Annotated in this window: 55 protein-coding genes and 1 tRNA gene (2 of these 56 running past the window's edge); 16 read left to right on the top strand and 40 right to left on the bottom strand. The window is 60.8% G+C overall.

Annotation, left to right across the window (positions count from 1 at the left end):
• The 4 genes in view from tmk to KYK83_RS10250 are tightly spaced (at most 34 nt apart) and all read right to left on the bottom strand, a layout consistent with a single transcriptional unit that may run on beyond the window.
• Nucleotides 1-91 carry the beginning of a dTMP kinase gene (gene tmk / locus KYK83_RS10265; protein WP_222828154.1) on the bottom strand. The gene continues 548 nt to the left of window position 1, outside the view, so the window shows 91 of its 639 coding nt (coding positions 1-91); its start codon is at nt 89-91; its stop codon lies beyond the left edge, outside the window.
• The gene (locus KYK83_RS10260; protein ID WP_248284382.1) at nt 88-1,248 is read right to left on the bottom strand and encodes a D-alanyl-D-alanine carboxypeptidase family protein; all 1,161 of its coding nucleotides are present in this window, start codon (nt 1,246-1,248) and stop codon (nt 88-90) included. The genes tmk and KYK83_RS10260 overlap by 4 nt, the downstream gene beginning before the upstream one ends.
• A 34-nt stretch (nt 1,249-1,282) precedes the next feature.
• Nucleotides 1,283-2,281, bottom strand: coding sequence for an SPOR domain-containing protein (locus tag KYK83_RS10255; RefSeq protein ID WP_222828153.1), 999 nt, complete (start codon nt 2,279-2,281; stop codon nt 1,283-1,285).
• On the bottom strand, nt 2,265-3,287 hold the full coding sequence (locus tag KYK83_RS10250; protein ID WP_430299158.1) for a lytic murein transglycosylase: 1,023 nt from the start codon (nt 3,285-3,287) through the stop codon (nt 2,265-2,267). The genes KYK83_RS10255 and KYK83_RS10250 overlap by 17 nt, the downstream gene beginning before the upstream one ends.
• Before the next feature lie 125 nt (nt 3,288-3,412).
• Between KYK83_RS10250 and KYK83_RS10245 the strand changes: the two genes are divergently transcribed.
• Nucleotides 3,413-3,502, top strand: a tRNA-Ser gene (locus tag KYK83_RS10245).
• Nucleotide 3,503: 1 nt separating this feature from the next.
• Here KYK83_RS10245 and KYK83_RS10240 read toward each other — a convergent pair.
• The 8 genes from KYK83_RS10240 to KYK83_RS10205 all read right to left on the bottom strand — a co-directional run bounded on the left by KYK83_RS10240 (nt 3,504) and on the right by KYK83_RS10205 (nt 11,276).
• Nucleotides 3,504-3,683, bottom strand: a complete 180-nt coding sequence (locus KYK83_RS10240) for a hypothetical protein (RefSeq protein WP_222828150.1) — start codon at nt 3,681-3,683, stop codon at nt 3,504-3,506.
• Between the two features lie 87 nt (nt 3,684-3,770).
• On the bottom strand, nt 3,771-4,493 hold the full coding sequence (locus KYK83_RS10235; protein ID WP_222828146.1) for a sulfotransferase: 723 nt from the start codon (nt 4,491-4,493) through the stop codon (nt 3,771-3,773).
• Complete coding sequence (locus tag KYK83_RS10230) at nt 4,490-5,416, bottom strand: aminotransferase class IV (protein WP_222828145.1); 927 nt, start codon at nt 5,414-5,416, stop codon at nt 4,490-4,492. Before KYK83_RS10230 ends, KYK83_RS10235 begins: the two co-directional genes overlap by 4 nt.
• Nucleotides 5,413-7,269 (bottom strand): cation:proton antiporter domain-containing protein, encoded by a 1,857-nt coding sequence (locus KYK83_RS10225; RefSeq protein WP_222828144.1) that lies wholly within the window; start codon nt 7,267-7,269, stop codon nt 5,413-5,415. The genes KYK83_RS10230 and KYK83_RS10225 overlap by 4 nt, the downstream gene beginning before the upstream one ends.
• A gap of 28 nt (nt 7,270-7,297) precedes the next feature.
• Nucleotides 7,298-8,710, bottom strand: coding sequence for a dihydrolipoyl dehydrogenase (gene lpdA / locus KYK83_RS10220; RefSeq protein WP_222828143.1), 1,413 nt, complete (start codon nt 8,708-8,710; stop codon nt 7,298-7,300).
• A gap of 294 nt (nt 8,711-9,004) precedes the next feature.
• Nucleotides 9,005-9,388 carry an acyl-CoA thioesterase gene (locus KYK83_RS10215; protein ID WP_248284381.1) on the bottom strand — a complete coding sequence of 128 codons (384 nt, stop codon included), beginning with the start codon at nt 9,386-9,388 and terminating at the stop codon, nt 9,005-9,007.
• Complete coding sequence (locus tag KYK83_RS10210) at nt 9,388-9,939, bottom strand: hypothetical protein (RefSeq protein WP_222828142.1); 552 nt, start codon at nt 9,937-9,939, stop codon at nt 9,388-9,390. The genes KYK83_RS10215 and KYK83_RS10210 overlap by 1 nt, the downstream gene beginning before the upstream one ends.
• The gene (locus KYK83_RS10205; RefSeq protein ID WP_222828141.1) at nt 9,936-11,276 is read right to left on the bottom strand and encodes a pyruvate dehydrogenase complex dihydrolipoamide acetyltransferase; all 1,341 of its coding nucleotides are present in this window, start codon (nt 11,274-11,276) and stop codon (nt 9,936-9,938) included. The genes KYK83_RS10210 and KYK83_RS10205 overlap by 4 nt, the downstream gene beginning before the upstream one ends.
• Before the next feature lie 134 nt (nt 11,277-11,410).
• Here KYK83_RS10205 and KYK83_RS10200 point away from each other — a divergent pair, with 134 nt between their 5' ends.
• On the top strand, nt 11,411-11,863 hold the full coding sequence (locus KYK83_RS10200) for a universal stress protein (RefSeq protein ID WP_103025024.1): 453 nt from the start codon (nt 11,411-11,413) through the stop codon (nt 11,861-11,863).
• Nucleotides 11,864-11,970: 107 nt separating this feature from the next.
• On the opposite strand, the gene rnr is transcribed toward KYK83_RS10200, so the two are convergent.
• The 8 genes from rnr to radA all read right to left on the bottom strand — a co-directional run bounded on the left by rnr (nt 11,971) and on the right by radA (nt 21,587).
• Nucleotides 11,971-14,265: a ribonuclease R gene (rnr, locus tag KYK83_RS10195; protein WP_222828140.1), complete on the bottom strand. Its 2,295-nt coding sequence runs from the start codon at nt 14,263-14,265 to the stop codon at nt 11,971-11,973.
• 43 nt (nt 14,266-14,308) lie between these two features.
• A complete protein-coding gene (gene proS / locus KYK83_RS10190) occupies nt 14,309-15,850 on the bottom strand; it encodes a proline--tRNA ligase (RefSeq protein ID WP_222828139.1) in 1,542 nt (513 codons plus the stop codon).
• Nucleotides 15,851-15,898: 48 nt separating this feature from the next.
• A complete protein-coding gene (gene phaR, locus KYK83_RS10185) occupies nt 15,899-16,441 on the bottom strand; it encodes a polyhydroxyalkanoate synthesis repressor PhaR (RefSeq protein WP_103025026.1) in 543 nt (180 codons plus the stop codon).
• Between the two features lie 75 nt (nt 16,442-16,516).
• Nucleotides 16,517-17,551, bottom strand: a complete 1,035-nt coding sequence (alr, locus tag KYK83_RS10180) for an alanine racemase (protein WP_222828138.1) — start codon at nt 17,549-17,551, stop codon at nt 16,517-16,519.
• A gap of 7 nt (nt 17,552-17,558) precedes the next feature.
• Nucleotides 17,559-19,205, bottom strand: a complete 1,647-nt coding sequence (locus KYK83_RS10175) for an MFS transporter (protein ID WP_222828137.1) — start codon at nt 19,203-19,205, stop codon at nt 17,559-17,561.
• A 41-nt stretch (nt 19,206-19,246) separates the two neighbouring features.
• Entirely contained in the window at nt 19,247-19,678 is a 432-nt protein-coding gene (locus KYK83_RS10170; RefSeq protein ID WP_222828136.1) for an iron-sulfur cluster assembly scaffold protein, read from the bottom strand.
• Entirely contained in the window at nt 19,678-20,199 is a 522-nt protein-coding gene (locus tag KYK83_RS10165; protein ID WP_103025030.1) for a CvpA family protein, read from the bottom strand. The genes KYK83_RS10170 and KYK83_RS10165 overlap by 1 nt, the downstream gene beginning before the upstream one ends.
• A 20-nt stretch (nt 20,200-20,219) precedes the next feature.
• Nucleotides 20,220-21,587 (bottom strand): DNA repair protein RadA, encoded by a 1,368-nt coding sequence (gene radA / locus KYK83_RS10160; protein ID WP_196846139.1) that lies wholly within the window; start codon nt 21,585-21,587, stop codon nt 20,220-20,222.
• A 70-nt stretch (nt 21,588-21,657) separates the two neighbouring features.
• Here radA and KYK83_RS10155 point away from each other — a divergent pair, with 70 nt between their 5' ends.
• Nucleotides 21,658-23,976: a patatin-like protein gene (locus KYK83_RS10155; RefSeq protein WP_222828135.1), complete on the top strand. Its 2,319-nt coding sequence runs from the start codon at nt 21,658-21,660 to the stop codon at nt 23,974-23,976.
• A 9-nt stretch (nt 23,977-23,985) separates the two neighbouring features.
• Here KYK83_RS10155 and dnaJ read toward each other — a convergent pair whose 3' ends face one another.
• Nucleotides 23,986-25,104: a molecular chaperone DnaJ gene (gene dnaJ, locus KYK83_RS10150; protein WP_103025033.1), complete on the bottom strand. Its 1,119-nt coding sequence runs from the start codon at nt 25,102-25,104 to the stop codon at nt 23,986-23,988.
• Between the two features lie 68 nt (nt 25,105-25,172).
• The gene (gene dnaK / locus KYK83_RS10145) at nt 25,173-27,107 is read right to left on the bottom strand and encodes a molecular chaperone DnaK (RefSeq protein WP_222828134.1); all 1,935 of its coding nucleotides are present in this window, start codon (nt 27,105-27,107) and stop codon (nt 25,173-25,175) included.
• Between the two features lie 177 nt (nt 27,108-27,284).
• Between dnaK and KYK83_RS10140 the strand changes: the two genes are divergently transcribed.
• The gene (locus KYK83_RS10140; protein ID WP_222828133.1) at nt 27,285-27,764 is read left to right on the top strand and encodes a copper chaperone PCu(A)C; all 480 of its coding nucleotides are present in this window, start codon (nt 27,285-27,287) and stop codon (nt 27,762-27,764) included.
• Between the two features lie 146 nt (nt 27,765-27,910).
• Nucleotides 27,911-28,300 (top strand): vgr related protein, encoded by a 390-nt coding sequence (locus tag KYK83_RS10135; protein WP_430299150.1) that lies wholly within the window; start codon nt 27,911-27,913, stop codon nt 28,298-28,300.
• A gap of 25 nt (nt 28,301-28,325) precedes the next feature.
• Here KYK83_RS10135 and KYK83_RS10130 read toward each other — a convergent pair whose 3' ends face one another.
• The 4 genes from KYK83_RS10130 to hrcA all read right to left on the bottom strand — a co-directional run bounded on the left by KYK83_RS10130 (nt 28,326) and on the right by hrcA (nt 32,149).
• The gene (locus KYK83_RS10130; protein WP_103025036.1) at nt 28,326-28,616 is read right to left on the bottom strand and encodes a YMGG-like glycine zipper-containing protein; all 291 of its coding nucleotides are present in this window, start codon (nt 28,614-28,616) and stop codon (nt 28,326-28,328) included.
• Nucleotides 28,617-28,723: 107 nt separating this feature from the next.
• Nucleotides 28,724-30,475: a DUF885 domain-containing protein gene (locus KYK83_RS10125; protein WP_222828131.1), complete on the bottom strand. Its 1,752-nt coding sequence runs from the start codon at nt 30,473-30,475 to the stop codon at nt 28,724-28,726.
• A gap of 24 nt (nt 30,476-30,499) precedes the next feature.
• Nucleotides 30,500-31,093, bottom strand: coding sequence for a nucleotide exchange factor GrpE (gene grpE / locus KYK83_RS10120; RefSeq protein WP_222828130.1), 594 nt, complete (start codon nt 31,091-31,093; stop codon nt 30,500-30,502).
• Between the two features lie 12 nt (nt 31,094-31,105).
• Nucleotides 31,106-32,149 (bottom strand): heat-inducible transcriptional repressor HrcA, encoded by a 1,044-nt coding sequence (gene hrcA / locus KYK83_RS10115; RefSeq protein ID WP_222828129.1) that lies wholly within the window; start codon nt 32,147-32,149, stop codon nt 31,106-31,108.
• Between the two features lie 84 nt (nt 32,150-32,233).
• Between hrcA and rph the strand changes: the two genes are divergently transcribed.
• Both rph and rdgB read left to right on the top strand, forming a co-directional pair.
• Nucleotides 32,234-32,950, top strand: coding sequence for a ribonuclease PH (gene rph / locus KYK83_RS10110; RefSeq protein ID WP_222828128.1), 717 nt, complete (start codon nt 32,234-32,236; stop codon nt 32,948-32,950).
• Entirely contained in the window at nt 32,947-33,573 is a 627-nt protein-coding gene (gene rdgB / locus KYK83_RS10105) for an RdgB/HAM1 family non-canonical purine NTP pyrophosphatase (RefSeq protein ID WP_222828127.1), read from the top strand. The genes rph and rdgB overlap by 4 nt, the downstream gene beginning before the upstream one ends.
• 3 nt (nt 33,574-33,576) lie before the next feature.
• Here rdgB and KYK83_RS10100 read toward each other — a convergent pair whose 3' ends face one another.
• Nucleotides 33,577-33,987: a CAP domain-containing protein gene (locus tag KYK83_RS10100; RefSeq protein ID WP_248284380.1), complete on the bottom strand. Its 411-nt coding sequence runs from the start codon at nt 33,985-33,987 to the stop codon at nt 33,577-33,579.
• 214 nt (nt 33,988-34,201) lie between these two features.
• On the opposite strand from KYK83_RS10100, the gene hemW reads away from it, so the two are divergent.
• Nucleotides 34,202-35,356 carry a radical SAM family heme chaperone HemW gene (gene hemW, locus KYK83_RS10095; RefSeq protein ID WP_222828125.1) on the top strand — a complete coding sequence of 385 codons (1,155 nt, stop codon included), beginning with the start codon at nt 34,202-34,204 and terminating at the stop codon, nt 35,354-35,356.
• Complete coding sequence (locus tag KYK83_RS10090) at nt 35,353-36,249, top strand: tyrosine recombinase XerC (protein WP_222828124.1); 897 nt, start codon at nt 35,353-35,355, stop codon at nt 36,247-36,249. The genes hemW and KYK83_RS10090 overlap by 4 nt, the downstream gene beginning before the upstream one ends.
• Here KYK83_RS10090 and KYK83_RS10085 read toward each other — a convergent pair.
• Genes KYK83_RS10085 through rsmI form a run of 4 tightly spaced genes read right to left on the bottom strand, consistent with a single transcriptional unit; the run spans nt 36,246 to nt 39,088 of the window.
• Nucleotides 36,246-36,851, bottom strand: coding sequence for a DedA family protein (locus KYK83_RS10085; RefSeq protein ID WP_221598402.1), 606 nt, complete (start codon nt 36,849-36,851; stop codon nt 36,246-36,248). The genes KYK83_RS10090 and KYK83_RS10085 overlap by 4 nt on opposite strands.
• Nucleotides 36,852-36,883: 32 nt before the next feature.
• Nucleotides 36,884-37,852: a glutathione synthase gene (gshB, locus tag KYK83_RS10080; protein WP_222828123.1), complete on the bottom strand. Its 969-nt coding sequence runs from the start codon at nt 37,850-37,852 to the stop codon at nt 36,884-36,886.
• A 34-nt stretch (nt 37,853-37,886) separates the two neighbouring features.
• A complete protein-coding gene (locus tag KYK83_RS10075) occupies nt 37,887-38,237 on the bottom strand; it encodes a YraN family protein (RefSeq protein ID WP_222828122.1) in 351 nt (116 codons plus the stop codon).
• Complete coding sequence (rsmI, locus tag KYK83_RS10070) at nt 38,234-39,088, bottom strand: 16S rRNA (cytidine(1402)-2'-O)-methyltransferase (RefSeq protein WP_222828121.1); 855 nt, start codon at nt 39,086-39,088, stop codon at nt 38,234-38,236. Before rsmI ends, KYK83_RS10075 begins: the two co-directional genes overlap by 4 nt.
• A 37-nt stretch (nt 39,089-39,125) precedes the next feature.
• Here rsmI and KYK83_RS10065 point away from each other — a divergent pair, with 37 nt between their 5' ends.
• From KYK83_RS10065 to mazG, 3 genes are all read left to right on the top strand, one after another.
• Nucleotides 39,126-40,286, top strand: a complete 1,161-nt coding sequence (locus KYK83_RS10065) for a penicillin-binding protein activator (RefSeq protein WP_222828120.1) — start codon at nt 39,126-39,128, stop codon at nt 40,284-40,286.
• Between the two features lie 64 nt (nt 40,287-40,350).
• On the top strand, nt 40,351-42,327 hold the full coding sequence (parE, locus tag KYK83_RS10060) for a DNA topoisomerase IV subunit B (protein ID WP_222828119.1): 1,977 nt from the start codon (nt 40,351-40,353) through the stop codon (nt 42,325-42,327).
• Nucleotides 42,328-42,386: 59 nt separating this feature from the next.
• Entirely contained in the window at nt 42,387-43,151 is a 765-nt protein-coding gene (mazG, locus tag KYK83_RS10055; protein WP_222828118.1) for a nucleoside triphosphate pyrophosphohydrolase, read from the top strand.
• Here mazG and hflX read toward each other — a convergent pair.
• From hflX to dusB, 7 genes are all read right to left on the bottom strand, one after another.
• Nucleotides 43,148-44,443 (bottom strand): GTPase HflX, encoded by a 1,296-nt coding sequence (gene hflX, locus KYK83_RS10050; RefSeq protein ID WP_222828117.1) that lies wholly within the window; start codon nt 44,441-44,443, stop codon nt 43,148-43,150. The two genes, mazG and hflX, sit on opposite strands and share 4 nt — an antisense overlap.
• 17 nt (nt 44,444-44,460) lie before the next feature.
• Complete coding sequence (gene hfq / locus KYK83_RS10045) at nt 44,461-45,000, bottom strand: RNA chaperone Hfq (RefSeq protein ID WP_103025051.1); 540 nt, start codon at nt 44,998-45,000, stop codon at nt 44,461-44,463.
• Between the two features lie 166 nt (nt 45,001-45,166).
• A complete protein-coding gene (ntrX, locus tag KYK83_RS10040) occupies nt 45,167-46,552 on the bottom strand; it encodes a nitrogen assimilation response regulator NtrX (protein WP_103025052.1) in 1,386 nt (461 codons plus the stop codon).
• Between the two features lie 17 nt (nt 46,553-46,569).
• The gene (locus KYK83_RS10035) at nt 46,570-48,789 is read right to left on the bottom strand and encodes a sensor histidine kinase (RefSeq protein ID WP_222828116.1); all 2,220 of its coding nucleotides are present in this window, start codon (nt 48,787-48,789) and stop codon (nt 46,570-46,572) included.
• Between the two features lie 85 nt (nt 48,790-48,874).
• On the bottom strand, nt 48,875-50,287 hold the full coding sequence (locus KYK83_RS10030; protein WP_222828115.1) for a sigma-54-dependent transcriptional regulator: 1,413 nt from the start codon (nt 50,285-50,287) through the stop codon (nt 48,875-48,877).
• A 7-nt stretch (nt 50,288-50,294) separates the two neighbouring features.
• Complete coding sequence (locus tag KYK83_RS10025) at nt 50,295-51,359, bottom strand: ATP-binding protein (RefSeq protein WP_222828114.1); 1,065 nt, start codon at nt 51,357-51,359, stop codon at nt 50,295-50,297.
• On the bottom strand, nt 51,356-52,375 hold the full coding sequence (dusB, locus tag KYK83_RS10020; RefSeq protein ID WP_222828113.1) for a tRNA dihydrouridine synthase DusB: 1,020 nt from the start codon (nt 52,373-52,375) through the stop codon (nt 51,356-51,358). Before dusB ends, KYK83_RS10025 begins: the two co-directional genes overlap by 4 nt.
• An 81-nt stretch (nt 52,376-52,456) precedes the next feature.
• On the opposite strand from dusB, the gene KYK83_RS10015 reads away from it, so the two are divergent.
• From KYK83_RS10015 to KYK83_RS10005, 3 genes are read left to right on the top strand one after another with little or no spacing between them, the layout of a single operon-like run.
• The gene (locus KYK83_RS10015; protein ID WP_222828112.1) at nt 52,457-53,599 is read left to right on the top strand and encodes a bifunctional 2-C-methyl-D-erythritol 4-phosphate cytidylyltransferase/2-C-methyl-D-erythritol 2,4-cyclodiphosphate synthase; all 1,143 of its coding nucleotides are present in this window, start codon (nt 52,457-52,459) and stop codon (nt 53,597-53,599) included.
• A 4-nt stretch (nt 53,600-53,603) separates the two neighbouring features.
• On the top strand, nt 53,604-54,149 hold the full coding sequence (locus KYK83_RS10010) for a hypothetical protein (RefSeq protein WP_222828111.1): 546 nt from the start codon (nt 53,604-53,606) through the stop codon (nt 54,147-54,149).
• A complete protein-coding gene (locus KYK83_RS10005; RefSeq protein WP_222828110.1) occupies nt 54,149-54,649 on the top strand; it encodes a CinA family protein in 501 nt (166 codons plus the stop codon). Before KYK83_RS10010 ends, KYK83_RS10005 begins: the two co-directional genes overlap by 1 nt.
• Here KYK83_RS10005 and KYK83_RS10000 read toward each other — a convergent pair.
• Complete coding sequence (locus KYK83_RS10000) at nt 54,646-55,101, bottom strand: type II toxin-antitoxin system RatA family toxin (RefSeq protein ID WP_103025059.1); 456 nt, start codon at nt 55,099-55,101, stop codon at nt 54,646-54,648. The two genes, KYK83_RS10005 and KYK83_RS10000, sit on opposite strands and share 4 nt — an antisense overlap.
• Complete coding sequence (gene lipA, locus KYK83_RS09995; protein WP_222828227.1) at nt 55,101-56,042, bottom strand: lipoyl synthase; 942 nt, start codon at nt 56,040-56,042, stop codon at nt 55,101-55,103. Before lipA ends, KYK83_RS10000 begins: the two co-directional genes overlap by 1 nt.
• Before the next feature lie 98 nt (nt 56,043-56,140).
• Here lipA and KYK83_RS09990 point away from each other — a divergent pair, with 98 nt between their 5' ends.
• Nucleotides 56,141-56,314: the 5' end (the start) of a carbonic anhydrase gene (locus tag KYK83_RS09990; protein ID WP_196846110.1), read on the top strand. Its footprint extends 465 nt past the window's final position; only the first 174 of its 639 coding nucleotides appear in the window; its start codon is at nt 56,141-56,143; its stop codon lies off the right edge, out of view.

The raw sequence follows: 56,314 nt of genomic DNA, 5'->3' as shown, positions 1-56,314 counted from the left end.
CCCGCTGCAGCCAATCCGAGAGCAATCGGGCTTGGGTCGACTTGCCCATCCCCTCGCCGCCTTCGAAGGCGATGAAGCGGCCACGGGTCACGTTGCCCAACCCTTGAAGGCATTGAACACACGCTGGAGCGCAGTCGCTTCGATGACCTCCTCTCCTGCTACCAGAGGCACGCGGTGCTGGGGCATGCCGGCGATGGAGACGACCAGTTCGGCCACCTCCTCCCCCTTGGCAACCGGCGCTTGCAATGGCCCTTCGTATCGCAAGGACAGGGAAACGTCCGGATTGCTGCCACGGGGAATGGATATCCGCACGCCGCGCGGGGCGATCAGCCTGACTTCGGATACTCCGCCGTCCTGTACCTGCGCGCTGGCCACGCGCTCCCCTTCTCCGAACAGGACGCGGCTTTCGAAATTGCGAAAACCCCATTCGATGAATTCACGCGCCGCCTTGTTCCGGCCCCTGCCGGTCGGACTCGCTGCGACGACCATCACAAGCCTCTGACCGTTCCGCTTCGCCGAGCCGAGAAAGCCGTAGCCTGCCTGATTGGTAAAGCCGGTCTTGATACCATCGGCGCCCTCAACGACACCGGATATGGGGTCGTGATTGCGCTGTTCGATGCCGTTGTATTTCAGACCCGTCGCGCCCACGAAATGCCGATATTTGGAGGGATGCCGCGTGACCATGGCTTGCGCCAGCGTGCCGAGATCGCGGGCGGTCACGAAGGTCTTTCCGCCGTCCATCCAGCCATTGGGCGTCCCGAAATGGCTATTCGACATTCCGATCGCATGAGCCCTCGAATTCATCGCGGCGACCCAGTCCTCGACCGATCCGGCCGCACCTTCTGCCAGCACGACGGCTCCGTCATTGGCTGAAACGGTGGTGATGCCATGCAAGAGATCGTCGACCGTCACGCGAGCGTCGGCGGGGAGAAACATGGTCGAACCCTTGCGGTTCCATTTGCGGAACGTGTCCGGTCGAACACCATAGACTTGCTGAGGGAACAGACGGCCCTCTTCCATCCATTCGAACGCCAGGAACGTGGTCATCACCTTGGTGATGGACGCGGGCATGAAGCGGCGGTCAATGTCGCGTTCGTACAGCACCTGTCCGCTGGACGTATCGAGCAGATAGGCGATCGGCGCATCCTGCACATCGGGAATCCGCGCAGTCACCTTGTTCTGCGCACCCAGAGGTGTTGCGATATGAATCGTCGTCAGCAGAGCCAGCGACATCAGGCGGTTACGCAAGTTTGCTCCCGTGCCGGGCGAGAGCCGCGGCCTGTCAGTCCAGTGAATGTATCAGAGCATCGCTATAACCGCGCGCGCGCAGCTTGGCGAGCGCCTGTTCGGCCTGTCCACGGCTTGTGAAGGGCCCGACGCGAACCAAGGAGAACCGACCGCTGGTAGCGATGCTGCCATCGACCTCACGCGCAAGCTTCTCGGCATTGGCGCGGATGGCAAAAGCACCGAGCTGCACGACATAGCCACCTTCCGCAGTTGGCGGGCTTGATGGTTGGGCCGGTTCAGCAGCACCTTCACCTGCTTCGGCCAATTCGACACCTGGCGTCATGGGCGCGGCGACTGCAGCCTGCTCGACGTCCTCCGGCTCAGTCCGCTCTGACGTCATGACGGCTTCGCTTGTCGGGTCAATTGCCATCACAATGCTTTCGGTTGGTTCCTTGCCGCTGACCATAGCCTGGCGCGGATCGCCAAGCGGCGCGGCGCCCTGTTCCGGCAAGCGTCGGCGCAGGACCTCGAGCAGACCAGCGGGCGTGTCCATGCGAAGGGGGGCTTCATTTCCGGCACGAAGGTCCGCCCGATGGTCTTCGGGCGGATTTACGCGTCGCATGCGGATCGGTGCTCCTGCGACAACGCCCAACTGCGCTAAAGTGGGTGCAGACAGGGCCACCAGGCCGTCGCCGGTCATCGGCCCGCGCCGTTCAAGCCTAACGAGGATTGTTCGGCCGCTATCCAGCGATGTCACCTCGACATAGCTGGGAAGCGGCAGGATGCGGTGCGCTCCGGTTATGCCCGACGCGCCAGGGGCGTCTTCGGTCACATAGCCGACCTGATCGTAATTCATCGTGTCGATCGGCGTGTAAGTAACGCCGTCGATCACATAAGGCTCGCCGATTACCACCGGGTAATCCGCTGCCGGACCGGTCCTGACAGACGAGGAGGTATCGTCCGGCTGGTCCTTGGCATAGCTCGTGCCACCGGCAGGCGCGAGCGCAACCAATGCAGTCACTACGGCAAGCGTAGTCTTAATTGGCGATTTCATCAGCGAGCAGCCCCACACTCATCGCGTAATAGTTCGAGCAATTATACTCGAGGATGACCCGATAGTTCGAAGTCAGCAGCCATGCCGGCGTACCCGGCCCATCAGGCTGGAACAGCGTCGCGAGCGTATCATCACCAATCGCGCGTTGTGGTTGGATGCCGAGGCTGCGCCATTCGCGGACCGGCTTGTAAACGCTATGGCGCTCGTGAACGCGCGAGCAAACCGGGGCAACGATGGGGCTGCGGTAGGCGTTCACGTTGAAGCCAGAGGGAACCGAGGCGCGTACACCCCAAGGTTGACCGTTGCGCCATCCGGCATCGCGGAAATAATTGGCGATAGAGGCCAGCGCATCAGCGCTATTGTTCATGATATCTGCCCGGCCATCACCATCGCCATCCGTTGCTAGCCGCAGATAGACCGACGGCAGGAATTGCGGATTGCCGAAGGCACCTGCCCAGCTGCCTTTCAGTTCGTTACGCGAGTAGCCCTTGTCAGCCACTTTCATGAGCGCAACCCATTCGCTCGCAAACAGATCGCGGCGGCGACCTTCCCAAGCGAGGGTAGCCAGCGATTGCGACAAGTCGAAGCCACCCTTCACGGCACCGTAGGCTGTTTCATGCCCCCAGATGGCGACGAGAATTTCGGCCGGAACGCCATATTGCCGTTCGATCGCCCGTAAAGGGCCAGACCAGGTCGCGCGGGCACTGCGCCCACCGCTGATCCGTGCCGAATCGACATGCGTGGCGATGTAAGGCGCGAGCGGAGGATAGCCGGAGCCACTCGACGAGCCAGGCTGGCTCTGATCGAGTTCGATCACACGACTGCTTGGTTGAAGACCCGACGTCATTCGTTGCAGCGTAGCCTCGCTGACCCCTTCCGCCCGCGCGCGCGCAATGAGCAATTGCAGGTATGCATCGAAACTCAGATTGTCCTGAGCATTCGCTGGCATACCTGGGAGCGCGAGTGCTAACGCCCCGAGGGCGGCTAAAAATCTTTGAAAAATCATGAGGAGGTTGTCGCAGAGTGAAGCTGAACCGCAAGTGTCATCTGTCGTTTACGGAGAACCCGCTATCGATGTTCCCGCAAAGACGTGACAAATCGAAAAGATACGACTAGCTAGCCTCGGCTCGCGGACAGGTGGCAGAGCGGTTGAATGCACCGGTCTTGAAAACCGGCAAGGGTGCAAGCCCTTCGTGGGTTCGAATCCCACCCTGTCCGCCAGCTACTCCGCCTGCAATGGTGCGCCCGAAAAGGCGCCGCTGCGATCATGCTCCCGATGGCCTGCCTGGCGCGTGCTTCGCAGCCTTTCCAGAGCGACATGGTCTTCGACCAATCCGCCGTCCCGGTTGGCATGATCGCTCTCTTCGAGGCCCTGCGGGTCATCCCTGATTTCATATTCCATCTCTGTCTCCTCGGGGAAGGAAACGAACGGTGCGAAATCCGGCGCAAGAGGTTGCGATGAAACGATTTTACTTTGCGACAGGATGCATCACAAGGCGTGTTGCAACAGGGCCTCGTAATCCTCACGGCATTCGGCCGCCACATCGGCAAATGCCCCCTCCAATTGTGGCAGGTCCGCGGGTGGTTTACCGAAGCCAGTCGACGCGTTGACCTTGTCGTACCAATGCCGGCCCCAAATGCCGTCTTCGGGGTGTGGACCGGTTTGCCAATGCAACATCGAAGTGTCCCAACCGATGCCCAAAGCCGCACAAAGCTTTTCCAGCATCATTGGCGGATCATTGAGGATGGCATCTGAGTCCACGACGGGCGGGACGGTCCCCTTACGCTCCCGCTCGTAATCGAAATACCGCCGCAAACGGGAGAAACCAAGCAGTTCGGCACGCCGCAGTTCATTCTTCTGCTGGTAACTTGCAACGACCCGTTCCGGCGCTCTTATCAAGAAGGCGTGCCGGTGGTCGGGCATGTCGGCAATCGACACCGGGCCTACCATGTGGTGCGGCATGTGCTTCTGGTACCAGACCGGTTCGCCACCGGGCGGGGGCCCGGATTGGGTGGCCAGCACCGAATGCCAGTCGCAATCCATATCGGCGATCGTTTCGGCTGCCAGCGGATGCGGTTCTCCGGTCGCCTTCAGGAAGGCACCGTAGAATGGCTCGTCCGAAACCGCACAGTCGGGGCGCGCACCGAAACTGCGCATCATCGCGGTCGAGATGTTGCGCGGGCCGGACCACATTGCGATGCGAATGGTCATGGACGGCTCCTTCCACTCACCTCGTCAGCAAGACGCGCCAGATAGAGCTGTTGCAGCCGCTCGACCATCGGGCCGCGTTCTTCGCCAATCACCCGTCCGTCGATCGACCCGATGGGCGCTACGCCGGCGAAGGTGCCGGTGGTGAAGGCTTCGTCCGCGCCATAGACATGGGTCAGCGAGAAGTTGCGTTCGCGCACGGTAATTCCTGCCTTCCGCGCGATCTCGATGACGACCCCGCGCGTGATCCCGTCGAGGCAGTAGTCGCCGCTGGAGGTCCACACCTCCCCATCCTTGACGATGAAGAAATGCGTGGAATTGCAGGTCGCGACAAACCCGTGCGGATCGAGCATCAGCCCCTCGTCGGCACCAGCCTGCGCCGCCTGAATGCATGCAGTTATGCAGTTGAGCTTGCTGTGCGAATTCAGCATCGGGTCCTGAACGTCGGGATAGCCCCGGCGCACGTGGACAGTGGCCAGCGCGAGCATCCGTGTTGCGGTTTCGGGTGCAGGCTCCTTCCATTCCGGGATGATCACAATGGTGGCAGGCGTCACCACCACTCGAGGGTCCTGATATGGCGTCGAACGGATGCCGCGCGTCACCATCAGGCGGATATGGACGCCATCGCCATGCATGCCGTTTGCATCGAGTACGGCGTAGAGGCGGCGTTCCAGTTCTTCGCGCGAGACGCCGATATCCATGTGGATGGCCTTCGCTCCGCGCCACAGACGGTCGAGGTGCCGATCCAGGAAGGCGAGGCGGCCATGATGCAGGCGAATGCCTTCCCATACGCCGTCGCCCAGCATGAAGCCGCTGTCGAAGACGCTGATCTTTGCGTCCGGTCGCGGGAAGTGGTCCCCGTTGATGTCGATGACGACCGATGCGTTGCGATCATCAGCTACGTAATTGTGGGTGCCTTGTGTCATTGACCTCTCTTGACGATCTCATCCATCTGTTCGCGCAGGACCGGATCCCATCTTGCACGCAATTCCCTGATCTTCGCCACCAGCGCCTCGTTTTCCATCGGCGGTATGTCCATGTCGTAGACCTCGGCGATTTCGAGCATCGAACTGCGGTCCATTTCCTCGAAGGCGCCGGCCATCGCGATGGCATTCTGGCGGTCTACGCCCAGCGCCTCATATGCGGATCGCCCGATACGAATGCTGGCATCGTAGGTTTCGCGGATAACGTCGCGGCAGCCATAAGCCCACAGTTCGTAGACATGGTTGCGATCTTTCGCCCGGGCGATGACATGCAGGTCCGGGAAGGTCTGCACGGCGTATTTCACAAGCTTGTCGATCTGTTCGCGCTCATCCAGTGCGACGACCAGCAGCTTCGCGCGGGCGATGCCTGCCGCGTGGAGCAGATCGGGGCGTGTCGCATCGCCGTAATAGGTGCGGACGCCGAACTTTTGCAGGATCTCCAGATGGCTGCTGTCGTAATCGACCACGGTTGTGGTGTAACCGGCCGTCTGGAGCATGCGATCGACGATCCCGCCAACCCGGCCGCGACCGGCGATAATGATCTCGTTCTCTTCATCGATGGCGTCCGGTTCGCGTTCCATCCCCTTGCAGTAGGAATGGGCAATGACCTTGTCGTAGAGAATGAAGAGCAGCGGCGTGACCAGCATGGTCAGGGCCACGACCAGCAGCATGAGATCGGCCAGGGCGCTGTCGATGACGAAATTGGCAAGCGCGAAGGCAATCAGCACGAAGGCGAATTCGCCGGCCTGTGGAAGGCTGAGGCAGAAGAGCCAGAGCGCCTGTTTGCGCAGGCCGTAAAACCACCCGACAGCAGCCAGCACGATGAACTTCGCAGCGATGACAACTGCCGCCCAGAACACGACTTCTTGCCATATCTGCGCAGCAAGGTCGAAATCGATGCCAGCGCCGACGGTGATGAAGAAGAGGCCCAGCAGCAGGCCCTTGATCGGATCGATATCGCTTTCCAGTTCGTGCCGATATTCGCTGGTCGCAAGAACGACACCCGCCACGAAGGCGCCGAGCGCCGGGGAGAGGCCCACAAGCGACATCAACAGGGCGATGCCGATCACAACCAGCAGGGCAGCGCCGGTGAACAGTTCACGCAAGCGGGCGGCGGCAATGAAGCGGAACAGGGGGCGAATAGCGTAGATGCCGATGACCACCACCGCGGCGACCGCGCCGATGCGGGCGATGGCGGCGAGCCACATCGGCATGGAGGCGGTGAGGTCAATTCCGTGATGCGCGCCTGTACCGACGGGGCCGCCACTCGACGCATAGAGATCGGGCATGGCCAGCAGCGGCAGGAGAGCGAGGATGGGGATGACCGCGACGTCCTGGACCAGCAGGACCGAGAAGCTTGCTTCACCGCCTTCGGTGCGCATGAGTTTCTTCTCGGTCAGCGACTGGACGATGATCGCAGTCGACGACAGGGCCAGGATCATGCCAATCGCCACCGCCGTCTGCCATGGCCGGGCATCGAGCAGGGCGATGCCGGTAATGACCGCAGTCGTCAGGATGACCTGCCCGCCGCCCAGCCCCAACAGCTTGCCGCGCATGTCCCACAGGCGGCGCGGTTCCATTTCGAGGCCGATGATGAAGAGCATCATCACAACGCCGAATTCGGCGAAGACCTGCAGGGCCACGACATCGACGTTGAGGGCGGCCAACAGAGGCGCGATCGCCATGCCAGCCAGCAGGTAACCGAGCACGGAGCCCAGCCCGAACCGCGTGGCGAGCGGTACGGACACGACCATCGCCACGAGGATCAGGAAGGCGAGTATCAGGAAACCGGTCATCTCGCCCTCCCCCTATGTGCAGCGCAGGCTAGATATGCAGTGCGCGCCCGTAGCTCGCAAGCACGCTCTCGTGCATGCTTTCGCTGATCGTCGGGTGCGGGAACACGGTCTGCATCAGTTCCGCTTCGGTGGTCTCGAGCGTCTTGCCGACGACGAAGCCCTGGATCATCTCGGTCACTTCGGCTCCGACCATGTGCGCGCCGAGCAGTTCGCCCGTCTTCGCATCGAACACGGTCTTCACGAAGCCTTCCGCCTCGCCCAGCGCGATGGCCTTGCCGTTGCCAATGAAGGGGAAGGTCCCCGCCTTCACGTCGTGGCCTGCTTCCTTCGCCTTGGCTTCGGTCAGGCCGACGCTGGCGATCTGGGGGTGGCAATAGGTGCAGCCCGGGATGTTGCCCCGATCGAGCGGGTGGGGATGGACATCCTTGTTGCCAAGCTCTTTCGCAATCGCTTCGGCAGTGGTGACGCCTTCGTGGCTCGCCTTGTGCGCCAGCCAGGGGCCGGGCGTGCAGTCGCCGATGGCCCACAGGCCCTTGGACTTCGTGCGGCCGTAGTCGTCGATCTGGATGAAGCCCTTTTCCATATCCGCCAGCTTGTCGAGGCCGATGTCTTCCGTGTTCGGCACGATGCCGATAGCGGTGATGCAGTGACTGAATTCGGTTTCGGTGACCTTGCCCTTGCTGTCCTTGATCTTGGCCTTCACGCCCTTGTCCGAAACCTTGAGGTCTTCGACGCCGGCGCCGGTCATGATGGTCATGCCCTGCTTGGTCAGGCTCTTCTCGAGGAAGGCCGACACGTCCTTGTCTTCCACCGGCACGATCCGGTCGAGCATTTCGACCACGGTCACATCGCAGCCCATGTCGTTGTAGAAGCTGGCGAACTCGATGCCGATCGCGCCGCTGCCGATGACGAGCAGCTTCTTGGGCATTTCCTTGGGCGTCATGGCATGGCGATAGGTCCACACGCGCTTGCCGTCCGCCTTGGCGAAGGGCAGGTCGCGCGCCCGGGCACCGGTGGCAACGATGATGTGCTTGGCGGTAAGCTTTTCCTCGCCCTTTTCGCCCTTCACCGTGAGGCTGGTCGGGCCGGTCAGCGTGCCCTCGCCCATGTGCACGGCGATCTTGTTCTTCTTCATCAGATGCGTGACGCCCTGATTGAGCTGCTTGGCGACGCCGCGGCTGCGCTTCACGACCGCTTCCAGATCGGCCTCGATCTCGCCCGCGATCTTGAGGCCGTAATCCTTCGCGTGCTGCGCGTAATGCAGGATCTCCGCCGAGCGCAGCAGCGCCTTGGTCGGGATACAGCCCCAGTTGAGGCAGATGCCGCCCAGCAGTTCGCGTTCCACGATGGCGGTTTTGAGCCCGAGCTGCGCGCAGCGGATAGCCGCGACATAGCCGCCGGGTCCGCTGCCGAGCACGATTACGTCGTATTTGTCAGCCATGATTCGTACCTGTCAGTTGTGTGTTCGCCCGAGACATGGACCGGGTGTTACACAGTCCAGAGGCAAAAGAAGTCGGCTTGTGCGCAAAGGTGTCAGCTTGCCGGGATTTGGTGTCGGCTTGCGCCTTCGGCGTGTCGCTTTGCGCGGCCTGCCTGTCGGCTTGCACAGTGAAAATGTCGGCTTGGCGCAGCCGGGTGTCGGCTTGCGGAGCGCCTGCGCAAGGTGCAGCGTCGATGGGCGATATCGGGGTCATGATCGCACCCATCGCATATTCGCAGTCCTGTAGGACAGCGCTCATGCCCACCGCTCCGCCACTGCACGGGGCCGGTCGTTTTCATCGAGCAGGACGAATTTGAACGTGCCCTGCCCGACCCTCGTTTCCGCATCGCCATTCCGCTCGCGCGCGATCGCTTCGGCGGAGATGGTGAGCGAAGTGTTTCCTGTGGCTTCGATTGCGCAATAGACCGACAGTTCGTCCCCCACCGACATCGCGCCGGGAAAGGCGAAGTCAGTGGCCGAGACGACCACGGCCTTGCCCTTCCCTTCACGACTGGCGAGGCTGCCGGCGCCAAGCGCCATCTGGCTCATCAGCCACCCGCCGAACACCCCGCCATAGGGGTTGAGGTCGGTCGGCATGGCCGTGACGCGAATGAACGGGGTGCGACTGTCCCCGGTCATCAGCGCTGGCTGAGGATCAGGGTGATGCCGTCGTACCAGTTCACCGTCACGGTGCCATCAGGCTGAGTGGCAAAGGATGGCTCATCCGCGCTCGAGGGACCGAAGAACTGCCCATCGGAGCAACGCAAGGCGAAGCGGCCTTCCGACGCGGTAACGCGTTCCGGCGATGAACAATTGTCGCCGAAACTATATGCCTTCAACGTCGTCCCGATGGCATTTCCCTGCCACTGCACGTCATCGTCGGACACCACCAGTTGGAGCGAACGCGCGGCTTCGAGTTCGGCGTCGCCGATCGCCTGGACGCCGCCAGGTCTGGTCAGACGCGTATCGACTACCTGCCAGGTTCCGGATGCAAGCGGCGCGGCCGCATCCGATCCGGGCGTGGTGGTCGGGGCGGTTGTTTCGGTCGGCTCCGTCGCTGTGTCCGCCGGTGCGCTGGAAGCAGGCTGATCCGGCGTCATCTCCGCCTGTTCGTCCACGTCGCCGCCATTGGAGCAGGCAGCGACCAGAGCAAGGGTGGCCAGCGGTACGATGTGCTTCAACATTTTCATACAACCAGTCCCATCGGGTTTTCGATCAGGTTCTTGAACGCTTCCATCAGTTGCGCGCCGGTAGCACCATCGATGGCGCGGTGATCGAAGCTGCCGCTGGCGGTCATCACCGTGGCGACCTGCAATGCGCCGTCGACGACATAGGGGCGCTGTTCGCCAGCACCCACGGCCATGATCATGCCCTGCGGCGGGTTGATGACCGCGTCGAACTGCTTGATGCCGAACATGCCGAGGTTGGACAGGCTGGCAGTGCCGCCCTGATATTCGTGCGGCTGCAGTTTTCCTTCACGGGCCTTCTCGGCCAGTTCCTTCATATGGGCGCTGATCGAGGCAAGACCGCGCGTATCGGCTTCCGTGATGATCGGCGTGATGAGGCCGCTGGGGGCAGCCACCGCGACCGAGACATCGGCACGGCTGTAACGGTGCAGCGTATCGCCCTGATAGCTGACGTTGCAATCGGGCACGCGCATCAACGCGCGGGCCAGTGCCTTGATCAGCAGATCGTTGACCGACAGCTTGACCCCATCCGCTTCCAGACCGGCATTGAGCTGTTTGCGCAAGTCGAGCAGCGCATCGAGACGGATGTCCACGGCAAGGTAATAATGCGGGACCTGCTGCTTGCTCTCGGTGAGGCGGCGAGCGATGACCTTGCGCACGTTGGAGAGCTTTTCTTCCTCGTAAGGCGCGCCGTGATCGCTGGCGGGTGCCTTTGCGGAAGATTTCGCTCCGTCCTTGTCCTTGGGAGGGGAGGTATCGGCAGCGGATTTGGCCGAGCCGCCTTCTGCGCTTTCGACATCTGCCTTCACGATCCTGCCACGCGGACCGGAGCCGGTTATGGTGGAAAGATCGACGCCGTTCTGCTCGGCGATGCGGCGGGCCAGGGGGGATGCAATGATGCGTTCGCCGCTATCGTCCTTGGGAGCGGCGGGTGCCTTGGTATCGGTATCCACCGATGCGCCTGCGGGCTTGGCGCTTTCGCGCGGTGCGGCCTTGGCCGGTTCCGATTTGTCTTCGGATTCGTCCCTGGCGGGTTTTTCTTCGGCAGGCTCTTCATCGCCGGATGGAGCGGCGGCTGCCGCCTCGTCCACATCTTCGCCTTCTTCGGCGAGAATGGCGATCACCGTGCCGACCTTTACACCTTCGGTCCCTGCCTCGACTGCGATCGAGGCAATGGTGCCTTCGTCCACAGCTTCGAATTCCATCGTCGCCTTGTCGGTTTCGATTTCGGCCATGATGTCACCGGCGCTGACCGTATCACCCGGCTTCACAAGCCATTTGGCGAGCGTGCCCTCCTCCATGGTGGGCGAAAGGGCGGGCATCTTGATCGGCGTTGGCATGGCTGTTTACGTTACGTCCTCGCTGGGGAGATTGTGCGCCCGCACCTCTGGCGAAAAGGTGCGGTCCTCGCAAGGTCCTTGCGCAGAATACGAATTAGCGAGTAATCCGCAGCCGAGGGAGACGGGGAGCAGATATGCGTACTTATCTAGTCGTGATGGATGAAACGGACGAAGCGAAGCAGGCCTTGCGCTTTGCATCGCTGCGGGCGCAGAAAACCGACGGTTCGGTCCACATCCTCGCCCTTGTCCCGCAGCAGACCTTCAACGCATTCGGCGGGGTTCAGGCGACCATCGAACAGGAAGCGCGCGAACGTGCCGAGGTCATGGCCAACAGCGCAGCCGGGAATATTTTCGGCGAAATGGGCAAGATGCCCACCATCGCCGTTCGCCCCGGCCCGCCGGCGGACGTCATCCGCAAATATATCGAGGAGCATGGCAACATCGCCGCGCTGGTGCTGGCGACGAGTGCCGAAGGGGGCTCCGGCCCGCTGGTGACGCATTTCGCAGGCCATGCGGGGCACCTGCCCTGCCCGCTCTATCTCGTGCCTGGCGGGCTGAGCCGCGAACGGATCGACGAACTGGCCTGAAGCGCTTCGTCTTCAGGGATCATTGCGAAAAGCCGCGGGCCGTGCGGACGCCCCAAGGGGTTGCCGCCCAGGCCCTGCGGGGTTGCTCGCGATAAGGGGGGCGGCCGCTACTTGCGGCGGCCCTGATGGCGGATGTTGCCGGGTCGTCCGCGCTTGCCCTGATCGTGCGTCTGACGCGGTGCGCCCGCACCTTTCTTCTGATGGGTGCGCTTCTTGGGCGCAGGACGATTGCCGCGCGGTTCGATACCTTTGCCATCGCTGTCCGGCACTTCGAATTTGAGCGCGCCGGTCAGCGCGTTGGCTTCTGCCAGCTTCAGCTTCAGCCGATCGCCCGTAGCATATTCGGTACCGGTCTTTTCACCGACGAGCTTCTGCGCCTTTTCGTCATAGGTGAAATATTCGCGGCCCAGCGTGCTGACGGGGACGAGGCCGTCACCGCCCAGCTTGTCGATAGTGGCGAAGAAGCCGAAGCCCTGAACGCCGGTGATGCGGGTGTCGAATGTCTCGCCCACACGGCCCGAGAGCCACGCCGCGACATAGCGATCGATCGTATCGCGCTCCGCCTCCATCGCGCGCCGTTCGGTCTGGCTGATCGCATCGGTGATCTGATGCAGCGCATCCCTGTCGCGGTCGGATAGACCCGTACCGTCCGGCAGATCGATCTTGGGCTTGGGTTGTTCCAGCTTGTAGGCATCCACGAGCGCGCGGTGCACGAGAAGATCGGCATAACGGCGGATCGGCGACGTGAAGTGGGCGTAGCTGCCGAGCGACAGGCCGAAGTGCCCTGCATTGGCCGGGCCGTAATAGGCCTGCGTCTGGCTGCGCAGCACGGCTTCCATGATCAGCGCCTTTTCGGCGGGATCCGACACGTCCTTGAGCATGCGGTTGAACAGGCCCGGCGTGATGACCTGACCCAGCGCGAACTTGCGCCCCTGACTGGCGAGATATTCCTTGAACGCCATCAGCTTTTCGCGGCTCGGCGTCTCGTGGATGCGGTAGACGACCGGCGCAGCCTTAGCCTCCAGCGCCTTGGCGGCAGCGACATTGGCGGCGATCATGAAATCCTCCACCACGCGGTGCGCATCGAGCCGTTCGCGTATGGCGATTTCCTCGATCACGCCTTCGTCGTTAAGCCGCACCTGCCGCTCCGGCAGTTCGAGGTCGAGCGGGTCGCGCGCCTGGCGGGTCTTGAACAGCAGTTTCCACGCGCCCCACAGGTTCTGCAGATATTCGGGCGCCTCGCCTGCATCGATCGCCGCCTGCGCGTCTTCATAGGCGATGTTGCGGGCCAGACGGACAATGGCGCGGGTAAAGCGCCAGTCGCTGATCCTGCCTTCCGCGTCGATGCGGATGTGACAGGCCATGGCCGCACGATCCACGTCTTCCTTGAGACTGCAGACGTCGGCGCTCAGCACCTCGGGCAGCATGGGGACGACGCGGTCGGGAAAATAGACCGAATTGCCGCGTTTGCGCGCTTCGCGATCGAGCGCGCCGCCCGGGCGGACGTAATAGCTGACATCGGCAATCGCGATGATGGCGCGATAACCGCCCTTCCCGTCCGGCTCGGCCCAGATGGCATCGTCATGATCGCGGGCATCGGCCGGGTCGATAGCGACGATGGGAACATCGCGCAGGTCTTCGCGGTGCTCGCTCGAAAGCGGCAGGTCGACTGCGCGCTCCGCCTCGGCGATGGTTTCCTGCGGAAAGACATGCGGGATGCCATGCTTGGCAATCGCGATCAGGCTGAAGGCCTTGGGGGCCAGCGGATCGCCGATCACCTCGACGACCTTGACCTTGGAGCGGGCGGATTTGCCCATGCGCTCGGCCAGCACCAGTTCGCCTTCCGCGGCCTCGCCGACATCGCCGATGGGGGCAGAATCGCGCACGCGCTTGTCGACAGGGGCCAGCCAGTAATTGCCGCTACCGTCCTTCTCGACCACGCCCATCAGACCTTCGGTGCGCGCAGGCAGCTTCTTGATCGGCGTGGCGCGCCACCCGCGTTCGGTTTCCTCGTTACGCGCAAGGATGCGATCGCCGCGTTTGAGCGCGGCCATCTTCTTGCTTTCCTTCACCATTAGGCGAGGCGGCTTTTCCTTGGTGTCGGGCGACCAGTTTTCGGGCTCGGCAACAGGCTCCCCATCCTCGATCGCGACGATCTTGAGGACGGTCACCTTGGGCACGCCGCCCATGCGGTGATAGGCCGTGCGCTTGCCATCGATCAGGCCTTCTTCGGCCATGTCCTTGAGGCGCTTTTTCAGCGCGATCTTTTCCTGCCCCTTGAGCCCGAAAGCCTTCGCGATTTCGCGCTTGCCCGCAGGTGTCTCGGAGGCCTGGATGAATTCTAGAATCTGTTCTTTGTTCGGCAGTCCCTTGGGCTGCCGGTGCTTGTTCTGTTTTGTCATGCGCGCGATATGGGGACGATCCGCCCCCATGTCACGGTGTGGATCAATACGCCTTGGCGAGAAGCACGCGCTCTACCGCCGGTTCGCCGGTGAAGATGCAGGCGCCGTCAACCGGCGCTGCGTCCATCGGGACATTACGTATCGTGAGCTTGTGCTCTTTCAAGCGTTCGACGACCTTTTCGAGAGCGTCACCCGTGGGCTTGGACCACTGGACTTCGACCCAGCCCGGGTAGCGGGATGCGCCGAAGTGATCTTCAACCGCTGCAAAATCGGTGATGCCGCGGGTCACGTTGGCATCGCGCCGCTCGGCAGCCTGCGTGAGCAGCGCGCTCTGCATATCGGCGAGAACGTCGGGGATGGTCTGCCCGGCAACTTCGCGGGTCGGGTTCTGGAAATCGACCTTGCCGGTTTCGCTATCCCACAGGCGGTCACGGCGAAGCATGCTGACAACGCCGTTTTCCATGTCGCGGCCGCCGACCTCGACGATGATCGGAGCGCCCTTGCGCACGTAATCCCACCGCTTCTGGGCAGCCTTGCCGGGCCGCGTGTCGAGAAGCACGCGCAGCGGTTCGCCGAAGGCGCTCTGCCCGGCGAGGGTGGCACGCAAGGCTTCGCAATATTCGATCAGCGCATCGTCTTCCGGCTTGTCGCGCAACATGGGCAGGATCACGACCTGCTGCGGTGCGATCTTGGGCGGGAGACGCAGGCCATCATCGTCGCCATGCGTCATGATGACGCCGCCGACCATGCGGGTCGAGACGCCCCAACTGGTCGTGTGGGCGAGGCTTTCACTGCCTTCCCTGTTCTGGAACTTGATGCCGCTGGCCTTGGCGAAATTGGTACCGAGATAATGGCTCGTTCCAGCCTGCAATGCCTTGCCATCCTGCATCATCGCTTCGATGGACCAGGTTTCGACTGCGCCGGGAAACCGTTCGTTCTCGGGCTTTTCACCGGCAGTGACTGCAAGCGCGAGATCTTCGTCCGCAAAGGCGCGATAGACCTCCAGCATGGTGAGGGTGTGGTCCTTCGCCTCGGCCTCGTCAGCATGGGCGGTATGGCCTTCCTGCCAGAGAAATTCGCTGGTGCGCAGGAACATGCGCGTGCGCATTTCCCAGCGCACGACATTGGCCCACTGATTGAGCTTGAGCGGAAGATCGCGCCAGCTCTGGACCCAGCGCGCCATGGCATCGCCAATAATCGTCTCCGAGGTCGGCCGTACAACCAGCGGTTCTTCCAGCTTGGCCTCCGGATCCGGAATAAGGCCGCCATCCTTGCCAGCAATCAATCGGTGATGCGTGACCACGGCCATTTCCTTGGCAAAGCCTTCGACATGCTCTGCCTCACGCTCGAAATTGGAGAGCGGTATGAAGATCGGGAAATAGGCGTTGGCGTGGCCGGTTGCCTTGATCCGGTCATCCAGCAAGCGCTGCATGCGCTCCCATATGCCGTAGCCCCAGGGTCGGATGACCATGCAGCCACGCACACCCGATTCTTCGGCCATTTCGGCAGCGCTGATGACTTCCTGGTACCAGGCTGCAAAATCATCGTCGCGCTTGGTGTTCAAGGCATGGCGTATCTGGGCCACGTTATATTCCCGTAATTGCTGGTCGGATCGGCGGGCGGGCCGATGCCGCTATTTGCTCATCTCGTCCAGCTTCTTCTGCATTTCGGCCATTTGCCGGCGCATCTGAGCCAGGTCATCCGACTGATCGTCCCGCGCCGGCTTGCGCGTTGCCGGAATGAAGGCTTCCGCAGCGTTCTGCATCATCTTGAAATTGGCTTCGGCCATCTTGGCCAGCGGATTGCTTTCGATACCCTTCGCGAAGGCCGCCTGGAGTTGTTCGCGATTCTTGCGCAGGTTCGTCATGCTTGCTTCAAGATAGCTTGGCATCATCGCCTGCATGGAATTGCCATACATGGAAATGAGATCGCGCAGGAAACTGACCGGCAGCATCTGCGTACCGTGGCTTTCTTCCTCTACGATGATCTGCGTCAGGATCGTATGGGTGATGTCGTCACCGGTCTTTGCGTCGAGCACGTGGAAATCCACATTCTCGCGGACCATCTTCGCAAGATCGTCCAGCGTGATGTAACTGCTCGTATCGGTATTATAGAGCCGCCGGTTGGCGTACTTCTTGATGATGATCGCTTCGCCTTCGGCGGTCCTCTTGGCCATGCCAGCATGCTCCCAAATTGTGCATTGCGAGATACTTAGCACGTGCAAAATGTGCAGCGCAACGTCACCTAAACGTCAACCGAAACGCTGCCCCAGAACCGTGAGCAATTCATATTGCGAAAGAGAGGTTTGCTGCGCAGCATCGGGCAACCAATAGGGCAATTCTACCCAGTCCCCTTCGCCCAGTTCCGGCGCAGCGGTCAGGTCGATCACGATCATGTCCATGGAAACTTTGCCGAGTATCGGAAGCGGCGTTTCGCCCCACCGGAAATGCGCGCCGGCCCAGCTGCGCAGGATGCCGTCTGCATAACCGAGGGAGACAACCCCCGCTTTCATGCGGGCAGGCGCGGTAAATGTCGCATTATAGCCGACCTTGTCCCCGGCCTGCAGTTCCTTCACCTGAATGAGCGAAGCTTCCGGACGGGCTACCTGCCGTATCGGTCCGTCCAGTTCGGCGCGCGGGACCCCGCCATAGAGCGACAGACCCGGACGCGTCAGATCGAAGGCATAATCCGCGCCAAGGGCGATGCCTGCGCTGTTGGCCAGACTTGTCCGCTGGTGCCGAATGGCTGGAATGCAGGCGCGAAAGTCTTCGAGCTGTTGTGCGTTCATAGGACTGTCTTCGTCCGCGCAGGCGAGGTGGCTCATGAGAATATCGACATCGAGCGCCTGAATGACAGGATCGGCGATGTCGGCAGGCGAAATGCCGAGCCGGTTTATCCCCGTATCGACCATCAGGTGGCATGATCCCCCGCCGCCATCCTGCCAGATCCTTGCCTGCCTGAGATTGTCGATCACCGGGCTGACGTATGTAGCGCGGGCGTATGCTGCCTCTTCTGCACTAAGGACGCCGTGAAGTACGCTGACCTGCGTCGCAGGGACGTGGCGAAGAACCGCGGGAACTTCGCTCCAGTGGGCAACGAAGAAATCCTGGCAGCCTGCATCGCGCAGTTTCGGCACGCAGCGATCGACACCGAGCCCGTAACAGTTTGCCTTGACCGCGGCGCCTGCCCGGCCACTGCCCGACATCGCATTCAGCGCCTGCCAGTTTTGCGTCAAAGCGTCGCTATCGATGCTCAGCCGCAAAGTCGGCGGCGGACAATCTGTCATGGAGTACTCACGGAAAGGAAGGCGTAACCGGCGGCGTCTGTTCGCCATCTTCGAAATCTCGCGGAGGCCCATCGGGAAGACCCCACCACGCAACGATCAGGCCGAATCCGACCACCGCCATCGTGTACCAGAGCCCCGCATATGCGTCACCCGTCATCGCCACAATATAGCCCGCAATCAGCGGCAGGAACCCGCCCAAATAGCCCGCGCCGATGTGGTAAGGTATCGACATTGAACTGTAGCGGATCTTGGCCGGAAACATTTCCGAAAGCAGGGCGGCAACCGAACCGAATGTCAGGGCCGACAACATACCCAGCACCAGCAGCAGCCCGATGATCCCCGCGATGTTGACCAGGGGCGGGAATTGCCGCGTGAAATCGTAGCCGTTGGTTTCGAGCCAGCCCTGCACGATCGCCCGCCGGGTGTTGTCCGGAATATCGTCATAGACGTAAGTCGCAGAACCGATCGACAGGCCAGAGGCCGGATCGTTATCGATGGTATAGGGAACTCCGAGAGCGGTCAGATCCTGCAGGACGCGCCCACACGGGCTTGCCTGGATTTCCGCGAAAGGATCGTATTCGCACCGCGGCCCGGCGACCGTGATCGGCGCTGCCTGCGCACTTGCCTGAAGCCCCGGATTGGCCAGTGCGCCGATCGCCCAGAAGATCGGAAACAGCAGCGCCAGCGCTGCTGCCGCGCCGATGATGATGGGTTTTTTCCTCCCCACCCTGTCGGACCATTTTCCAACGACAAGATAGAAGCTCATGGCGATGGCCCCGGCGATCAACAGCATCCATTCGACCAGGGTTTCGTCCACCCGCATGGGACCGCGCAGGAACGACAGGCCCGAAAAGAACGCCGTGTACCAGATCGTGGTCAGCACGCCGGTTATGCCGAACAGAGCCACAAATATCCTCTTGGGATTGCCGGGGTAGGTCAGACTTTCCTTGAACGGGTTGGTGCTGGTCTCGCCGGCCGCTTTCATCGCCTGAAAGACGGGGCTTTCAGACAGCTTCAGCCGCATCCACAGCGAAATCCCGAGGAGGACAATCGAAAGGAGGAATGGGATACGCCAACCCCACGCCGCAAAGTCTTCCGGGGAGATCAATGTCCGGCACGCGATGACCACTAGGATCGACAGGACGAACCCGCCGACGACGCTGGCTTGAATAAAACTGGTGTAGAACCCCCGTTTCTCAGGCGGTGCGTGCTCGGCAACGTAGATCGCCGCTCCGCCATATTCGCCGCCGAGTGCGAGTCCTTGCAGAATGCGCAAACCTATGACGATTATCGGAGCCGCCAGGCCGATGCTCGATGCGCTGGGGATGAGCCCGACACCGGCAGTGGCAATCCCCATCAGGGTAACAGTCACAAGGAAGGTGTATTTGCGCCCCAGCCTGTCTCCAAGAAAGCCGAACAGGATCGCACCAAGGGGGCGAAAACCGAAGCCGACTGCAAATCCTGCCCATACGAGCAGGATTTCGAGTGTCTCGTTGTCGCTCGGGAAGAAGGCCGCGCCGATCAATGCGGCAAGCGTGCCGTAAATGAAGAAGTCGTACCATTCGAAGATCGTACCGGCGCTGCTCGCAGCTATGACAAGGCGGATTTCCTTGTCCGTGGGCTCCCGGTTAACCGCCGCCACAGTCTCGACCATCTCGCGCTTCCTCCCCCGCGAATATTCTTTGCGTCGGGAAGCTAGCGGGCCGCTTCAGTCTTGGAAAGCGCATCCAGCGCCGCTCTCCACGGCAGGAGAATTGCTTCGTGGCGCCCCAGATGCGGCCGGGCGGGTTCAAGCAGTTCAAGTCGGGGAAGAATGGAACTGGGTGCCTGGCCTTGCAGCCATTCGCCGAGGGTTTCGACCATGGCCGCTACCGCCGCAGCATCCATGCCGGACGACTCTCGCGCGAAAATGGCTGCTGACGCCTGGCCGACAGCACAAGCGGAAACCCTGAGGCCAAGATCCTCGAGTGATCCACCAGAGGACGACAGATTGATTACGCTTCCGCAGCTGCGCGACCGGGCATGGCCTTTCGCGGGGGCTGCAGCATCAAAGGGATAATCGGCCAGTTCGATAGCCAGAGCCAGCAGTTCGGTCGAGTAGAGCGCAGGCGCGCGGGAGGAAGCCATCACTCGCTTTCGTCAGACTGATCGCGTAAAGTAGCTCGCCGCTCCGCCAGAACCTGAACAAGGGCACGCGAGCTGGAATCCACCAACTCATAGCTGCGCGCTGTGGTGATCCAGTTGGGCCGCCCCTTGTAGCTCCATACCGTATCGTAACCCAGTACGAGCAGCGAAAAGGCGATCACGACGATGAGCATGCCCTTCAGCGCGCCGAACCCGAAGCCGAGAACCCGGTCGATCGGCCCAAGCAGCGAATTGCGCGATGCCATCCCCACATTGTTGGCAATGACCTTCATCGCGGCATAGGGAATGAGCAGCAGCAGGGTGAATGCGAGCAGCGATGTCGTGATATCGTCGCCGAGAAAATCCTGCAGCGACAGGGTCAGAGGCGTGTGCAGAAAGCGGATGGCGAACGCGGCCAGTACCCAGGCTGCAAGCGAAAGTATTTCCTGGAGGAAACCACGCATGAAGCCGCCCGCAGCAGCGATGCCGACGATCAACAGGACGATATAATCGAAACCGGTCATGACCCTTCCTTGGTCGTGACTTATGAATTACCGATTACGCGGTCAACGAGGTTCGCCAGTTGTCCCAAACCATCGTAAGCGAGCGCGGACGATCCCCCCTTCACATCCAGCGGTCCGAACCCCCGATCGAAGCCCAGCTTGGCAGCTTCCCGCAGGCGCAGCCCGCCATGCGCGACCGGACGAATTTCGCCCGCGAGCGAGACCTCGCCCAGCCAGATGCTGCGCGCCGGCAGAGCCTTGTCCGACATCGCGCTGACGAGTGCCGCAGCGACGGCAAGATCCGCTGCAGGGTCGGAAAGCCGATAACCGCCTGCCACGTTCAGATAGACTTCTGCCGAACTGAAGTTCAGCCCACATCGCGACTCCAGTACGGCAAGGAGCATCGCAAGCCGGCCCGTGTCCCAACCGACGACGGCACGGCGAGGCGTCGCCCCGGATTGCAGCCGTACGATCAGCGCCTGAATCTCCACGAGCACCGGGCGCGTGCCTTCGATGGCCGGGAAAACGGCACTGCCGGCCATCGGTTCGTCGCGGCCCGAGAGGAACAGCATGGAAGGATTGTCCACCTCTTCCAGCCCTTCCCCCGCCATGGCGAAGACACCGATTTCGTCGACGGCGCCGAAGCGATTCTTGAGTGCGCGCAAAATCCGGTACTGATGGCTCCGCTCCCCTTCGAAACTCATCACCACATCGACCATGTGTTCGAGCACGCGGGGCCCCGCGATGCTGCCATCCTTGGTTACATGACCGACGAGCACAAGGGCGACACCGTTTTCCTTCGCGTAGCGGATCAGTTCGAATGCACAGCCACGGACCTGGCTGACCGTTCCCGGCGCCCCTTCGATCGTGTCGGAATGCATCGTCTGGATCGAATCGATCACGAGCAGACCCGGTGCATCCATAGAACCCAAGGTCGTGAGAATATCGCGCACACCGGTCGCCGCTGCCAGCTTTACCGGGGCATCGGAGAGACCCAGCCTCGCCGCGCGCATGCGCACCTGACCCGATGCTTCTTCGCCGCTGACGTAAACGACCCCGCGCCCTTCGCGGGCGATCCGTGCTGCCGCCTGCAGCAGAAGGGTGGATTTTCCGATGCCCGGATCCCCGCCGAGCAGGATCGCCGAACCCGGAACGAGCCCGCCACCCAGGGCCCGGTCGAATTCGGCCAGGCCAGTGGGCTGCCGCACGGGAAGAGGTCCCGGCTTGTCCAGTTCGACAAACTCGACGGCCCGCCCCCCACTCGAAAGATCGTGTTTCATCGAGAAGACTGTCGCCGGGGCATCTTCCACCAGCGTATTCCATTCTGCGCAGTCGGCACATTGCCCCTGCCAGCGATGGGAGACACTGCCACAGGCCTGGCAGACATAGCGTTTCTTCGGCTTTGCCATGAGCCCAGCTAGACGGAACATTTGATGAACGCAATTGCCTTGCGCCGTTTATCCGTGCACACGTCGGGCGATGCGGCACAAGGAACTGAGGATCGCGCTGGTATGCTACGGCGGAGTCAGCCTGGCGGTCTATATGCACGGGGTTACACGCGAATTGTGGCAGCTCGCCAGGGCTAGCCGCGATTTCCATTCGGCCAGTTCGTCCCCCGACGGCGTAGGCAGGGTCTATCGCGATCTGCTTGAGCGGATTGCGGCAGACCAGGACCTGCATGTCCGGGTCCTGCCCGACATCATGAGCGGCGCGAGCGCGGGCGGGATCAACACCGTCTTTCTGGCGCAGGCGGTTCATTCGGGCCAGTCACTGGAGCCGTTGACCGATCTCTGGCTGGAGGTCGCCGATGTGGACGAACTGGTCGATCCAAAGGCACGGCTCAAATGGCGCTTTTCGAAAATGTGGGCGCAGCCCTTTGCGACCTGGCTACTGAACCGTCCGGGCGGCGATCTCGCCGATGCCGTCGCACCGGAAACGCGGGCAGAGGTCGAACGCAAGGTCTCGCATCTCGTACGTGGGCGCTGGTTCGAACCGCCATTTTCCGGCATCGGCTTTTCTCGTCTGCTGGAACGGGCGTTTTCGGCAATGGCCGAAAGCAAAATAGAAAAGCCGCTCCTCCCACCGGGCCACCCGCTGGACCTGTATGTCACCACGACGGACTTCCATGGGTATCTGGAACTCCTGCGGCTCCATAGCCCGCCTGTCGTCGAAGACACCGAACACCGCATGCCCATATCGTTCAGGACGCGCACGCCCGCGGCGGGTGGACGCGATCTGGCCAATCCGCTCGAACTGGTATTTGCGGCCCGAGCGACAGCCAGTTTTCCCGGCGCCTTCCCACCCTTGCGCGTCGAAGAGATCGATCAGCTTTCAAATCTGACCGAACGTACATGGGCTGGGCGCGATGATTTTATCCAACGGATAATGCCCGTTCATGCTGCGCGGGATAGTATTGAAAACGTGTCGCTTATCGACGGATCGGTACTCGTCAACAAACCATTTGCCGGCGCAATTTCCGCTCTTCAGGGTCGTCCCGCTCAGCGCGAGGTTGATCGCCGTTTCGTATATGTCGATCCGCGTCCGGACAGGTCCAGCAATCGCACCTCAGAAAAGAACGAACCGGTTGGTTTTTTCTCCGCTATCTTCGGATCCCTTTCGACCATTCCACGCGAACAGCCCATTCGTGACAATCTTGAACAGCTCGAAGAACAAAGTCGCGAGGCCGAAAGGCTGAGGCGGATCGTCAGCGCCCTGCGGCCGGAAGTTGATGCAGCCGTCGATAAACTGTTCGGACGCACATTGTTTCTGGATCGCCCCACTCCAGCGCGGTTGAATGCGTGGCGGCAGAAAGCCCAGCAGGCGGCGGCTGAAAGGGCCGGATATGCATTTCACGCATACGCACAGGCCAAGTTTGCCGGGATCGTTACCAGATTGGCCAGGCTCGCCATCGAGGCTGCGCCAAAACTCGCTGTCGACGATACGTCTCCTATCGAAGCGGTGCTGCGGGCCGAATTGGCGCAGCGCGGTTTGGACACGCTTTCTGCACCTGGCGGGGGGGCATCGGCCGAAGCAATCGCTTTCCTGAGAGAACACGACATCGGATTTCGCATTCGCCGCCTGCGGTTGCTCGCCCGGCGCCTGGCGCGCGACTGGGAGGCAGATCCCGACATCCCGGACGATGCACTGGAAAAGGGGCGCGATGCGGTGTTCGAGATACTTGCCCTGTATTTCGAAAAGGAAGGCGTCGCGGCGCTCGGTTCGTCATTCGAGCCCCTGGCCGAAAGTGTGTTGCAAGATCCTGGAAGCCTGCTCGACATGATCGAGGCGAAACGTCTGTTGCCAGACCTCGACGAACGGGCGGAGGAAATGCTTGCCGCTGCGCTTGAGCAGATGCCAAAGAATCTGCGGCGCAGGATGCTGCTGACCTATTTGGGATTCCCGTTCTACGACGTGGCGACCCTGCCGCTCCTGCGTAATGAAGGGCTGACCGAGTTCGACCCGGTCAAAGTGGACCGCATAAGCCCCGATGACGCGCGTAGCATTCGCGAAGGTGGGACACGGGCCACCTTGCGCGGAATCGAGTTTTACAACTTCGGGGCGTTCTTCAGCCGGGCTTATCGCGAGAACGATTACTTATGGGGGCGGCTGCACGGGGCCGAACGTATGATCGACCTTGTGTGCTCAACCGTCAGCAAGCCCTTTGCGGAGGATACCCGCCGCAGCTTCAAGCGAGAAGCCTTCAATGCCATCTTGGACGAAGAGCAGGATGCCAAGCGCTGTTCGAAAAAGCTGATCGAGGAAATTCGCCGAGAAGTGTCGGAGCGTTTGCCTGACTAGCAAACGGGATCACCCGCCGAAGGCACCTTTCAGCTTATCGAAGAAACCACGGCTTTCAGGGCATTCGTCGCCAGTTTCCAGTTCGCGGAACTGTTCCAGTAATGCACGCTGTTCCTTGCTCAACCTGGTCGGAGTTTCCACGGCAATTTCGACAACGAGATCGCCGCGACCCCGCCCTTGCAGAACGGGCATGCCAGCACCACGCTGACGCAGCTGCTTGCCCGACTGAATGCCTGCGGGAATTTCGATCGTGACGTCTTCGCCATCCAGATTGGGAATGTCGATCGACCCGCCCAGCGAAGCAGTCGTGAAGCTGATCGGAACGCGCGTTGCAAGAGCTGTCCCTTCGCGCTGGAAAATCTCGTGCGGCTTCACATGCACGAAAATATAAAGGTCACCGGGAGGAGCACCACGGGGCCCAGCCTCCCCCTTGCCCGAAAGCCGAATCCGCGTCCCGGTATCGACGCCCGGCGGAATTTCGACGGCAAGCGCCTGAGGAACGTCTATGCGCCCTTCCCCGCGGCAGTCGCGACAGGGCGAGGTGATGACTTCACCGCTGCCATGGCAATTGGGGCATGGTCGCTCGACCACGAAAAAACCTTGCTTGGCCCGAACTTGTCCCTGCCCGTGGCAAAGGTTGCAAGTTCGCGCGCGAGTACCTGGCGTAGCGCCGGACCCGTGGCAGGTTTCGCAATTCTGTGAAACTTCGATCTCGATCTCGGTCGATTTACCGTGAAAGGCTTCTTCCAGATCGATCTGCATATCGTACCGCAGATCCGCACCGCGCCTGGGACGTGCACGTCCTCCGCCGCCGAATGCACCACCAAAGATCGTTTCGAATATATCCCCGATGTCGCCGAAGTCGGCACCGGGTTGACCACCGCCCGGTCCGCCTTGCTGAAAAGCTGCGTGGCCATAACGGTCGTAGGCGGCACGTTTTTGAGGATCCTTGAGAACCTCATAGGCGGCACTCACGGCCTTGAACTTGCCTTCGCTTTCCCCGCATCCAGGATTGCGATCCGGATGGTGCTTCATCGCCAGTTTGCGATAGGCCGACTTGATCGTCGCCCCATCGGCATCGCGGCTCACTCCGAGGAGTTCGTAAAAATCAATTTCGGTCGCTGACATGGCTTCCCAATACTCAATCGCCACCGGTGCATTGCGGCACCGGCGGCGACTGGTTTCTCATCGTCCGATCAGTTCTTCGCGTCTTCGTCGACTTCGGAGAATTCGGCGTCGACGACTTCTTCTTCCGAGCCGCCTTCACTACCGGCAGCCGCGCCGTCGGTCGGAGCGTCGGAAGCGGCCTTGGCCTGCTCCTGCTCGTAAATCGACTGGCCCATCTTCATCGCGCTCTGCGACAGGTCCTGAGCCTTGGCGTTGATGTCGGCTGCATCGTCGCCTTCGAGCGCCGTCTTGAGGGCGGCAACCTTCTCTTCAACTTCGCTCTTCAACGAAGCGTCGATCTTGTCGCCATGTTCTTCAAGCTGCTTTTCGGTTGCGTGAACGAGACTGTCGGCCTGATTGCGCGCTTCCGCAGCTTCACGACGCTTCTTGTCCTCGTCGGCAAACTTCTCCGCGTCCTGAACCATCTTCTCGATGTCATCGTCGGACAGACCGCCCGACGCCTGGATGCGGATCTGCTGTTCCTTGCCCGTGCCCTTGTCCTTGGCGGACACGTTCACGATGCCGTTGGCGTCGATGTCGAAAGTGACCTCGATCTGCGGCACACCGCGCGGCGCGGCAGGGATACCGACCAGGTCGAACTGGCCCAGCATCTTGTTGTCCTGCGCCATTTCGCGCTCGCCCTGGAAGACGCGGATGGTAACCGCATTCTGGTTGTCTTCCGCGGTCGAGTAGGTCTGCGTCTTCTTGGTCGGAATCGTCGTGTTGCGATCGATCATCTTGGTCATGATACCGCCGAGCGTTTCGATGCCCAGCGAAAGCGGGGTCACGTCGAGCAGCAGCACGTCCTTGACGTCACCCTGAAGAACACCGGCCTGAATGGCGGCACCCATCGCAACGACTTCATCGGGGTTCACGCCGGTGTGCGGCTTCGAGCCGAAGAATTCTTCCACCACTTCGCGAACCTTGGGCATGCGGGTCATGCCGCCGACCAGGATCACCTCGTCGATCTCGTTCTTAGACACACCAGCATCGGCCAGCGCCTTCTTGCACGGTTCGAGCGTGCGCTTGATCAGGTCGCCGACGAGCTGTTCGAGCTTCGAACGGCTGATCGTTTCGACGAGATGCAGAGGGGTAGAACTGCCGCCTTCCATGCGTGCGGTGATGAAGGGCAGGTTGACTTCGGTCTGTGCCGAGCTCGACAGTTCGATCTTCGCCTTTTCGGCGGCTTCCTTCAGGCGCTGCAGAGCGAGCTTGTCGGTCCGGAGATCCATGTTCTCCTTCTTCTTGAACTCGTCCGCGAGATATTCGACGATCGCGCTGTCGAAGTCTTCGCCGCCCAGGAAAGTGTCGCCATTGGTCGACTTCACTTCGAAGACGCCATCGCCGATTTCAAGGACCGAAACGTCGAACGTACCGCCGCCAAGGTCATAGACGGCGATGGTCTTGCCGTCTTCCTTGTCCATGCCGTAGGCAAGTGCTGCAGCCGTCGGCTCGTTGATGATGCGCAGCACTTCAAGGCCGGCAATCTGACCGGCGTCTTTCGTTGCCTGACGCTGCGCGTCGTTGAAATATGCGGGAACGGTGATGACGGCCTGCGTGACGGTTTCGCCGAGATAGCCCTCTGCCGTTTCTTTCATCTTCTGCAGGATGAAGGCGGATACCTGGCTGGGCGAATAATCTTCGCCGCCGGCTTCGACCCACGCGTCGCCGTTCTTGCCCTTGACGATGTCGTAAGGGACGAGACCCATATCCTTCTTGGTCAGCGGATCATCGAACCGGCGACCGATAAGGCGCTTGATTGCGAACAGGGTATTGTCAGGATTGGTGACAGCCTGACGCTTGGCCGGCTGACCGATAAGGCGCTCGCCGTCCTTGGTGAAGGCGACAATCGAAGGCGTCGTGCGCGCGCCTTCCGAATTTTCGATAACCTTGGGCTTGCCGCCGTCCATAACGGCGACGCAGCTGTTGGTTGTGCCAAGGTCGATACCGATAACTTTGCTCATGGTTTCCCCATCTGTTTCAAGTCGTTGGACACCGCATCATTGGTTCCCCGATCCTGGCGAAACCGGTCGGCGGCTCTATCCGGTGGTGTATTACTCGGGCGATATAGGTGTGGTTTTTCTTGGCACAAGGGAGGGGGTCGGCTAGTTTTTCGGCCAGTACGTAGAGGGGACAAATTGATGAAACTTACACATTTAGCACCGGCCGCCCTGACTTTGACGACGCTCACGTTGGCGGGATGTTCGAGCCCTGCTGAAGAAACCACTGCGCCTGCAGCGGACGAAGTGGCCCTCGAAGTCAGCAATGCGCGGCTGATGCTACCGGCAGTATCCGGCAACCCGGGTGCCATCTATTTCGATGTCGAGAACACCGGTGATCGCAATTACGCGATCCGTCGCGCAGATGTGAAAGGGGCCGGCAATGCGGAACTTCACGGTTCGCTGGAAGTCGATGGCCAGATGATGATGGACAGCGTCGGACAGGTGCTTGTCGAATCGGGTGGTACGCAGAACTTTCAGCCCGGCGGCTTCCACGTGATGGTTTTTGATCTCGACCCTTCGGTGCAGGCTGGCACCACGACCGACATGACGCTCACCGTCGTTGGCGGCAAGAAGAAGACTTTCCCCGTCGAAGTCCGCGCCGCAGGTGACGAGCGCTGAGCGACGGGCAGCAAATGCCGGGCGCGAAAATCATGGGGGATGATCTCGTGCCCGGATGTCCGATTGGGGGCGAGCGGCCCCTGACCTCAGGCGAGATAGAGCTTGCGCGAACCGTTTTCGGTCGCGCAATCGATTACAGCCAAATTATGATCAGGCGGAAAAAATGGTTTCCGTTTCAACCTCGTCAGGTCACCATGGCCCCGCGCGGCCACCTGCATTTCCATCCTCGCGGTCAAACTTACTGCGATGATTTCTCGAAGGTCGATCTACGGCGCCAAGGCCTTTTCATACACGAATTGGTTCATGTCTGGCAGGTTCAGACGAAGGGCGAATGGTTTCTGGTAACGCGGCGCATGCCCTGGGCGCGTTACGATTATTCACTCAAGCCCGGTTGGCCACTCGAACGATATGGTATCGAGCAACAGGCGGAGATCGTGAAACATGCTTTCTGGCTGCGCCGAGGCATGAAGATCGCCGGCGTCGCCGATCCGGCTGCTTACGAAATACTGGTCCGCTTCCCCGGCGCCGAAAGCTGATCCGGCACCGGGGTACGAAGCCTGCTTACCAGTATCGGGCGTAGCGGTCGTCATTACGGCAATCATCGTCGACATAACGGCCATCGCCATAATAGCCGTCGCACTCGTCGTTCTTGTCCGTGGCATAACCGACCACGCCGCCGATGGCGGCGCCGGCCAGCGCGTAGGTGGTGATGTCATCGCCCAGAATGGCGCCCAGACCCGCACCGGCTGCGGCACCGAGCCCGGCGCCTTCGACGCCATAGTTCTGCGCACACGCCCCGAGGCCCAGGGTGGAAACGGCCAGGGCAGGTGCAAGAAATAGCTTGGCGTTCATCGCGATTCTCCGAAATTGTTAGCGTTGGCCATCTACGGGCGGCGCCGGATGTTGTTCCTTGGCACCCGCTGCCCGCGCCGTATCCCCCGCCACGATTTCGGACGTCGTCAGTCGTAGGTAACCCCGGACAACCCCTGCCCGCCATCGGCGATGAACGCGTCGATCCGCGCTTCGAGCGCAGGAAGCGGAACCGAGCCAAGCGACAGCACCACATCGTGGAACCTGCGAATGTCGAAGGCGGAACCGAGCTCAGTCTCGGCCTTCGCGCGCACCCTCCGGATGGTCAGTTCCCCCAGCTTGTAGGCCAGCGCCTGCCCCGGCCAGCTAATGTAGCGGTCGATTTCGGTGCCCACTTCTCGGTCGGACAGCGCAGTATGGCTCGCAAGATAGTCGACCGCCTGCTCCCGGCTCCAGCCGTAGTGATGGATACCGGTATCGATGACCAGCCGGGCAGCGCGCCACATCTCGTAAGACAGTCGGCCGAACTTCTCGTAGGGCGTGCGATAGATGCCCATCTCTTCCCCGAGATATTCCACATAGAGACCCCAGCCTTCGCCGAAACCGGAGAAATAGGTCTGGCGGCGGAAGCGCGGCGCCTCTTCCTGCTCCAACGCGACGGCACCTTGAAAGCTGTGGCCCGGGACGCATTCGTGCAGTGTCAGTGCAGGGATATTGTAGAGTGGCCGGGACGCCAGATCGTAGGTGTTCATCTGGCAGGCATCGAGCCCGCCCCGTCCCGCCGTGTAGAACGGAGCAATGGCAGGATCGACTGGCCGGATGGTGAACCGGTGCCGGGGCAGGAAGCCGAAATAGTCGGCCAGGCGCCCATCGACACGCTTTGCGGCATAGGCAGATACGCCCATCAGTTCATCGGGCGTGCGCGCCACGAATTGCGGATCGGTGCGCAGAAAGTTCACGAACTCCGCCAGCGTGCCCTCGAAGTCGGCGCTCTCTTTTACCTTCTCCATCTCGGCGGTGATGCGCGCCACCTCGTCGAGACCGATGCGGTGGATTTCCTCTGCCGACAAGTCGAGCGTCGTATACTGCCGGATCTGCTGCGCGTAATAGGCCTCGCCATCGGGAAATTCGCTAGCGCCGAGGGTGGTGCGGGTCTGCGGGAGATATTCGTTGCGAAAGAAGACGAGCCAGTCGGCGTAGGCCGGCGTGACATCGTCGCGGATCGCTGCACGGCCGGCTGCCCTGAGACGTTCCTGTTCGGCTTCGGGAATGCTGCGCGGCATGTCGGCAAATGGTTTCCAGAACGGGCTGTCTTCCGGCTTTTCCACGACATAGGATGCGATGGAGACATCGCGGCCTTCCAGCGTAACCCGCGGCACCGAGAACCCGCGCGCGAGGCCTGCTTTTGCGTTGGCGGTCTGCTCGGCGAAATATCGCGGAATGTCCTGCATCCGGCCGATGTAGTTCTCGTATTCCTCTACCGTGGTGAAACCGCGCGAGGGCGCAAGATACGACCAGAAATTGGAATCGCTGTCGAACGGCATCTCCCATTCGGCGAACTGCGCATCGCCGATATCAGACTCCAGCAACGACCGAAGCACTAGAGCATTGGTCCTTGCCTTCTCGCTCAATGCTTTGCGATCGATCTGGTCGAGGCGTGTCAGATAGGACTTGTATTGCGCGGCGCGTTGACGCTGCGCGTCGGGGGTAACCGACCACAAAGTATCGCCCTGCTCGGTGCTACCGTTCGCCGCCGCGCTCATGCCGAACTGTTCGAGCTGGTAGTCGTAATATGCATCAGCCAGCGCCGACAGTTCATCGTCGGCGCTATCCTGAGCAGCAAGCGGTGTAGCAAAGGCGGAGGCGACAAGAACCGCCGCTCCGAAAATGGCAGTCCTCATCGTCATTCCCCTGCTTTGACGGAGTTAATCGGGCTTCTTGGCCACGCCGACCATTGCTGGACGCAGCAGGCGATCCTTGATCATATACCCGGCCTGCATTTCCTGCACGATCGTGCCGGGCTCTGCATCATCGGTCGGCACTTCCATCATAGCCTGATGCTGGTTCGGGTCGAGCGGCATGCCCTTGGCGGCAATGCGCGTGATGCCATTGCTGTTGAAGACTTTCTCCAACTCACGCTGAGTGGCTTCGATGCCAGCGATGAAATTCTTCGCCTTTTCGTGTTCGCGCAGTTCTTCGGGAACGTGGTCGAGCGCCCTCGCAAGATTGTCGGCAACACTGAGAATATCGCGTGCGAAACCCGTTGCTGCATAATTGCGGGCGTCCTGAACATCCTTTTCGAGCCGGCGACGCACATTCTGCGTTTCCGCACGCGCATACAGCACGTCCTGCATCGCCGATTCGAGATCGCCCTTCAGTTTCGCAAGCGCGTCATCGATCGGAGTATCGGCGTCGTCATCTGAATCGTCGCGAAGATGTTCGGGCACACCTTCCATCTCACGTGCCAGATCTGCATCGACCGCTTTTTCGTGCGGTTCGTTCTTGTTCTCGTCGTTCACTGGAAAACCCTGTCAGCCAATTCGTTTACCCAAGGATCGGGCGGTGAAATCCACCATGGGGACGACTCGCGCGTAATTCAACCGAGTTGGGCCAATGACACCCAGCACACCGACAACCTTACCCTCGCGGTCCCGGTAGGGTGAAGCGATCACGGAAGAGCCCGAAAGCGAGAAAAGCCGGTTCTCGCTGCCGATGAATATGCGCATCGCGTCGGCTCTCCGGGCACGTTCCAGCAAGCCGGCCACCGATTGCTTGCTTTCCAAGTCGTCGAGCAGCGAGCGAACCCGTTCGATATCGCCCAGTGCGGTCTCGTCGAGCAGGTTGGCCTGCCCTCGGACGATCAGGACCGGGCGGTTGCTGGCATCTTCGCTCCACACCGCGAGCCCCCGCTGGACCAAGTCGCGACTGGCTTCGTCGAGGGCAGATTTGCCGCTGGCAATCTCCCTTTCGACCATGCTCGCGGCCTGCGCCAAGGTCCGTCCGGAGCTTCGCGCGGTGAGATAGTTGCTCGCCTGCTCAAGCGACGTGCCGAGCGCCTCGACCGGAAGGGCGATAATCCGGTTCTCGATATGTCCGTCTTCGCCCACCAAAACAGCCAGCACGCGGTTTGCATCCAACGCGGTGAGGGATATCTGTGCCAGCTTGGGTTCGCGTGTCGGCACCATCACCATGCCTGCCGCGCCCGAAAGATCGGACAGCAAGGCGCTGGTTTCTTCCAATGCTCGCTCGATCGGTCCCGGCTCCGCAAGGCGCTGCTCGATTGCGGCACGTTCTTCGCGGGTCGGCTCGGCGACTTGCATCATCGCATCGACGAAAAGACGAAGGCCCGTTTCCGTCGGCATTCTACCCGCGCTGGTATGCGGTGCCGCCAACAGTCCGCGCTGCTCGAGTTCGGCCAGCACCGAACGTATCGACGCCGGCGAAAGGTTCACTCTCCCCTCCCCCGCGAGCGCCTTGGAACCCATGGGTGTGCCGCTTTCCAGATACCCTTCGACCACGAGCCGGAAGATGTCCCGTGCGCGATCGGACAAATCTGTGAGTGGCGGTGAATTCATGTTCCCTATCTAACCACTCCCCTTGCGGCCTCAAGACCCTTGCGCCACAGGCATCCCCGAGATTCGACTGCAATGGAGAAACCTATGCGACCTTCCGGCCGTGCGCCCGACGAAATGCGCGCTATCACCATCGAAACCGGCTACACCAAGCATGCTGAGGGCAGCTGCCTGATCAATTTCGGTGAAACGCGTGTCCTGTGCACCGCTTCGGTCGAAGATCGAATCCCGCCCTGGCTTCGCGGCAAGGGCGAAGGCTGGGTCACTGGTGAGTATTCAATGCTCCCGCGCGCGACGCATACCCGCGGCCAGCGCGAAGCGGCCAAAGGCAAGCAGAGCGGGCGGACGCAGGAAATCCAGCGTCTGATCGGCCGCAGCCTGCGCTCGGTCGTGGACCTGAAGAAGCTGGGCGAGCATCAGATCACGCTGGATTGCGATGTTTTGCAGGCCGACGGCGGAACTCGCACGGCCTCTATCTCCGGCGCTTGGGTCGCCCTTCGCCTGGCAGTCGATGGCCTGATGAAATCGGGCGCTATCACGCAGGATCCGATTTCGGCGAAAATTGCCGCGATCTCCTGCGGCATCTACAAAGGCACACCTGTCCTCGACCTCGACTATCCCGAGGACAGCAGCGCTGATGCCGATGCCAATTTCGTCCTCATCGAAGGCGGCAAGATTGCCGAGGCGCAAGCCACCGCCGAAGGCGCGCCCTATGACGAGGAGGGCTTCCTGCGGCTCCTGCGCCTTGCCCAGATCGGCTGCGCGCAGATCTTCAAGGCTCAGGACGAGGCAACGCGCAAATGACACGCCGCATCGGTTCGAGCACGCTGGTGATTGCCACGCATAATGCGGGAAAACTCAAGGAGATTTCCGCGCTGCTCGAACCGTATGGTGTCAAATGCATCTCGGCGGGCTCCCTCGGGCTGCCCGAACCTGCAGAAACGGGCACCACTTTCGTCCAGAATGCGCTTCTGAAAGCGCGGGCGGCAGCGGAGGCTTCGGGTCTGGTGGCTTTGGCAGACGATAGCGGCCTGTCGGTTGACGCGCTCGACGGGCGACCCGGCGTTTATACCGCGGATTGGGCGGAACGGCAGTGGTTCGAAGGCGATCCCGGTCGTGACTGGTTCATGGCCATGGGCAAGGTGGAAGGCATGCTCCAGCAGAAAGGGGCGAATGTCGATCGTTCCAGCGCTTTTCATTGCGTGCTCGCTTTGGCGTGGCCCGATGGGGAACAGGCCATCTACGAAGGGACCGCAAAAGGCACGCTCACCTGGCCTCCGCGGGGCGCTCTGGGATTTGGATACGATCCGGTTTTCGTGCCCGAGGGACGCGAACAGACTTTCGCTGAACTCGATCCTTCAGATAAGCACGCCATCAGCCACCGCGCGGATGCCTTTGGAAAGCTGGTCGCCGAGCAGTTCGGCTGAATCTCAGTAGGCTTTTCGGCCCCAGACATTCCCGGCAGGCCAGTACCGGCAGACAAGGACATCATTGCCGCGCGCCGTAACCACCGCGCATCCAATCTCTTTGGTGTCACGCCACACTATCTGAGTGTAATGGCCCACATCGCTCCAACTGCCAGTGCGCGAGATGTTTGGAAAACTGTCATGCCGGTAATGTTTTTTCTCTTCGAGAAACATGCCCACCATGGTCTCGATGGGCCAATTGCCGGCGGTTCCCATCCAGAGGTTCTCACCCGTACCGTTGCGTGTTGAACGATCGGCGTGTTGTAAAACGCCTTTTTCTGAGAGGACGCGCGCCCATTGTTCTGCTTCGCGCTCGAGATGGACATTCCATTTCAGCGGCTCGAGGCTGAGGCGGTTTCGTTCTGCATTGTGCATGCCGAGAATGCGTGCCGCGACCTGGACCCTGGAACCTGATGGCGCCGTTCGCTCCCCAGGCATCGCATAGCTTGAGTCAGACGATCCGCTTGCAGCCACGGCAGTCCCCGTGGCACAAAGCACCGCTAAAGCGCCGACGATAGGCGCAGTCCATTTTCCTGACCCGTCCATGGCGGGCAGATTCCGCATCCACAGTTAAGATAAGCTGAAGATATTGGCCCGCGCATTATACATTCATTGGCCGTTCTGCCTTGCGAAATGCCCCTATTGCGATTTCAACAGTCATGTACGGCAGACCACGGATGTCACGTTGTGGGAAACAGCCCTGCTTGCAGACATGCGTCATGAGCACGGCGAAGCCTGTTCCGATGAACCGCTGACGAGCATCTTTTTCGGTGGTGGAACCCCTTCCCTGATGCCCCCAACGCTGGTCTCGACCCTTTTAGACGAGGCCGAACACCTCTGGGGTTTCGAACCCGGAATCGAAATCACGCTGGAAGCAAATCCCAGTTCGGTAGAAGCAGCCAAATTCGCCGAGCTTGCCCTTGCCGGGGTCAATCGGGTTTCGCTTGGCGTGCAGAGCCTGCGCGACGACGTACTGCGTTTCCTCGGCCGCCTTCACGGCGCAGACGAAGCGGTAAAAGCTGTCGAGGTGGCGCAAAGCCATTTCTCGCGCGTGTCGATCGATCTTATCTACGCACGCCCGGATCAATCGGAAAATGACTGGAGCATGGAACTGGCCGAAGCTCTCGCGCTTGGCACCGATCACATGTCGCTTTACCAGCTCACCATCGAACCCACGACCCGGTTCGCGACCGATGTCCGTCGCGGCATTTTCGACCCGCTGGACGACGACAATGCCGCCGATCTCTTCGCTCTCACGCGCAGCATGACAGACGCAGCGGGGCTACCGGCATATGAGGTCAGCAACCATGCCCGCCCCGGGCAGGAAGGCAGGCACAACCTCACATACTGGCGATATCAGGACTATATCGGCATCGGACCCGGCGCCCATGGGCGGCGGCGGAATGTCGCAACGGTTAGGCACAAGAAACCGGAAAACTATCTTTCGGCAGTCGCAGATCACTCGCACGGAATTGCCGAAGCACGCATGCTCGATCGGCGCGAACAGGCTTCCGAAGCACTCCTGATGGGCCTTCGACTTGACGAAGGGATCGACCTCGCTGGGATCGGTGGCCGGTTCGATGTTACAACCTCTAGTCTGATCGATGTCAGCAAGATGGCCCTTTATCGGGATCTCGGCCTCGTGTGGTCGAAGGAGGAAAAGATCGGCGTCACTCCGCAAGGCATGCCATTGCTGGATGCGCTGCTGGGCGAATTGGTTCAGGCAGATCTGGTGGCATCATGAGCCGGGCCGAGCTGCTGAGTCCTTGGCACGATCACCTCGCTTTGGGGCTCAGGCGTTCGCCGCATACGGTTCGGGCTTATGACAAGGCCGCATCAACCCTTCTCGCTCAGCTAGACCTCAATTCTTGGGACCAGGTGGCCGATATCACGGCTGCACAACTGCGGTCCCATCTCGCCTCGCGGCGTTCGGACGGATTATCGAATGCTTCTGCGGCGCGTGAGTTGTCCGCGCTCAAGGGGTTTATCGCTTTCGCCCGGGCACAGGCAGGCCATGAACTTTCCGACCCTCCCCGAATGCGAGGTCCCAAAATCCGCAAGGGTTTGCCCCGCCCCGTCACGCCTGACGATGCGATAGGGCTTGCCGATACCGTGGAGGCTATCGCAGGCGAAGACTGGATTGGCGCGCGGGACCGTGCGGTTCTCCTCCTGCTCTATGGCGCGGGCATGCGTATAGCCGAGGCACTCTCTGTTTCAGGGGATGCGATCCCCCTGGGTGAACGACTGACCGTCACCGGCAAGGGCGGCAAACAGCGCGTTGTGCCTATCCTGCCCGTCGTGCGGGAAGCGGTGGCTGATTACGTCGCTCAATGTCCTTGGACGCTGAGCAGAAATGAGCCCCTCTTCCGGGGGGCCAAGGGCGGGCCATTGACCCAAGGTGTCGTGCAGAAGGCGACCGCTCGGGCCCGAAAGGCACTGGGGCTGCCAGACACGGCAACACCCCACGCTCTGCGCCACAGCTTCGCGACCCATCTTCTGGGCGCAGGCGCAGATCTACGCAGCCTGCAGGAATTGCTTGGCCATGCCAGCCTCGGCTCCACGCAGATTTATACCAAGGTCGACGCCGCTAGCCTGCTGGATATCTATCGCAAGGCCCACCCGCGCGAAGGCAGCTAGCGCTTGTCGCGCGGTTTCCACGTAACCACCCGCCACAAATATCCGACCAGCGCAAGGCCGATGAATCCGAGGATGATCCAGCCAAGTATGTGCTGCGATTCTTCCAGCCAGTCGGCGAGCCTTCGCCCGCCTTCGACCAGGAGAAGGTTCCAGATGAACGCCCCCGCAAAGGTAAAGGCAAGAAACCGCCAGACGCCCATGTGAGCCAAGCCTGCCGGAAGCGAAATCATGGTACGGAAGATCGGCGTAAACCGGAACACGAACACCACCCATGGCCCATGCCGCCGAAAAAACCCGCGTGCCTTTTCGACATCTTCCCATTCCATGGTCAGCCAGCGCCCCCATCTCTCGACAAAGGGTTCGAGCCTCGTTTTGCCCCAATGGTCTCCCAGCCAATACCAGGCATAATTCCCGAGAGTTGATCCGACCGTCCCGGAGATCATCAATGGCCAGAAATCCATCGTGCCGCGGGACACCGCCACCCCGCCAAGCCCCATGATGACTTCGGACGGGATCGGCGGGAAAATGTTCTCCAGCGCCATGAGAAGGAAGATGCCGACGAGGCCGCCCTGCTCTATCGCGCGGATGATAAGTTCGTGCATGGACCGCTAACGATCAACTCTGTCAGATGGTCCTACATTGCGGCATGACGGCGTTCGATCGCATCCCATATCAGCGCGGCCGTATCGGTGCCGTTGAATCTGTCGATCGCAACGATTCCCGTAGGCGAGGTGACGTTTATCTCCGTCAGCCACTTGCCTCCGATCACATCAATGCCAACGAAGACGAGCCCGCGCCGCTTGAGTTCAGGCCCCATCGCCGCGCAGATTTCCTCTTCCCGCGCGGTCAGCTCCGTCGCTTCGGCATGACCGCCCTGAGCAAGATTTGAGCGAAACTCGCCTTCGCCTGGGAAGCGGTTAATTGCGCCGGCAAACTCGCCATCGACCAGTACGATGCGTTTGTCGCCTTCACTCACTTCAGGAAGGAAAGGCTGCACCATGTGCGGTTCCGGCCAGGTTTGATCGAAGACCTCGGACAAGGCCGAGAGATTCGTACCGGACTCGTCGATCCTGAAGATCGCCTTGCCGCCGTTGCCGTGAAGAGGCTTCACCACGACCGATCCGTGTTTTTTCTGAAATGCTCGCAGATCATCCACGTGACGTGCGACGAGCGTCGGTGGCATATATTGCGCATAATCCAGCACGAACATCTTCTCGGGGGCGTTCACGACTTCTCGCGGGTCGTTGGCAACGAGCGTCTTACCCTTCAGGCGATCGAGCAGCAGAGCCGCACTGATATAGCCGAGATGAAAGGGCGGATCCTGGCGCATCAGGATTACGTCGATGTCTTGCGCCAGGTCGATGCGACGGCGCTCTCCCGCGTTGAAATGATTCCCTGCATCGCGCTGCACTGTTACCGGCGTGGCATGCGCGGTAATCCGGCCATGGGGTGTCCCCTCGCTTTCGTAAGCAAGGCTGGTCACATCATAATGCCAGAGTTCGTGCCCTCGCGCCTGCGCCGACAGCATCAGGGCGAAGGAACTGTCGCCCGCAATGTTGATGTTCTCGAGCGGGTCCATCTGGACGGCGACGCGTAGCGACATTTTATTCTCCGATCATCTGGCGCCCATTCAGCGATCAGGGCTGCCAGGCATTGGCGATGTGGCGAGGGAAGCTACCGGGCGCAAGGAGGATTACGTCGATCCGGATGTCTTCACCATTCACGGCATAACGATGCGCCGCCGCTTCGACCGCTGCGGCGACGCGGGAAAGACGATATTCGTCGATCGCATGATCGAGGTCGACGCCCCGTTTGCGCCATTTCACCTCCACAAAGGCGATGATCGAGCCGCGCTTGGCGACCAGATCGATCTCGCCGACGGGCGTTTTGACCCGCTGGTCGAGGATCTGCCATCCTTTCGCCCGGAGCCAGAGGGCTGCTCGCGCTTCACCGTCACGGCCATTCTTCTCCGCCGATTGGCGCTTCATGCCGAGCGGAGTTCCATCGCGCGGGCATATAACGTCTTGCGGTCCATCCCGGTTGCTTTGGCCACCTGAGCCGCGGCCTGCGAGGCTTTCATCGTCCTCAACGCATTCCGAAGCATAGCATCGGCATCTTCTTCGCTGGCAATGCTTTCCGGCGGGGGGCCGACCAACAACACGATTTCGCCTTTGGGCGGGTTGGCATCATAATATGCCAGCAGACCGGACGGCAGCCCGCGGCGCAGTTCTTCGTGAAGCTTGGTTATTTCGCGCGCCACGGCAACTTCACGATCGGGCAATGCCGCTTCGATCGCCGCTAGAGATTTCGTCAGTCGCGGCGCGGTTTCGTAGAATATCAGTGTGGCGTCTACTGCCGCAAGCTCATCCAAGGTCTCCCGCCTCGCCTTTTCCTTGCTCGGCAGGAAACCGGCGAACAGGAACCGGTCGTTCGGCAATCCGGACAGGGCCAGGCCACTGATAGCAGCGCAAGCCCCTGGAAGGGCGGTCACCGGAATGCCCTCGGCCCGGCAGTCGTTGACGAGGCGATAGCCCGGATCCGATACCATCGGCGTGCCTGCATCGCTGACCAGTGCGACCGCTTTCGATCGCATGGATTCGACCAGACGCGTTCGGTCGCGATGTTCGCTATGATCGTCATAGCGCCACATCGGTTTCGAAATACCCAGATGTTTTAGCAGCTTGCCCGTTACGCGGGTATCCTCGCACGCGATGCCGTCGCATTGTCGCAACACTTCGACCGCTCTCAGCGTAATATCGCCGAGATTGCCGATCGGGGTGGAGACGATATAGAGCCCCGGTGTAAGGGATCGGTTTTCGGGTGAAGTTGCATCGGACACCGTTCACCCATGAACCAAGAATGAGGGATGCGGCAAGATGAAGCGCTGGACTATCGACCGTCGGGCAATGGTTACCGTGGGGCTGGCAGCATTGCTGGGCGCCTGCGCGGTGATTCCAAAGGGTGCAGAACGCCCCGGACCCGTGGCCCAGACGCCCGCACCCGAACCGACCGAAAGCCTGCCAAGCGATGAAACGCGGCACCGCATCGCATTGCTCGTGCCGATGACCGGCCAGAACGGCCCGGTCGGCCAGTCGATTGCCAATGCAACCACCATGGCGCTGCTCGACACGAACGCCGACAACCTTCGCATCACGACCTATGATACAGCGAAAGGCCCGGAGGCCGCTGCCCAGCAGGCTATTGCGGAAGGCAACAAGCTCATCCTCGGCCCACTACTCGGTTCGAACATCCGGTCGGTCGTTGCCTCTGCCCGCGCGGCTGACGTGCCGGTCATATCTTTTTCCAACGATATCAGCGCTGCGGGCCCCGACGTGTTCATCATGGGCCAGATTCCCGACCAGTCGATCATGCGTACCATCCAGTACGCGCGCAGCAAGGGCGCCCAGAGGTTTGCCGTCATCGCGCCCGATGGGGAATATGGCGCCCGAGCAGAAAATGCCATGCGCCAGGCCGTGTCCGCCTATGGCGGAGAAGTGGTGTGGACCGAACGGTATGCCCGCGGCAATACCTCCATCGTCAGCGCGGCCCAGCGCCTCAAATCGCATGGGGGCTATGATGCGGTCCTGATCGCCGATGGCGCGCGGCTCGCGGCACAGGCGGCTGGCGTGCTCAATCCTTCGGGCGGCTCCGACAAGACCCGCCTTCTCGGCACCGAATTGTGGAGCGGAGAAAGCGCGGTCACTCGAGCCTCGGCATTGGGCGGCGCATGGTTCTCGGCCATATCGGACACGCGTTACAAACGGTTTGTGGACAGTTACGAGGCGCGCTTCGGCAGCCAGCCCTATCGCATCGCGACCCTTGGATACGACGCCGTCCTACTGACCCTGCGGGTTGCGCGCGACTGGCGCGTCGGGCGGGATTTCCCCGAAAACGAGTTGCTCGCGTCGGACGGTTTTCTGGGGCTCGATGGCGCATTCCGCTTCGGTCGCAACGGAATGGTCGAACGTGCTTTTGAAGTACGCGAAGTACGCAATGGCTCGGTCGTCGTGGTCGATAACGCGCCTGCCCGGTTCTAAGCAGGGCGGATAACCTGTCCGGGGCGCTTGTAGGCGGACAGATCGGCGCGATATAGCAGCAGCCATGTCCGACGATCTGTTCGAAAACACGCCCACCTCCAGCGGCGATTACGACGCTTCCTCGATCGAGGTTCTGGAAGGCCTCGAACCCGTTCGCCGCAGACCCGGCATGTATATCGGCGGGACCGATGACCGCGCGCTACACCATCTGGTCGCCGAAGTACTCGACAATTCGATGGACGAGGCAGTGGCCGGGCATGCCACGCGGATCGAGGTGCGGCTCGACGAAGGTAATCGCGTAACCGTGTCGGACAACGGACGCGGTATGCCGGTGCGCGAGCATCCCAAATTCCCGGGCAAATCCACACTCGAGGTCATCCTCTCCACGCTGCACTCCGGTGGCAAATTTTCAGGCAAGGCCTACGCCACCAGCGGCGGCCTCCACGGCGTCGGCGTTTCGGTCGTGAACGCCCTGTCCAGCGATACGCGGGTCGAGGTCGCGCGTGACAAGCAGCTTTACGCGCAGAGCTTCTCCAAGGGACAGACCTTGGGCGCGCTGGAAGAACTCGGCCCCACCCCCAATCGGCGTGGGACGACGGTCAGCTTCGTCCCCGATATCGAAATCTTCGGCGACCGCCAGTTCAGTCCCAAGCGCCTGTTCAAGCTCGCCCGTTCAAAGGCCTATCTCTTTGCAGGCGTCGAAATCCGCTGGAAATGCGCCGAAAGTCTGGCCAGCGAAGACGTGCCGGCAGAAGCCGTGTTCAAGTTTCCCGGCGGTCTGGCCGATCATCTTGCCGAACAGCTCGGCGGACGTGAATGCGTTACTACGCAGCCTTTCGCGGGCAATCAGGATTTCCCCGACGAGGCTGGCCGTGTCGAATGGGCCATCGCATGGCCGCTCTATTCGGACGGATCGACAAGCTGGTACTGCAATACCGTGCCCACCCCCGATGGCGGAACGCATGAACAGGGGCTCCGCGCGGCGCTCACCAAGGGTTTGCGTGGCTTCGGCGAACTGACAGGGGCAAAAAAGGCCAAGGACCTTACTGCCGACGACGTAATGACCGGCGCCGAGGTCATGCTCAGTGTCTTCATTCGCGACCCCCAGTTCCAGAGCCAGACCAAGGACCGGCTTACTTCGCCAGAGGCCGCGCGACTGGTGGAAAACGCCGTTCGCGATCATTTCGACCATTTCCTCTCCGACAATATGGATCGGGGCAAAGCCCTGCTCGGGCAAGTCATGGAGCGAATGGACGAGCGCCTGCGTCGCAAGCAGGAGCGCGAGATCAAGCGCAAGACCGCAACCAATGCCAAGAAGCTGCGCCTTCCGGGCAAGCTCACCGACTGTTCTGGCGAAGGTGACGGTGAGACCGAACTTTTCATCGTCGAAGGCGACAGTGCAGGCGGCAGCGCCAAGCAGGCGCGCAATCGCAAGACTCAGGCAATCCTTCCGATCCGCGGTAAAATTCTGAACGTCGCATCCGCCACCGCCGACAAGATCCGTGCAAACAGCGAAATCGCCGATCTCTCCCTTGCCATGGGGTGCGGCACACGCAAGGATTGCGATCCCGAACAACTACGGTACGATCGCATCATCATCATGACCGATGCCGACGTCGACGGCGCACACATCGCCACGTTGCTCATGACGTTCTTCTTCCAGGAAATGCCCGATGTTGTGCGCAACGGGCACCTCTACCTTGCGCAACCTCCGCTTTATCGCCTGACAGCCGGTAAGGAGAGCCGGTATGCACGCGACGACGCACACCGCAAAGAACTGGAAGAAACGGTTTTCAAAGGCAAGAAAGTCGAAGTCGGTCGCTTCAAGGGTCTAGGCGAGATGAATCCGGCCCAGCTGCGCGAAACGACCATGAACCCTGAAAGCCGCAGCCTGATCCGCATTACCCTGCCCGTCGAATTCGAACAGCGTGCAGTGGTGAAGGAACTCGTCGATCAGTTGATGGGGCGCAACCCAGAACACCGGTTCAATTTCATCCAGAACAATGCCGGCGAATTCGATCGCGAGATGATCGACGCGTAAATCCGCCGGTCCGGTCCGCAGGATCGATCAGCCCAAAACCCTAGCCTTTGGATTGGCCAATGTCCCATCAGACCGACCGACTATTGAGGATCATGGCGCGACTGCGCGACCCGAAGGCCGGCTGTGAGTGGGATAGAGCGCAGACCTTCTCGACGATAGCGCCCTATACCATCGAAGAGGCTTACGAGGTCGCCGACGCCATCGAACGGGCCGACATGGACGAGCTGCGCGGCGAACTTGGCGATCTGCTGTTTCAAGTCGTCTTCCACGCGCGAATGGCCGAGGAATCAGGCGACTTTTCTTATGAAGACGTCGCGCGTGACATCTCCGACAAGATGGAGGCACGTCATCCCCACATCTTTGGCAACGAAGGCGGGATCATGGAAGACAGCCGCTGGGAAGAGATCAAAGCGGCGGAACGCGCTGCTGCCGGGTCGACCAGCGCGATGGACGGCGTGGCGCTCGCCCTGCCCGCACTACTCCGCTCGGACAAGCTTCAGAAGCGGGCGGCGCGTGTCGGGTTCGAATGGCCCGATATCGAGGGTCCGATCCAGAAACTTCATGAAGAACTGGGCGAACTGGCGCATGGCGAAACCGAACGGGACAGGCTCATGGAAGCTGGCGACGTGCTGTTCGTAGCGGTCAACATCGTGCGGCGATACGGGGTCGATCCAGAACAGGCTCTCCGAGCATCGAATGGCAAGTTCGAACGTCGCTTCAAGAAGATGGAAGAACTGGCTCGAGGCGACGGCAAAGATTTCGCCCAACTCGATCTCGATACGCAGGAGCTTTACTGGCAACGCGCAAAAGCACAGATCGGTTAATCCAGCGCCTCGTACTGCCCCATTTCCTTGGGATTGAGCCGAACAGTGATGAGGCGGTTAGAACCGTCGGTTTCCGCTTCGACATCTTCAAGCACTTCGCCATGCGCATGCAGCCAGGCAATGCGGCGGCCGTCGCTAGCGGGCACCTCGAAGCTTCGGAGAGTAGCGTTGCGGGTCAACATGCTTCCGAGACGATCGAGCAAAGTATCGACACCGTCTCCAGTCAACGCAGACATGGCGACAATCTCGTCGTCAGCTTCGACCTGCTCGCCCATTTCTTCCGCGTCGTCGACGCTCAGCAAGTCCCATTTGTTCCAGACCTCCAGGATCGGGATCGACGTATCTCCTTCCCCATCGATTACGCCAAGATCGCGCAATACATCAAGGACCTGCGCCTTCTGCGCGGCCGTCGAGGGGTTCGAAATATCCCGCACATGGCAGATGACGTCGGCCGACGTCACTTCCTCCAGCGTAGCGCGGAAAGCGGCGACCAACTGTGTCGGAAGATCGGATATGAAGCCCACTGTATCCGACAGGATCGCCTTTTCGACGCCCGGCAAGGCTATTGCCCGCATTGTCGGATCGAGTGTCGCGAACAGCAGATCTTCCGCCATGACTGTGGCGCCGGTGAGGTAATTGAAGAGCGTCGATTTGCCGGCGTTTGTGTATCCGACAAGGGCGACCACTGGCCAAGGAGCCCGTTCGCGCCTTTCGCGATGCAAGCCGCGGGTCTTGCGAACCTGCTCGAGTTCCTTGCGCAAGCGGCCCATACGCTGGCGGATCATTCGGCGGTCGGCTTCGATCTGCGTCTCGCCCGGACCGCCGAGAAAACCGAAGCCACCGCGCTGGCGTTCGAGGTGAGTCCAGCTACGTACGAGCCGGCTCTGCTGATAGTCCAGATGCGCCAGCTCTACCTGCAAGCGCCCTTCGGCGGTCGCAGCACGCTCCCCGAATATCTCGAGGATCAGTCCGGTTCGATCGATGACCTTGCGGGAAAGCTTGTCTTCGAGATTACGTTGCTGGATCGGGGTTAGCGCCCCGTCAACCACCACCAGTTCGGCTTCGTTCTGTTCGCAAGCAATGGCGATGTTGTCGACCTGCCCGGCCCCGAACAACAGATTGGGTCGCACCTCCCTTACAGGCAGCACGAAGCTTTCCGCGATCGTAATACCGATGGCAAGCGCAAGGCCTTCAGCCTCGGCTAACCGGGATTGGGCATCCAGATCGTAGGCCATCCCACGGATGTCCGGGCACACCACGAGTGCCCGCGCCCCGCGGGATACCTCTCCCATCAGATCATCGTCGAAACTCAGGAGTCGTCCTCTTCCCATTCTTCCGTCAGATCGACCGCCGTAGCCGGCTGGATCGTCGAAACGGCATGCTTATACGCGAGTTGAACATACCCGTCGCGTTCTAACAGCATGCAGAACAGATCGTAGGCGGCAATCCTGCCTTGCAGCATCACGCCATTGACCAGGAACATCGTTACCTGCGCTTCGGCCTGGCTGACACGGCTAAGGAAAACATCCTGAAGCAGACGCTGCTTGGCGCCCGAACTCTGGCTGCCGAACTGTTCCGTATCAACCGGCTGTGCTGGCATGATCGTGCTGATCGCATGCTTGTAGACCAGTTGCGACTGCCCATCCCGACGAAGCAGGATGGAGAAGTTATCGAACCACGTGACGATGCCCTGAAGCTTGACTCCCTTGACCAGAAACATGGTCACAGGCGACTTGTTCTTTCGCAGGAGGTTCAAAAAGGCGTCCTGCAGGTTTTGCGGACGCGCCCGCTGTTCGGGCTGAGGCGGCTTGGGTCGTGGCCGCGCAGAGAGTGTTCGTTCGCCGGACATATTCTTTCCCGTTTTTTGGCGGCCCGTCTTAGAACCGCAATCTGGGCGCCCACCACGCCCGGGGTGTCCGCAAGTTCTTCGCGAACAAACCTAATGTGGTTGAATACTCATAACAACGCAACGCAATCCTAGTTTCGAATAAAATCGCGCAACTTTGCGATCCTGTTCAACTCTTACGATCGGATCCCTTGCGTTCGACCATACCCAGCAGCTTCAGTTTCCGGTGCAGAGCCGATCGCTCCATCCCGATAAAAGTCGCCGTCTTAGAGATATTGCCTGAAAATCTGCGAATCTGGACGGTGAGATATTCTCTCTCGAAGTTCTCGCGCGCCTCGCGTAACGGGGCGCCCATCATCGCTCCGACACCGCCGTTAGCGCCAATTTTTCCGCCGAGTACTTCTTCCGGAAGCATATCTACCTCGATCTGCTCCAGGTTTTCTCGCGGTGTCAGGATGATTGTCCGCTCAACGACATTGCGTAATTGGCGCACATTGCCCGGCCAGTCGTATGCTTGCAGAGCCGCCATGGCTTCTTCGCTGATTGTCGGTGGGCGCAATCCCTGTTCGGTTGCGTAACGCGCGAAAAACCCGTCGGCCAACGACGGGATGTCGTCCCGGCGCTCGGCCAGGGATGGGACTTCCACCGGCACCACGTTCAAACGATAGAAGAGGTCTTCGCGAAACCGCTTTTCTTCCATTTCGTTTGCGAGGTCGCGCGACGTCGAAGAGACGACGCGGACGTCTACACCGATTTGTCGAGTCCCCCCGACCCGCACGAAACTCTGTTCTGTCAGAACACGTAGAATGCGCGCCTGTGTGGAAAGCGGCATGTCCGCGACTTCATCCAGATAGAGCGTGCCTCCGTCGGCAGTCTCCAACAGGCCTGGGCGCACCAGCTTGCCATCTGCCTCTTCCCCGAACAGTTCCTCTTCAAACCGTTCGGGGGTGATGCGCGCGGAATTGACGATGACGAAGGCCTTGTCCGCCCGCGGGCTCCAGCTGTGGAGCAGACGCGCAGCCACTTCTTTGCCGGCCCCTGCGGGTCCGGTCACCAGAACACGACTGCCAGTGCTTGCGACGCGCTTCAGCGTGGCCCGCACAGCATTTATGACTGCCGAATTGCCGGTGAACTCGTCGATCTGCGACTCGTTCTCGCGCAACCGCGTATTCTCGCGGCGAAGCCTTTCCGTCTCCGTTGCTCGCTCTACCAGGTAAAGCAGACGTTCCGCTTCGAATGGCTTCTCAATGAAGTCGACGGCGCCGCGACTGACGGCACTGACGGCCGTATCGATATTGCCGTGACCGGAGAAAATGATGACGGGCAAATCGGGTTCACGCACCTTGATGGCATCGAGAACCTCGAGCCCATCCATCTGGCTACCGTGTAGCCATACGTCCAGCAGCACCAGGCTGGGTCGTTTCGTGTCGACCGCTTCGAGAGCGGATGTGCTATCGGCCGCGGTGCGGCACTCGTAGCCCTCATCACTCAGGACCCCCGCGACCAGTTCGCGGATGTCGCGTTCGTCATCGACGATCAGAATGTCTAACGCCATACGGCCTTATCCTTCATCTATCCTGTGTGCTGCCCGTCGCCGTTCTTGGCGAGCGGATCGCGTGCAAATCGCATCGTTACGCGCGTGCCGCCGGTCTCGACCGAGGTGAACGTCATTTCACCGCCGTGTTCCTCGACGATCTTGTTGACGATCGCCAAACCGAGACCGGTGCCTTTTTCGCGCGTGGTCACATAAGGTTCGAGAATGTTGACCCGGTCCTGCGGCAACCCAATTCCGTTATCCTGCACCGAGACGATTACCGAATCCTCGCCCGGCTCGACCGCGATCAGGATCTTGCCGCGGTAATCGACGTCGGACGACTGGAGTTTGGTTTCAATCGCTTCGTAAGCATTCTTGAGCGTATTGGTCAGCGCCTGGCCCAATTGGTGCCTGTCGCATTGCATACGTATCGGGCCATCATGTGGCGCTTCCAACCGGTAATCGACATCGGGGTGTGCGACTTCCTGGAGGAACAGCGACTGCCTGACCAGATCGAGCATGTCCTCAGGGCGGAAACTTGGTTTGGGCAGTCGCGCAAAGCTGGAGAATTCATCCACCATCTTCCGCAGATCACCCACCTGCCGAACGATCGTGCTGGTCAATTCGTCGAACAACTCGCCATCTTGTGCGATCTGTTTGCGGTATCGGCGCTTCAATCGCTCCGTCGCGAGTTGAATGGGGGTCAGCGGGTTCTTGATCTCGTGAGCAATCCTGCGGGCAACATCGGACCATGCGGCCTGCCGTTGATCGAGAAGCTGCCGGGTAATGTCTTCAAACGTAATGACGTGTCCGTCACTTTCGCGACCGATTTTGACCGCCAGCGTCAGCAATTCGCCCCTGCGGTTATGCGACACGACGCCTCTGGTCAGGCCGGCCCTGACCATTGCGCCAATCTGCGGTGCAAGATCATCGAGCGTGCTGGGCAACTCCTGTGGTGAGGCATCGTTTTCCAGCATAGCCTGCGCCGGTGCGTTCATCAGGAGCACATTCAGGTCGGTATCGACTGAAATCACGCCCGCACTCACAGATTCAAGAACCGCTTCGATAAAGCTACGCCGCTCTTCCAGCTCGGTATTTGCAGAGAGCAGCGCATCGGTCTGCTTTTCCAACTGAGCGGTCATCCGATTGAAAGCGCGGTTCAGCAACCCGATCTCATCGGCGCCCGTCCGTCCTTCGACGCGAAGCGCGAAATTACCCGCCCCGACCTTGCGCGCGGCCGCCACCAGATCGGTAAGCGGCTCGACCTGTCGGTCGGCAAAGCGAAGCGCGAACCAGACGGCGAGGCCCACCAGAGCAAGGGACACGAAAAACAGCGCGAGATTAAAGCGCAGTTGAAGGGCCCGGGCCCGCTTCGTCAGTTCGTTGTACTTGCTAGAAATCGAGCGAGCGGTCTGCCAACTGCGAAAGGTCCCGGCTTCGGCATTGCGCGCGGTATAGAGATAGATACCCGTGTCGCGATCGATCGGTGCAACTGCTTCGATCCGTTGAGGACTTCCCCGGACCGCAACCTGTTCTCCGGCGTTAAGTCGAGCGAACGATTGCTGCGCAAACGCTCGAGGGTCGCTGTCCTCATTTAGTCCGTAGACAACCGCAGTCCGCATCGACCTGTCGGGCATCGCCTGCAGAATTGCGCTTTCCATCACATCGCGAGGTTCCGCCTGGTACTGATAAACCAAGGCGAAATTCGGATCTGTCAATTCGACGCGTCCAAGAATGGAGCGCATGTCCATGGCCATCGAAATCGTTTCATTGGCCAGATCAAGCTGGTTTTCCTCATAGTAGCTGTCGGCGAGCCTATTGGCGTTTTCCATCAGGCCACGTGAATCGTCCGAAAACCAGAAATCGGCGCCCGACTGGAACAGGAACGCGGCGAAGCCGGCGACCATCAATGTCGGAACAGCGGCAATCATCGAGAAAAAGAATACCAGCCGCACGTGAAGCCGCGCGGTACTTCCCGCCGCTCGCCTCAGAGCAATCCTGCGGCCTGCCAGAACCAGCAGTGCCATCGAAGGGATTAGCATACCGATCAGAAGCCCGGCGACCTGCCGGGACGGCAGCAAGGCGCCGTCGGGCGGTGCATTGGTGAAAGTGGCCCAAGTGCTGGCCCCGATGACCACAATAGCGATCGCGGCAGCGATTTCGATATAGGCGAATATGTTCTTGCGGCGCGACGTCACAATGAATCGGCGCCACCAGCGAGGAGTCTGATTCCTTTGTACTTCTACGCCTGACGCCATCGTGGCGGGCATACAACGGGAGTGTTGCACATTTGCAAGTATAAATTCGACAAATTGTGGCCGGCTGTCGCCAGTTCGCGCGGCATCAACTCCGGCGCGCGAAATTTTCCGGTGTAATATCAAGCTCAGAGAGGCGTTTTCGCAAGGTGTTGCGATTTATGCCTAGCATGCGTGCCGCGCGTAACTGGTTTCCCTGCGTCCTCTGGAGTGTGTGCTCGAACAGCGGCTTTTCGAAGGCAGCGAGCGCCGCGTGATACACACCGCCATCCACCGGGCGTGCTTCGTCGAACCATGCTTCGAGCGCCGCTTCAAGACCATGTTTGGCGCTATCACCCTCTGGCTTTCGAACCGCTGGCAATAAATCGTCGACGGCAGAACGATCGATCACGTCCTCGCGCGCCATCAGGGCAAGGCGAAAGATCGCATTACGCAGTTCGCGCACGTTTCCCCGCCATTCGCGTGCCTCGAGGGCTTCGATCGCTCCCAGGCTCGCTAGTCGGTTAGGCAGACCCTCGCTCGCGGCCTGTCCAAGGAAATGGCGAACCAGCGCGCCGACATCCTCCGGTCGCTCCCGCAACGGCGGCAGATGGATGGGAACCACGTTCAGGCGATAATAGAGGTCCTCGCGAAAGCGCCCTTCGCCGATCATCGGCACCAGATCACGATTGGTCGCCGCGACGATGCGCACATCCACGCCGATTTCCTGCCGCCCTCCGACGCGGCGAATCCTGCCAGATTGCAATGCGCGCAACAGCCGCGTTTGTGCTTCGGCCGGCATGTCCCCGATTTCATCGAGGAACAGCGTCCCGCCATTGGCCTGCTCGAACTTGCCGATCTGTTGGCTGACAGCTCCGGTGAAGGCTCCGCGCTCGTGACCGAAGAGCTCGCTTTCAAGAAGATCGTGCGGAATGGCTGCCATGTTGACCGCCACGAACGGCCCTGTCTTGCGCGAACCGAGCTCGTGGATGGCTTCCGCCACCAGTTCCTTGCCTGTCCCACTCTCGCCGGTGATAAGAACCGTTAGATCGTTCCTCAGGACGCGGGTGATCATCCGGAACACGCCCTGCATGGCGGGACTTCGCCCGATCAGGGGCAACGCGCTTTCTTCCGGCTCCTCGACGCCCTCTACCGACGGACGGTTTGCAACCGCCTGCGCAACCGCCTGCATCAGTTCATCGAGATCGAACGGCTTGGGAAAATACTCGAACGCGTCGCTGTCGCTGGCGCGGACTGCCGTATCCAGCGTATTCTGAGCCGACAGAACGATCACGGGCATGTCGGGGGCGGCGCGCCGGACCGCGTCGATCGACGCCAGGCCATCGCCATCCTGCAGCATTACATCTGTCAGCATGACATCGAACCGACCATGGCCGAGCAGCACATCGCGCCGTTCGATGCTCTCGCAGGCGGTAACCTCGAACCCGTCCTCGCGCAGCGCCTCGGTAATGACCGTGGCGATGCTCTTGTCGTCTTCGACCAGCAGAACTGTGTGGCTCATCGGTCCCCTACCCTGCCGCTATCGGCAGATTGATGCGGAAATGCGTTTCACCCGCGCGCTCATCCCGCTCGTGCGAAATGCGCCCCCCCATGTCGCGAAGAAGCTTGCGGACCAGGGCCAGTCCAAGTCCCTGACCATGCGGCTTGCTCGATACGAAAGGCTCGAAAACATGATCGCGCAGCGCAGGATCGATCCCTGGGCCCCCGTCGGTCACGGTTATCTCGATCGGCAACCTGGTCGCCTTGCCGAAGCGTATCGTATTGAAAACGAGCCCGCTGACGAACCGGGTACGTACGCGAACTTTCGGCTCTGCCACTCCGGCACACGCGTCGCAGGCATTCGCGATCAGGTTGATCAGAACCTGCTCCAGCGCGCCCTGATCGGCAGCGACGGGTGGCAAAGAGGGGTCGAATTCTTCTTCCAGTTCGCACGCCGTGGTGCGCGCTGCCCTGACCGTAGCCATGGCATTGCGGATGGCGGCGTGGAGATTGCACGGCCCCGTGATCTCTACAGGCTTTGCGCCCAATTGCTGCATGCGGTCGATGAGCTGCGCAATCCGATCCACTTCTGTGGAAATCATCTGCGCCAGCGGCTTGTCCTTGCCCGCAACCCGCCGCGCCAGCAATTGGCTTGCCCCGCGGATCGCGGAAAGCGGGTTCTTGATTTCATGGGCCAGCACTGCCGGGGCACGCAATTCGACGCGTTCGGTTTCGTCTTCGTCGTTTTCCGGCTGCCCGGCATCCGACAGGGTAAGGACCCGCCATCCGTTCTCGCCAGGCATTGGCGAACTGCTGATATTCACCCGGCGATCGCCGATCGCAGTGGCGATGGTCGCACCGCGCGCTACGATCTGCGCATCGTTCGACTGTAACCGATCGCTCAGGCGTTGATCGGAAATTCCCACTACGTCCCAGAAGCGTTTCTCGGACAGTTTGCGAGCACTGCGACCGAGCATTTCTTCGGCAGCATGGTTGGCTTCGACGATCTTGTCGTCTTCATCGAGTAACAGCACTGCAAAGATTAGCGACGCTAGCTGGTCGCGCGCGTCGGGCGCACCAGCGGGCGTGCTCACGCGGCCCTTCGCTGCAGCATGGGTTCGTAGAACCGTTCGATCTCCTCGAGAACCTTCATGGGGTCGTCGATGAAGTTGACGAAATTCCTGAACTCGGCGGAACCGTGCAGGCCTTTGGTGTACCAGCCAAGGTGCTTGCGGGCGATCTTGGTGCCGACATCTTCGCCGTAATGGTCCAGCATCATACGATAGTGTTCGATCAGCGTTTCGAACTGTTCGTCCACACTCGGGCTTTCCAGCACTTCGCCGGTGCGCCACCAATGCATTACCTGACTCAGCAGCCAGGGTTTCCCATAAGCCCCGCGACCGATCATGATACCGTCCGCGCCGGATTGATCGAGCGCCTTCGCCGCATCTTCGATGGTGCAGATGTCGCCGTTGGCAATCACTGGAATTGACACCGCATCCTTGACCTTGCGAATGAACGCCCAGTCTGCGCTGCCCTTGTACATCTGATTGCGCGTGCGGCCGTGTACGGTGATCATTTTGACGCCGAGATCCTCGGCAATGCGCGCGAGTTCCGGGGCATTGAGATCTGCATGATCCCAACCCATTCGCATTTTTACCGTAACGGGGACGTCCACCGCCTTGACCGTCGCTTCCATAAGCTTCGTCGCCAGCGGCACTTCACGCATCAGGGCGGAGCCCGCCAACTGTCCGACGACCTTTCGCACCGGGCAACCGAAGTTGATGTCGATTATCGCAGCGCCATTGTCCTGCTGAAGCTTGGCTGCCTCTGACATGCTGACAGGATCGCACCCGACAAGCTGCATCGAAACAGGTTCTTCGGTCGCGTCCCACGCAGCCTTCTGAACGCTTTGCCGTGTTTCGCGGATCGCCGCTTCGCTTGCGATCATTTCGGTCACGTTGAGACCTGAACCATAACGGCGCACCAACTTGCGGAACGGCAAGTCGGTGACGCCCGTCATAGGCGCAAGCACGACCGGCGTGTCGATCGACACGTCGCCGACAAAAATGGGCTTCGGCGGTGCCGGAGGAAGAGGGGTCATCGTCATGCCGGAAATCATTGCCTAAATATTGGGCAGGCACATAGTGCGTTGCAGCTAAAACGGCAAGCCGCTAGCGCGCTGCTACCTATGGACGACGCCCCCACCCTCCCCTCGTTCGCCGCGATAGTCGTTGCCGCCGGCAAGGGGCTTCGCGCCGGTCAACCGCTTCCCAAACAGTTCGCGATGTGGCGCGGCAAACCGGTTTTGCGCCATTCTGTCGAAACGCTGCTCGATGCAGGGGCTCGTCCGCTCGTAATCGCTGTCCCGCCGGATGGCGAACAGGCGGTGCTGGACGCGTTGGCGGGATTGGAAGGGTTTGCACTGGTAACGGGCGGCACGACGCGTCAGCAATCCGTGAAGAAGGCTCTCGCCGCCGTCGAAAGCGCCGAACGAATACTGATCCACGATGCAGCCCGGCCCGATCTGCCCCTCCCGGTGATCGAACGCCTGCTCGCCGCGCTGGAGCATCACCCAGGTGCAATACCCGTCCTGCCGGTGATCGACAGCCTCTCAGTCGAGAACGACGGCGTGATGAGCGGCACTGCCCCACGTGAACAGCTTCGGCGCGTACAGACCCCGCAGGCATTTCGTTTTGATGCAATTTTCCGTGCACATCAGGCTTGGGAGGACGAAGACAGTGCCGGTGATGACGCGCAGGTCCTGCGTGCAAATGGTGGCATTGTGGCTCATGTTCAGGGCGATGAGCGTCTCGCTAAATTGACCTTCGCGGAGGATTTCATGGTTCAACAGCCGAGCATTCGGATCGGCATGGGCTTTGACGTCCACCGCCTCGTCGAAGGTGAGGAACTCTGGCTCGGCGGTATCCGCCTCGATCATTCCAAAGGGCTTTCCGGCCATAGTGATGCCGATGTCGCCCTGCATGCCATCGTCGATGCACTGCTCGGAGCAGTGGCGAATGGCGATATCGGCAGCCATTTCCCTCCCAGCGATCCCCGGTGGAAAGGTGCCAGCAGTGACCAGTTTTTAGAACACGCGGCCAGGCTTGTTCGGGAAGCCGGTTATGGTGTCGGCAACGTCGATCTGACGATTATCTGCGAAGCACCGAAGATAGGCCCGCATCGCGACGCCATGCGAACACGAATTGCCGATCTGCTTGGCGTTGACATCGCGCTCGTATCGGTAAAGGCCACGACGACGGAACGTCTCGGTCTTACGGGTCGCGGCGAAGGAATAGCCGCGCAGGCAATAGCGACAGTCATCAAGGAATAAGAACATGCAGAGTGCGACCGGCAGAAGAATGATCACCGCGGCCGTGGCCAGCCTAGCATTGCTACAGGCTCAGGCAGCCTCGGCGCAGGAATGCATTGCTCCGCAGGATCTGACCGACGCTGCCATCTACGCTGTGCCGGTCATTGCGAATGGCTTTCGTGCATCATGTTCAGCCCAGCTTTCACCCAATGGCTTCTTCGCTACCAAGGGCCAGGCTTTCGTCGCCCCTTATGAAGCCATGCAGGCAGAGCGCTGGCCGGGTGCCATGCGCGCTGTCATGGCTTTTGCCACTAGCGGCAAGGACCAGTTAGACGATGCCAGCATGCGTGAAATAGTACAGGATCTGCCGCCGGAAGCGCTGCGTCCGTTCGTCGACGCGATCCTCGCACAGAAATTGGGCGAATCCATCAAGCCGGCTGACTGTGGCAAGATCGAACGGGCAATGGAGCTGCTTTCACCCCTTCCGCCGGAAAATCTCGGCGGATTGCTGACGTTTGTAATGGATGTCACCGGTAACAGGCAGCCGGCAGTATGCGACGTGGACGGTTAATGTCTTCGGCGCTCCTCCCCGAAGATATCGAAAGCCTGGCGCGCAGGGTTGTCGATGAAAACAGGGCTGCCAACCGTAAAGTCGTGCTGGCGGAAAGCTGCACCGGTGGGCTGGTCGCAGCCGCACTTACTGAAATACCGGGATCGTCAGCCGTGCTGGATCGCGGTTTCGTCACCTATTCGAACGAAGCCAAGCAGGAAAGCCTGGGCGTCCCGCTTGAAATAATCGAAACGTTCGGCGCGGTTTCGATCGCATGCGCATGGGCCATGGCAAAAGGCGCTCTCGAACGCTCTCACGCGGATATCGCTGTCGCCATCAGCGGGGTTGCCGGGCCAGATGGGGGTACCGACCTCAAGCCGGTGGGCACGGTCGTGTTCGCGCGGGTCGTACGCGGTACGGAAAGCGAGCCCGAGGGTGAACTTAAACTTTTCGAACCGATCTCACGCGCCAGCATCCGCCGCGAAGCGACACTCTGCGCACTGGACCTGCTGCTACCCTAGAGATTGGCCGCCGCGTTCTCGCGTCCGTAGAGTTCATCCGCCCGGTCTTCGAAAGCCTGCACCATCTTACGGAACGCGCGGTCGAAATACTGACCGGCCAGTGCTTCGAACACGGCATTGCGGAACGTGAAATCGACGCAGAAGTCTATCTCGCACCCGCCGTCTTCGGTCGGGCTGAACGTCCAGTTGTTATCGAGATCCTTCAGCGGACCGTCGACGTAAATCACTTCGATGTGATCAGGGCGCTGCTTCAGCACGCGCGAGGTGAACTTTTCGCGAATGGCCTTGAAGCCGACGAGCATGTCCGCAACCATTTCCGTTTCGCTGTCGCTGCGTACCCGCGTTGCCACTACCCACGGAAGGAACTTCCCATAGTTGCCGACGTCGGCAACCAGATCGAACATCTGCTCCTGGCTATACGGCAGTCGCCGCTTTTCGCGAATGCCGGGCATCACGCACTCTGCTTGGCCAGCTTCGCTTCCCGCGCCGCGCGCATTTGGGCGAAGTCGTCACCGGCATGATAGCTGGACCGCGTAAGCGGGCTCGATGCCACCTGCAGGAAGCCCTTGGCCCGGGCGATTGAGCCATAAGCGGCGAATTGCTTCGGCGTTACGAATTCCTCGACCTTGGCATGCTTGGGCGTGGGCTGGAGATACTGGCCCATGGTAATGAAATCGATATCGGCGCTGCGCATGTCGTCCATCACCTGATGCACCTCGAGACGCGCTTCACCGAGGCCAAGCATGATGCCTGATTTGGTGAAGATCAGCGGATTATGCGCTTTCACCTCTTCGAGCAAACGAAGTGAAGCGTAGTATCGGGCTCCAGGCCGGATGGTCGGATAAAGCCGCGGCACCGTTTCCAGATTGTGATTGAACACGTCTGGCCCGGCCTCGCAGATTTCCTCGATCGACTGCTTCATGCGCCCTTTGAAATCGGGGGTCAGGATTTCGATCGTGGTATTCGGCGTCTCCCGACGCAGCGCGTTAATCACCTTGACGAACTGGCCCGCGCCTCTGTCCGGCAGATCGTCGCGATCCACGCTGGTGATCACGATGTGCTCGAGCCCCATCGCTGCCGCTGCAGTGGCGGTATGTTCCGGTTCAAGCGGGTCGACCGGCATCGGCATGCCGGTCTTGATGTTGCAGAACCGGCAGGCGCGCGTGCAGGTGTCGCCCAGGATCATCACCGTCGCATGCTTCTTGGTCCAGCATTCGCCGATGTTCGGGCAGGCCGCTTCTTCGCAAACCGTATGCAAGTTGAGCTCTCGCATCAGCTTGCGCGTTTCCTGATAGCCCTTGCTGACAGGAGCCTTCACCCGAATCCAATCGGGCTTGCGCTGCATTTTGGGGCGTTCGCCATCGGGCTGGGGTGCGGAAGAAAGGTCGTTCATATCGGCGCCCATCTAGGCTCCCTCCCCCTCTCCCGCAACCCGCATAGCTATGCGCGAGGCCTCTTGCATCGCTCACGAATTCGGGGCAGCGGAGCGACATGAAGACTTTCGACGAAATGATCGACGGCTACGGCCGCTTCCGCAGCGGCGACTGGAAGCGTCAGCACGAGCGGTGGGAACAGCTCAAGGAAGGCCAGTCACCCCAGGTTATGGTGATTGCCTGTTCGGATAGCCGGGTCGATCCGGCGCAGATATTCGATGTGGATCCGGGC

It is taken from the genome of Qipengyuania pacifica (genome assembly GCF_019857205.1).
GTDB classification, from domain to species: domain Bacteria; phylum Pseudomonadota; class Alphaproteobacteria; order Sphingomonadales; family Sphingomonadaceae; genus Qipengyuania; species Qipengyuania pacifica.
This window is presented reverse-complemented; position numbering and strand designations above follow the sequence as displayed.

Coding starts and splice junctions, on each gene's coding strand:
- rph (WP_222828128.1), top strand. CDS start 32,234: ATGCGACCTTCCGGCCGTGCGCCCGACGAAATGCGCGCTATCACCATC.
- KYK83_RS10170 (WP_222828136.1), bottom strand. CDS start 19,678: ATGGCTTCCTCCCGCGCGCCTGCGCTCTACTCGACCGAACTGCTGGCT.
- KYK83_RS10030 (WP_222828115.1), bottom strand. CDS start 50,287: ATGAGCCACACAGTTCTGCTGGTCGAAGACGACAAGAGCATCGCCACG.
- hflX (WP_222828117.1), bottom strand. CDS start 44,443: ATGGGAGAGGTATCCCGCGGGGCGCGGGCACTCGTGGTGTGCCCGGAC.
- KYK83_RS10255 (WP_222828153.1), bottom strand. CDS start 2,281: ATGAAATCGCCAATTAAGACTACGCTTGCCGTAGTGACTGCATTGGTT.
- dnaK (WP_222828134.1), bottom strand. CDS start 27,107: ATGAGCAAAGTTATCGGTATCGACCTTGGCACAACCAACAGCTGCGTC.
- KYK83_RS10165 (WP_103025030.1), bottom strand. CDS start 20,199: ATGACCGGTTTCGATTATATCGTCCTGTTGATCGTCGGCATCGCTGCT.
- KYK83_RS10175 (WP_222828137.1), bottom strand. CDS start 19,205: ATGGTCGAGACTGTGGCGGCGGTTAACCGGGAGCCCACGGACAAGGAA.
- KYK83_RS10155 (WP_222828135.1), top strand. CDS start 21,658: ATGCGGCACAAGGAACTGAGGATCGCGCTGGTATGCTACGGCGGAGTC.
- KYK83_RS10035 (WP_222828116.1), bottom strand. CDS start 48,789: ATGGCGTCAGGCGTAGAAGTACAAAGGAATCAGACTCCTCGCTGGTGG.
- KYK83_RS10205 (WP_222828141.1), bottom strand. CDS start 11,276: ATGCCAACGCCGATCAAGATGCCCGCCCTTTCGCCCACCATGGAGGAG.
- KYK83_RS10135 (WP_430299150.1), top strand. CDS start 27,911: ATGATCAGGCGGAAAAAATGGTTTCCGTTTCAACCTCGTCAGGTCACC.
- KYK83_RS10085 (WP_221598402.1), bottom strand. CDS start 36,851: ATGCACGAACTTATCATCCGCGCGATAGAGCAGGGCGGCCTCGTCGGC.
- KYK83_RS10200 (WP_103025024.1), top strand. CDS start 11,411: ATGCGTACTTATCTAGTCGTGATGGATGAAACGGACGAAGCGAAGCAG.
- gshB (WP_222828123.1), bottom strand. CDS start 37,852: ATGTCGCTACGCGTCGCCGTCCAGATGGACCCGCTCGAGAACATCAAC.
- alr (WP_222828138.1), bottom strand. CDS start 17,551: ATGACAGATTGTCCGCCGCCGACTTTGCGGCTGAGCATCGATAGCGAC.
- rnr (WP_222828140.1), bottom strand. CDS start 14,265: ATGACAAAACAGAACAAGCACCGGCAGCCCAAGGGACTGCCGAACAAA.
- hfq (WP_103025051.1), bottom strand. CDS start 45,000: ATGTCCGGCGAACGAACACTCTCTGCGCGGCCACGACCCAAGCCGCCT.
- KYK83_RS10075 (WP_222828122.1), bottom strand. CDS start 38,237: ATGAAGCGCCAATCGGCGGAGAAGAATGGCCGTGACGGTGAAGCGCGA.
- KYK83_RS10100 (WP_248284380.1), bottom strand. CDS start 33,987: ATGCACAATGCAGAACGAAACCGCCTCAGCCTCGAGCCGCTGAAATGG.
- KYK83_RS10125 (WP_222828131.1), bottom strand. CDS start 30,475: ATGAGGACTGCCATTTTCGGAGCGGCGGTTCTTGTCGCCTCCGCCTTT.
- parE (WP_222828119.1), top strand. CDS start 40,351: ATGTCCGACGATCTGTTCGAAAACACGCCCACCTCCAGCGGCGATTAC.
- KYK83_RS10230 (WP_222828145.1), bottom strand. CDS start 5,416: ATGACACAAGGCACCCACAATTACGTAGCTGATGATCGCAACGCATCG.
- KYK83_RS10065 (WP_222828120.1), top strand. CDS start 39,126: ATGAAGCGCTGGACTATCGACCGTCGGGCAATGGTTACCGTGGGGCTG.
- KYK83_RS10005 (WP_222828110.1), top strand. CDS start 54,149: ATGTCTTCGGCGCTCCTCCCCGAAGATATCGAAAGCCTGGCGCGCAGG.
- KYK83_RS10215 (WP_248284381.1), bottom strand. CDS start 9,388: ATGACCGGGGACAGTCGCACCCCGTTCATTCGCGTCACGGCCATGCCG.
- KYK83_RS10140 (WP_222828133.1), top strand. CDS start 27,285: ATGAAACTTACACATTTAGCACCGGCCGCCCTGACTTTGACGACGCTC.
- lipA (WP_222828227.1), bottom strand. CDS start 56,042: ATGAACGACCTTTCTTCCGCACCCCAGCCCGATGGCGAACGCCCCAAA.
- KYK83_RS10235 (WP_222828146.1), bottom strand. CDS start 4,493: ATGACCATTCGCATCGCAATGTGGTCCGGCCCGCGCAACATCTCGACC.
- mazG (WP_222828118.1), top strand. CDS start 42,387: ATGTCCCATCAGACCGACCGACTATTGAGGATCATGGCGCGACTGCGC.
- rdgB (WP_222828127.1), top strand. CDS start 32,947: ATGACACGCCGCATCGGTTCGAGCACGCTGGTGATTGCCACGCATAAT.
- ntrX (WP_103025052.1), bottom strand. CDS start 46,552: ATGGCGTTAGACATTCTGATCGTCGATGACGAACGCGACATCCGCGAA.
- KYK83_RS10090 (WP_222828124.1), top strand. CDS start 35,353: ATGAGCCGGGCCGAGCTGCTGAGTCCTTGGCACGATCACCTCGCTTTG.
- KYK83_RS10225 (WP_222828144.1), bottom strand. CDS start 7,269: ATGACCGGTTTCCTGATACTCGCCTTCCTGATCCTCGTGGCGATGGTC.
- lpdA (WP_222828143.1), bottom strand. CDS start 8,710: ATGGCTGACAAATACGACGTAATCGTGCTCGGCAGCGGACCCGGCGGC.
- KYK83_RS10000 (WP_103025059.1), bottom strand. CDS start 55,101: ATGCCCGGCATTCGCGAAAAGCGGCGACTGCCGTATAGCCAGGAGCAG.
- phaR (WP_103025026.1), bottom strand. CDS start 16,441: ATGGCCAAGAGGACCGCCGAAGGCGAAGCGATCATCATCAAGAAGTAC.
- dusB (WP_222828113.1), bottom strand. CDS start 52,375: ATGACGATGACCCCTCTTCCTCCGGCACCGCCGAAGCCCATTTTTGTC.
- KYK83_RS10130 (WP_103025036.1), bottom strand. CDS start 28,616: ATGAACGCCAAGCTATTTCTTGCACCTGCCCTGGCCGTTTCCACCCTG.
- KYK83_RS10250 (WP_430299158.1), bottom strand. CDS start 3,287: ATGATTTTTCAAAGATTTTTAGCCGCCCTCGGGGCGTTAGCACTCGCG.
- dnaJ (WP_103025033.1), bottom strand. CDS start 25,104: ATGTCAGCGACCGAAATTGATTTTTACGAACTCCTCGGAGTGAGCCGC.
- KYK83_RS10010 (WP_222828111.1), top strand. CDS start 53,604: ATGCAGAGTGCGACCGGCAGAAGAATGATCACCGCGGCCGTGGCCAGC.
- hrcA (WP_222828129.1), bottom strand. CDS start 32,149: ATGAATTCACCGCCACTCACAGATTTGTCCGATCGCGCACGGGACATC.
- KYK83_RS10240 (WP_222828150.1), bottom strand. CDS start 3,683: ATGGAATATGAAATCAGGGATGACCCGCAGGGCCTCGAAGAGAGCGAT.
- KYK83_RS10210 (WP_222828142.1), bottom strand. CDS start 9,939: ATGAAAATGTTGAAGCACATCGTACCGCTGGCCACCCTTGCTCTGGTC.
- KYK83_RS10015 (WP_222828112.1), top strand. CDS start 52,457: ATGGACGACGCCCCCACCCTCCCCTCGTTCGCCGCGATAGTCGTTGCC.
- radA (WP_196846139.1), bottom strand. CDS start 21,587: ATGGCAAAGCCGAAGAAACGCTATGTCTGCCAGGCCTGTGGCAGTGTC.